The following is a 57,222-nucleotide window of genomic DNA, read 5'->3' as shown; positions in this document are numbered from 1 at the left end:
TTGTGGCCGGTCAGGACGTATTCACCGGGGAAGTACCGGCCGCTGTCGGAGGCGTCGATGTACGCGTTGACGCCGGCGAGGTAGGCGTTCGCGTCGGCGAGGGCCTGCTGGCCGCGGGTGCCGTTGGTGGCGACGGCATTGTCGATCTGGGCCTGGAGGTCTGCCTCGGTGTACGGAGCGTTGCGCCAGAACTGCTGTTCAAGGCCCTGGTTGGAGGGGTCGCCGCCGGCGAAGGTCGTGAGCTGTCCGCGGCCGACGTGGCGGAAGACGTCCATGAGCCACAGCCGGTCCTGGGCGGCGGCATATCCGGCGCCGAACTCCGTGCCGTATCTGGTGGTACCGGTGATGTGCGGAACGCCCGTCTTCTTGTCGCGGACGATCGTCACGTCGGTGCGGCCCGCGGGACTCAAGGTGGAGGCGACTTGATCGGAAGCGACACCGAACGACGCGTCGTTGAAGAAGTTGTTGATCGTGGCGTTGGTGAGGGTGGAGTAGCCCTTGGCCAGGTTGGCGTAGGGCCCGAGCTGGTCCTCGGCGTGGTCGGGCTGGGTGCCGAAGGCCTGGTTGAGCAGGATCTGCGCGAGGGTGGCGTTGCCGTTCTCGCCGGGCGGCAGGATGTCGGAACACTGGCCGCCGCAGTAGTCGTTCGCCGCCGTGACCGTGGCCGCCGAGGCGGTCGTCTGGGCAAGAGGCGACAAAAGACCGGCAATGAGGGCGCATACGGAGGCGGTCTTCAGGAACCCGGGGAATCTGCCGGGAGTTCTCAGTCTGTCGAGAGTGAAGCGGGGGGTTCGCCGTGGCATCGGCTGCTCCTAGCGACGGGGGAGTCGGCGGAAGGTTACCGGCGGTATCCCCGGGATTGAAGATGAACATGCGTCAAGTTTTCGGCAGGTGGAGGACATCGGAAATCGGAGGGAGCCGAATCGCATGTCGATACGTCTATTCGACGACGTCCGTACGACGACGCCGAAGTGACCGAAGTACAGGTGCAGATGTGACGGAGGTGCAAGGCGATGGCGGGTTTCCGGAGTCTGGCGAGACAGGCGCGAGACGCTCGGTGCGATCTGGCACTGCGGCGTTACTCGCTCCGCAAGTGCCTTGAGCGGTTCGCCCCTTACGGGCACAGGGCGACCTGGGACCATCTGTGCTCCCGGGCGGGGTTCGGCCCCGAGGACCGCTCCCCCGACCCAGCGCGGCTCGTGGCCGCGCTGGACGAACTGGAGGAGGCGCGCGCGGTGTGGCTGGCCTACGAGGTCGAGTTCGCCGAGCGCCGCAAGAAGGAGAAGCACGACGGGCTGCGCAGGCCGGGCAGTGTCGACGACTGGCACCGGCTGACCTGGGGCGGCTTCGGCGTGGCGTGGTGCGACGACCCGCGGGTCCACCCCCGTGAACCGCTGGCCGAGGTGCTGCGCCGGCTGATCAGCGCACTGGAGCGCGAACCGGGCTGCTCCTGCCCGGTCTGCGGCGGCGAGCGACTGCAGTGGAAGTACGACCTGGACCACGAGCCGTCGGCGGGTCCCGTCTGCGCGGACTGCGGAATACTCGTGCCGCGGCCCGTGCTCACCCCCGAGGCGCTGGCGTACGCCCGGCGCGGACGGCTGCTGGTGTCGGCCTGATGCCCCTCTGAGGGCACGGCGGGCACGGCCCACGTGTTCGGCGGGGGTGCGCCGGGGATGCCGCACCCCCTGTGTCCGCGGGCTTCGGCCGCGCCGGGGCGATGTCAGTGGTGCCTGGCACCATCGAGGCATGGTGCAGGTCTGTCTCAACGGGCGCCGAGGGGGCGCCGGGGATGCCGCACCCCCTGTGTCCGCGGCTTCGGCCGCGCCGGGGCGATGTCAGTGGTGCCTGGCACCATCGAGGCATGGTGCAGGTCTGTCTCAACGGGCGCCGAGGGGGCGCCGACGGCGCGTGTGTGCCGTTGTCGCCGGAGGCGCTCGCCGAGTCGGCGGCCGAGGCCGTCGCGGCGGGGGCCACGGAGGTCCATGTCCATCCCAGGACGCCGTGCGGGCGGGAGAGTCTGTCCCCGCGCGTCGTCTCGGTGGTCGTCGACGCGATACGGCGGCGGGTGCGGGTACCCGTCGGGGTGACCACGGGCGCCTGGGCCGAGCCGGATCCCGAGACGCGGCTGTCCCGCGTGCGCGGATGGGACGTCCTGCCCGACTTCGCCTCCGTCAACTGGCATGAGCCGGGCGCGGAGGAGGTCGCCGAGCAGTTGATCGGCAGGGGCCTGGGTGTCGAGGCGGGCATCTGGTCCGGGACGGACGGCGCCGCCCGGTTCGCCGCGTCCCCACTCGCTCCGAAGGTGCTGCGGGTCCTCGCGGAGGTGACCGACCAGGACCCGGGGACCGCCGAGGCGTCCGCGCGGGCCCTGCTGGCCGAGATCGGCTCCGCCCCCGGCGCACGGCCCGTGCTGCTGCACGGCGAGGAGGGCGGCACATGGCCGGTGCTGCGGCTGGCCGGGCGGCTGGGGCTCGCGACGCGTACGGGCCTGGAGGACACGCTGTTCCTGCCGGACGGGCGACGCGCCGCGTCCAACGCTCAGTTGGTGGCCGAGGGGCTGTACCAGTACGGGTGCGCCCAGCGTTCGTCGTAGGGCAGGGCGAGGAGCTCGGCGCGGACGGCGAGGTCGGACTCGCCCGCCGCGCGCAGCCGGGCCGGGGCGTGCTCGGCGAGCCAGGCCTGGTGCTCGGCGATGACGGCGGGCTCGTCGTCCGGGTCCCACCAGGAGAACGGCGCGTGGTCGGTGACGAGTTCGTACTGCCAGGAGGCGGCGCAGCTCGCCAGGTGCGCGTCGGCGACGGGGCCGGGCTCCCACCGGTCGAGGAGCGGGGTGAGCGTGCCGAGGATCATGGCGCAGGTCTCAAACACGTCGTCGACGCGGTACGGCGGGTCGGGCGTGGTGAGAACGTCCTGCCACCAGGCGTGCACGAACGCCTCGACGGCCGATGCCTGTGCGGCCGGCCAGCTGCGCCAGCCGACCCGGGACAGACCGTGGATGCCCCAGCCGACACCTCCCAGCGTGCCGTCGGCCATGGCGTGTGCGGTCTGCGGCAGCAGCCGGCGCATCACGGCGGCGTGGTCCTCGAAGTGGCCGGGCACCTTGAAGACGAACCGCTCCACCACGTCGAGCGGCACCCGGGCGTAGGGGGTGCGCAGGTAGGCGGTCTCTTCGGGGCGGAAGCAGCGCTCGCAGCCGGTCTCGTGCGGGCTGGCGAAGCCGTTGAAGACCGTGTCGATGTCGGCGAGGGCGGCGGCGAGGGCCGGGGTGGACATGGGAGTTCGTCCTGTCGGGACTCCGTGCGCGAGGGCGCGTTCGCGACCGCCGGCCGAAGAGCGTGACGTTACCAGCCGCTAATCGGGTCGCTCCATCCCTTTCCCGTGGGGAGAGTTGAGGACGATGAAACCGAGCTGAGGTATCTAAGGAGAGCCCCTCATGTCGACGCTGCGCGTCACCGCCGAAGTGCTGACCGTGCACGAGCACCCCAACGCCGACGCCCTCGAACTGGCCCAGGTCGGCCTGTACCGGGCCGTCGTCGCCAAGGGCGCGTACCGCACCGGTGAGGCCGCCCTCTACATCCCCGAGCAGGCGGTGCTCCCCCTCGAGCTGGTCGAGGAGCTGGGGCTGACCGGGCGGCTGGCGGGCAGCGGGTCGGACCGGGTGAAGGCGGTGCGGCTGCGGGGCGAGCTGTCGCAGGGGATCGTGTGCCGGCCGCAGGCGCTGGCGGGCGTGGACCTGGCGCGGGCGGCGGCGGAGGGCATCGACTTCGCGGAGCGGCTCGGCATCGTGAAGTGGGTGCCGCCGATCCCGCCGACCATGAGCGGGGACGTCGAGTCGGCGCCGGATCTGCTGCCGTGGGTCGACATCGAGAACATCCAGCGCCACCCGGACATCTTCGAGCCCGGTGAGCCGGTGGTCCTGACGGAGAAGCTGCACGGCTCGGCGTGCCTGCTGACGTATGTCGCCGACGAGGGGCGGGTGTACGTGTCCTCGAAGGGCTTCGGCGCGAAGTCGCTGGCGCTGGTGGAGGATCCGCGGAACCTGTACTGGCGGGCGGTGCGCGGGCACGGCGTCGTCGAGGCGGCGGCCCGCCTCGCGGAGCGGCTCGGCGCGCGCCGGGTCGGCGTCTTCGGGGAGGTGTACGGGGCGGGGGTGCAGGACCTGACGTACGGCGCGGACGGGCGGCGCGAGACGCTCGGGTACGCGGTGTTCGACGTGTCCGCGGAGATCGGGGGTGCGGTGCGGTGGCTGGACGCGGCCGAGGTTCTCGGTGGGGAGCTGCCGTTGGTGCCGCGGCTGTACGAGGGGGTGTACGACAGTGAGCGGGTGCTGGAGATCGCGACCGGGCGGGAGACGGTGTCGGGGCGGGAGCTGCATCTGCGGGAGGGCGTGGTGATCCGGCCCGCGGTCGAGCGGTACAGCCCGGTGACGGGGGGACGGGCGATCGCCAAGGCGGTGAGCGGGGCGTATCTGACGCGGAAGGGCGGGACCGAGTACGAGTAGGCGCCCGGGGTGGGGGCGGGCCGGGGGTGGGGCGCGCGGCCCGGCGCTGCCGGGGTGCCGCTGCGCCCGCCCTCCCCCACTCTCGGCTTCGCTCGAGCAGGGGGACCCCCATCGCCCCAGCGGCACGACTGCCCGCAGCTACGTCAGGTTTCAGCCGGGGTGACTGCAACCTCCCAGGGGCGCGGGGAACTGCGCGATCAGCCCCCACGCACCCGCAGCCGCCCGATGCCCCGCACCCCTTCCCCCGGTGGCACCGGGCGGCTAGCCCTTTCTCTTCTCGGCCAGGAGTCGTGATCCCGTCAGGCGTTCGCCGAACACGTCGTCCGGGTTGGAGAGGACGCAGGTGTCGAGTGAGAGGCAGCCGCAGCCGATGCAGTCGGTGAGGTGGTCGCGGAGGCGGTTGAGCTGCTGGATGCGCTGGTCCAGTTCCGCCCGCCAGACCTCGGAGAGCCGCGCCCAGTCCTCTCTGGTGGGCGTGCGTTCCTCGGGGAGTTCGGCCAGGGCCTCGCGGATCGTCGCCAGGGGGATGCCGACCCGCTGGGCGGCGCGGACGAAGGCGACCCTGCGGAGGGCGTCGCGGTGGTAGCGGCGCTGGTTGCCCGTGGTGCGGCGGCTGCTGATCAGCCCCTTGGACTCGTAGAAGTGCAGGGCGGACACGGCGGCGCCACTGCGGGCGGCGAGCTGGCCGACGGTGAGCTCGTGGATCTTCTCGGGGATCTGGGGCACCCCTCGAACCCTACCCATCGTTGACATGCGCCCCCATCCCCACCATGCTAAGCAGTCGCTTAGTAAGACATCGTGCGAGAGGGCCGGAGACACATGGCAGAGCCGAGGATCTTCACGTCCGCCGAGGAACTGAAGTCGGCGGTGGGCGAGCAGCTGGGGTACACCGACTGGCTGGAGGTCGACCAGAAGCGGATCGATCTGTTCGCCGAGGCCACCGGCGATCACCAGTGGATCCACGTCGATCCGGAGAAGGCCGCCGCCGGACCGTTCGGGACCACGATCGCGCACGGCTATCTGACCCTGTCCCTGCTGCCGCTGTTCGGGCCGCAGCTGATCAAGGTCGAGGGCGTGAAGATGGGCGTCAACTACGGGACGAACAAGGTGCGTTTCCCCTCGCCCGTCCCGGTCGGCTCCCGGCTGCGCGCCACCGCGGCGATCACCGGCGTCGAGGACGTGACCGGCGGTGTCCAGGTCACGGTCGCCTTCAGCGTGGAGCGCGAGGGCGGGGACAAGCCCGTGTGCGTCGCGGAGTCCGTCTCCCGGTACTACCTGTAGGAAGAACGCGCGAGCGTCACTTCGCCGCGCCCACCATCCGCAGCACGAGGTCGGCGTAGAGCGCGCCGACCTCTTCGGGTGTGCGCGGGCCGTCGACGTTGAACCAGCGGGCCACGTCGATGCAGAGGGAGAGCACGGCGAGGGTGGTCCCGTGGACGTCCAGGACCTCGAACTCGCCCGCCGTCACACCGTCCTCGATGATCCCGCGCACCTCGGCGTCGACCTGCCGGCGCAGCGCGAGGATCTCGGCGCGGGCGTCGGGGCCGAGGGCGTCCAGTTCGTACTGGACGACCCGCGCGGTGGTGCGCCGCCCCGCGTGCCAGCGGACGAAGGAGCTCACGGCCTCAGCGAGGCGCTGTGTCGCGCTGCCGTCCCCCGCCGCCGCCGTGCGGAGGATGTCCAGCGCGCGGTCGTGACCGATCCGGCTGATCCGGTGGAGCAGCTCTTCCTTGGTCTTGTAGTGGATGTAGAGGGCGGCCGGGCTCATGCCCGCACGGCCCGCGATGTCACGGGTCGTCGTCGCGTGGTAGCCGCGCTCGGCGAAGGCCTCCACGGCGGCGACGAGCAGTCGCCGGGCCGCGTCGGGGGTGACCTCTTCCCACGGCTCGATCTCGCCGCCGGCCATCTCCTGCGCCGTACTCATCCCTCGCTCGCCCCTCTCGATACAGGAGCTCCACCATACCGCCGAAGGTGAGCGGTTGCTTAGAGTGCCCGCTCAGCCGGACAGGCCCTAGGGGAAACCCTTGGTTCCGGACAGCCTCGGACGGCTCCTGACAGCCTCAGATCTTCTCGAAGGGGTCGTGCTCGGCGAGGAGCTTCTCCAGGCGGGCCTGGTCGACGCGGCTCACGATCGATCCCGCCTCCTGGCGGTCGCGGATCACCTTCGCCAGGGTGAAGGCGGAGGTGACGAGGTACAGGACCGCGATCGCCAGGAAGGCGCGCACCCAGGCGTCGGTGTTCAGCTGGTAGATGCCGATGGACGTGGCCGCCATGGCGATGCCGAAGGAGGCGACGGCCTGGCCGTAGAAGGCGGCCGTGTTCTGCTGTTTGACCGGTGTGTCACTCATGGGCGAAAGGATCCCGCCGACGTGGCGCGCGCCACATCCGTACACGTACTCAGACGGATACTCAGAACGCCGAGACCCCCGTCAGCGCCCGCCCGATGACCAGCTTCTGGATCTGGCTGGTGCCCTCGTAGAGGGTCATCACCCGGGCGTCGCGCAACAGTTTGCCCGCCGGGTACTCGTCGATGTAGCCGTAGCCGCCGAAAACCTGCAGGGCGTTGTTCGCTGCGCGGACGGCGGCCTCGGAGGCGAAGAGCTTGGCCTTGGAGGACTCCACCGCGAACGGCAGCCCGCGGTCGATCAGGTCGGCGACCCGCCAGGTCAGCAGCCGGGCCGCGTCGACGTCCACGGCGATGTCGCTGATCAGCTCCTGGATCAGCTGATGGTGGGCGATGGTCTTCCCGAACTGCTCGCGTTCGCCCGCGTACCGCACCGCCGCGTCCAGGGCGGCCTGCGCTATGCCGACGCAGCCCGCCGCGACCGACATCCGGCCCTTGGCGAGCGCCGACATGGCGACCGAGAAGCCCTTGCCCTCCTCGCCCAGCAGGGCGGACGCGGGCACCCGGACGTCCTGGAGGACCAGCTCGGCGGTGGCCTGGCCGCGCAGGCCGAGCTTGCCGTGGACGGTACGGCGGGTGAGGCCGGGGGTGTCGGTGGGGACCAGGAAGGCGGAGACGCCCTTGTGGCCCGGTGCGTCCGTGGAGCGGGCGAAGAGCAGGACGACGTCGGCCCAGGTGCCGTTCGTGATGAACATCTTGCTGCCGTTGATCACGTACATTCCCCCACTCTCGGCTCCGCTCGAGCGGGAGGTGCCCCCATCTTCACGGACCGCGCGGGTGGCGAGGTTGCCGGCGTCGGAGCCGGTGCCGGGCTCGGTGAGGCCGAAGCAGCCGACGTACGCGCCGGAGGTGAGCCCCGGCAGCCAGCGGCGCCTCTGCTCCTCGCTCCCCCAGGACGCGATCGTCTTGGCGACCAGCCCCAGGGACACGGAGACGATCCCGCGCACGGACGAGTCGCCGCGCCCCAGCTCCTCCGTGACCAGACAGTACGCGAGATGGTCGCCGCCGGAGCCGCCGTATTCCTCGTCGATCGTCAGGCCCAGGAAGCCGACCTCGCCGAGCTTCTTCACGATGCCCCGGTCGACTTCCTCGGCACGGTCCCAGGCGACGACGTTCGGGGTGATCTCGCGCTCCACGAAATCCCGGGCGAGCCGCCGGACGGCCTCCTGCTCGTCACTGAGCCCCAGATTCACCACGACCTCACCCCTTGAAAGCCGGACATTTAAATTAGCACTGCTAGTTTCATGTGTCCGCCCTACTATGTGCGCCATGGCCCGACCGCGCAAGCCCCTTCTCAGCACCGACCGGATCGTCGAGACCGCACGGGCGCTGGTGGACGCGGAGGGCCTCGCGGCCGTCTCCACGCGCCGGCTCGCCGCCGAACTCGGGGTCAGCGGGCCCTCGCTGTACAACCACTTCCGCACCAAGGACGAGATCCTGGAGGCGGTCGCCGACTCGGTGAGCTCCCAGGTCGACCTGTCGATGTTCGACGGCGACCGGGACTGGCGGACCGCGCTGCACGACTGGGCAATCTCCTACCGGGCCGCCCTGCGCGACCACCCGAACATCGTCCCGGTCCTCGCCCAGGGCCCCGGCCGCCGCCCGGCCGGCCTCAGGGTCGCCGACGCCGTCTACGGCGCGATGGTCGCGGCGGGCTGGCCGCCCGCCCAGGCCACCTCCATCGGCGCGCTGATGCGGTACTTCATCATGGGCTCGGCACTCGGCTCGTTCGCCGGCGGTTTCGTCGACGATGCGACCGCGTACGACCCCGCCGACTACCCGCATCTCGGCCAGGCTCACCTCCTCGCCGAGCAGCAGGAGAAGATCGACGAACGGGCCTTCGAAACAGGCCTGACGGCACTGCTGGACGGCCTAGCCACACAACACCGCCACCTGTCCTGACCTAAGGGGCGCGGGGCTGTATCGATATGCGGCTCCGCCGCGTGGGCGCGACCAGCCACAACGCACCCGCAGACGAACAACGACATATTTCGGCCCGTACCGAACTGTCCGTCCCCCATGCTGGAACACATGACCACCAGGGACGCGAGGGCACCGGCCTTGGCCGCTCTGGCCGCACTCCTCGCCGACGAGACAAGAGCCACCTGCCTCCTCGCCCTGCTGGACGGCAAGGCATGGACCGCCGGCGAGTTGGCCCGGCACGCAGGCGTGGCCGCGTCCACGCTGAGCGAGCACCTGGGCAAGCTGGTCGCGGGCGGCCTGCTGACCGAGGAACGGCAGGGCCGGCACCGGTACGTACGGCTCGCCGACGCCCGCGTCGCCCAGCTGGTGGAGGACCTCGCCGCCCAGGTCCCCCCGGACCCGGCGGTACGTCCACGCACCCTGCGGGCCGCGAACGCCGGGTCGGCGATGGCCCGCGGCCGCACCTGCTACGACCATCTCGCCGGGCGGCTCGGCATCACGGTCACCGACGCGCTCACCGCGCGCGGGCTGCTGCGTCAGGACACCGGATTCGCGCTCACCGACGCGGGCGTACGGTGGTTCGAGGGCGTCGGCATCCCGCTCGACCGGTCGAGCCGCCGCCCGCTGGCCCGGGCCTGCCTCGACTGGACCGAGCGCCGGCCCCACCTCGCGGGCGTCGCGGGCGCGGCCCTGTGCGGGCACGCCCTCGACACGGGGTGGTGCGAACGGGTCGGCTCCGAGCGGGCGGTCCGGGTGACGGCGGAGGGCGAACGGGCCCTGACCGAACTGCTGGGCATCGAGCAGGGCGCGTTGCGCTGAGCACCGGCACAGGCAGCAGTCCTCGTGACGCAGAAGCACCCGTCCGAAATCCGCCGGTCCCGGCCCCCTTCCCTTCCTACCCTCGGGAGCATGATGAACACCGCTCGTCGTACGGAACTGTCCGCCGCCGGTGCGGCCGGCTTCACCGTCCTGGCCTGGGCCTCCGCCTTCGTCTCGATCCGCAGTGCCGGTGCCGCGTACTCGCCGGGCGCGCTGGCGCTCGGGCGGTTGCTGGCCGGTGCGCTGGTGCTGGGAGTGCTGTGTGCCGTACGGCGTGAGGGGTGGCCGCCGAGGGCGGCCTGGCGCGGGATCGCGATCTCCGGCGTGCTGTGGTTCGGGCTGTACATGGTGGTCCTGAACTGGGGCGAGCAGCAGGTGGACGCCGGGACGGCGGCCCTGGTCGTGAACATCGGGCCGCTGCTCATCGCCCTGCTGGGCGCGCGGTTCCTCGGCGACCGGCTGCCGCCGCGGCTGCTGGCCGGGATGGCGGTGTCCTTCGCCGGAGCGGTGACCGTCGGGCTGTCGATGTCGGGCGGGGGCGGGTCCTCGCTGCTCGGGGTGGTGCTGTGTCTGCTGGCGGCCGTGGCGTACGCGGGCGGGGTGGTGGCGCAGAAGCCGGCGCTCGGGCACGCGAGCGCGCTGCAGGCGACGACGTTCGGGTGTGCGGTGGGGGCGGCGATGTGTCTGCCGTTCGCCGGGCAGCTGGTCCGCGACGCCGCCGACGCCCCGCTGTCCGCCACCCTCAACATGGTCTACCTGGGCGTGGTTCCCACCGCGCTGGCGTTCACCACCTGGGCTTACGCCCTGGCCAGGACGACCGCCGGACGCATGGGCGCCACCACGTACGCCGTGCCCGCGCTGGTGGTGCTGATGTCGTGGCTGGCGCTGGGCGAGGTGCCGGGACCGCTGACCCTGGTGGGCGGTGCGCTGTGTCTGGCGGGGGTGTGGGTGTCGCGGTCGAAGCCCCGCCGGGCCGCGGCGACCGAGCCGCGGCCCGAGGAGGCGGACGTCTCAGCGTGAACGCGCCCGGCCCGCGAGGACCTTGATGGAGATCAGCGCGATCACGGACAGGGCGACGATGTAGGCGGAGACCGCCAGTGAGGTGCCCGTCGCCTCCAGCAGCAGGACCATGACGAAGGGGGCCAGGCCGCCGCCGGCCACGGCGGCGATCTGATAGCCCAGGGACGCCCCCGTGTAGCGCATCTCGGGTGTGAACAGCTCGGCGAACAGGGCGGCCTGGGGGCCGTACATGATGCTGAGGAAGCAGCTCGCGACGAAGGTGGCGACCGCCAGCCACAGCAGCGAGCCGGTGTCGATCAGCAGGAACAGCGGTACGGCCCACACGGCGATGCCCACAGCGCCGAACGCGTAGACGCGGATGCGGCCGAGGCGGTCGGAGAGGGCGGCGGAGACCGGGATCAGGGCGAGCTGGGTGAGGCTGACGCCGAGGGAGACGGCGAGCACGGGCCCGCGTGCCATGCCGAGCTGGCGGGTGGTGTAGTCGAGGACGCCCGTGATGAGGATGTAGAACGCGGCGGTGTTCACGGCGAAGGAGCCGCCGGCCAGCAGGACCGTGCCGAGGTGCTCCCGCAGGATCGTGCGCAGCGGGGAGTTCTGCTCCGCCTTCTCCTTCTCGCTCAACGCCCTTTCGGCGGCCCGGAATTCGGGGGTCTCCTCGACGCGCGTGTGGATGTACCGGGCGAGGACGAGGACCAACAGGCCGACCACGAAGGGGACGCGCCAGCCCCAGGCGGCGAATTCACTGTCGGAGGTGAGGGCGCCGGCCAGGAGGAAGGCGGTGTTCGCGGTCACCACACCGATGGGGACCCCGAGTTGGACGAAGCTGCCGTAGAGGCCCCGCTTGCCCTCGGGGGCGTACTCGGTGGCCAGCAGCATCGCGCCGCCCCACTGGGCGCCCACCGCCATGCCCTGGACCACGCGCAGGAGGACCAGCAGGACCGGTGCGGCCACGCCGATGGTGTCGTAGGTCGGGAGGACGCCGATGCCGGTCGTCGCCACGCCCATGAGGGTCAGGGCGAGCACCAGCATCGGCTTGCGGCCGCGCTTGTCGCCGAGCTGGCCCGCGACGATCCCGCCGAGCGGGCGGGCGAGGAAGCCGACCGCGAAGGTGGCGAAGGCGGCGAGGACTCCGGCGGTGGAGCTGCCGGCCGGGAAGTACAGATCGCCGAGGACGAGGGCGGCTGCGATGCCGAAGACGAAGTAGTCGTACCACTCGACGGCCGAGGCGAGTGCGGCGGCGGTGGCGACGCGGCGGCGATGGGGAGTCGCGGGGGCCGCGGTGGGGGTCGGGTGAGCGGTGGGGAACGTGTCCATGCGTGCACACTCCAGTGGGTGCTATGGGGACGTTCCGGGGAACATACTGACCGGACGGTATGGGGTCAACGGGTGTGCAGGAGACTTCTCTTCGGCCGGGCCGCAACCGGGCCCGGCCAAAGGGAGGGAAAGAGAGGGAAAAGAGAGGGAAAAGGCTAGAAGACCACCAGGGCCCGGCCGCCCTTGCCCGCCAGCATGTTCTCGAAGGCCGCCGGGATGCCTTCCAGCGCGATCCGCTCGGTCACCAGGGCGGAGAGGTCCAGGCGGCCCGCGCGGACGTGTTCGGCGAGGACCGGCAGGTCCCGGGCCGGGTCGGAGTTGCCGTACACGCAGCCGGAGAGGGTCCTGCCCCAGTGGAAGATCTCCAGGGCGTTGAAGGTGACCTGCTGGTCCTTGCCGCCGATGCCGACGACCGTGGTGCGGCCGCCGCGCCGGGTGGACTCCCAGGCCGTGCGGATGGTGACCGCGCGGCCCACGCACTCCACGGCCACGTCGACGCCCTGCTTGCCGGTGAGGGCGCGGATCTCGCGGGCCGTCCGATCGGAGGCGAGCACGTACTCCGTGGCACCCGCCGCTCGCGCCAGTTCCTCCTTCTCCGGGGAGACGTCCACGGCGACGATTCTCGAGGCGCCGGCGATCCGGGCGGCCTGGAGGGTGGCGAGGCCCACCCCGCCCACGCCGAAGACGGCGACGGTCTCGCCGGGGCGGACGCGCGCGGAGTGGTGGACGGCGCCGTATCCGGTGAGGACCGCGCAGCCCAGGAGGGCCGCGTCGGTGAGCGGGATCCCGTCGGGCAGCGGCAGGACACAGGAGGCCTTGACGACGGTTTCCTCGGCGAACGCGGCGACGTTCAGGCCGGGGTGGAGGTCGGTGCCGTCGGCGGTGCGGGCGTAGACGTCGGCCGAGCCGGTCAGCGCGTTGGCGCACAGCCAGACCTCGCCCAGTCCACAGGCGTGGCAACTGCCACAGGACGGAGCCCAGTTGAGGACGACGGCGTCACCGGGTGCCACCTCGGTGACGCCCTCTCCCACGGCCACGACCGTGCCCGCGCCCTCATGGCCGAGGACCGCCGGGACCGGCACCCGCATGGTGCCGTCGGACAGGGACAGGTCGGAGTGGCAGACCCCGGCGGCGGCGAGGCGGACGCGGACCTGGCCGGGGCCGGGGTCCGGGAGGTCGATGTCGGTGATCTCCAGGGGAGCACCGACGGCGGGGAGTACGGCGGCACGGACCATGGCGGCAACCTCCTCAGAACTGAAGGGACTTGGTCTGGAGGTACTCGGCGAGACCGTGCGCGCCGAGTTCGCGGCCGACGCCCGACTGCTTGTAACCGCCGAACGGGGCGAGGGGATTGAAGCGGCCGCCGTTGATGTCGACCTGGCCGGTGTCCATACGGCGGGCGAAGGCCACCGCCTCTGCCTCGTCGCCCGCCCAGACCGCGCCGGCCAGGCCGTAGACCGTGCCGTTGGCGATCCGCAGGGCGTCCTCCTCGTCCTCGTAGCGCAGGACGGCGAGGACCGGGCCGAAGATCTCCTCCTGGGCGACGGTCATCTCCGGTGTGACGTCGGCGAGGACCGTGGGGCTCACGAAGTAGCCCTGCTCGCACGGGGATTCCGGGCCGCCGGCCACCAGCCGCGCGCCCTCGGCGACGCCCTTCTCGATGTAACTCCGCACCCGTGCCTGCTGTTTGGCGTTCACGAGCGGGCCGATGCGGTCTCCGTACTTCGCGGCGGCGGTCGCCGCCAGTTCGACGGCCTCGTCGTACTGGTCGCGGTGGACCAGCATGCGGGTCCAGGCACTGCACGTCTGGCCGGAGTTGGACATCACGTTGGCGACGCCGACGTTGACCGCCCTGGCGAGGTCGGCGCTCGCCAGGATGACGTTGGCGGACTTGCCGCCGAGTTCGAGGGCCACCTTCTTGATCGCGGCACCGGCCGTGGCGGCGATCCGCCGGCCGACGGCGGTGGAGCCGGTGAACGAGACCAGGTCCACGCCGGGGTGTTCGGCGAGGGCCTGGCCGGCGACCGGGCCGAGGCCGGTGACCAGGTTGAAGACACCGGCGGGGACACGCGCCTCGTGGACGGCCTCGGCGAAGAGCTGGGCGGTGAGCGGCGTGTCCTCGGCGGGCTTGAGGACCACCGTGCAGCCGGCGGCCAGGGCCGGGGCGACCTTGGCGACGATCTGGTGCAGGGGGTAGTTCCAGGGCGTGATGGCGGCGACCACGCCGACCGGCTCCTGGTACACGGTCGAGTTGCCGACCTTCTCCTCGAAGGAGTGGGTGGCGGCGAGTTCGGCGTAGGAGCCCGCGACCGCGATCGGTACGGCCGCGTGGACCGCCTGGGAGAAGGGCAGCGGGGCGCCGAGCTCGGCGGTGACGGTCGCGGCGATCTCGTCCTTGCGGGCGGCCAGGACGTCCCGGAGGGCGCCGAGTCGGGCGGCGCGCTCGGCGGGCGGGGTGGCCGCCCAGGCGGGGAGCGCGGCGCGGGCGGCCCGTACGGCGGCGTCGACGTCCTCGGCGCCGGCCGCCGGGACACGGGCGATGACCTGCTCGTCGGCCGGGTCGACGACGTCGATCACGTCCTGGCTCGCGGCGGGGCGCCAGGCGCCGTCGAGATAGATGCCGTCGTGTGCCTTCATCGCGTTCCTTCCGGCGGGGCTGGTCGTCCGCGGCCCAAACTAGCGTCGTTAGTTTTCTGGCACCAGGGGACTCCTCACGCGACGGGAGTGCGGCGGCTCACTCGTCCAGGTCCGGCAGCCGTGCCGGGGCCGGGCAGATGCGTTCGCCGTGCTGGTCGAAGACGAAGAGGTGAGCCGTGTCGACGAGGAGGGGGACCTGCATGCCGTACCGGAGATCGAAGTCGGGGGTGGTGCGGACCACGAGGTCGCCGGGGATGCGGGCCTCGGGGGAACCGGACGGCCGGTCCTGTTCCGCCGGCTCGTCCAGGACGACGACCGGTCCGGCCCGCAGGCTTCCCGCGCGTTCCCGCAGCCGGTCCAGGACCCGGCCCTCGCGACGGCGGCGCCGGGGCGGGCGCGGGACGGGCCGCGGCGCCTCCAGCTCCGGTACGACGGCGGGGCCGGAGCCGGTGTTGAAGTGCACGAGGACCTCGTGGCCCTGGAACTCCACGTGCTCCACGAGTCCGGTGATGTGCGTCTCCTCGGGGCGGGCCTCGGCGGGCGTGGCGACGCGCACGGCCTCCGAGCGCAGACCGACGATCACCTCGCGGCCCTGCTGCACCCGCAGCAGCCGGTGGTCCAGGGAGAGGGGCTCGGGCAGGCGCAGGGCCTGCTTGCCGAGGCTGATCGTCATCGCGCCGTCGAGCGGGGCGCGGACCAGACCGCGCAGGAGGTTGATGCGCGGGGTGCCGATGAAGGCGGCGACGAAGACGTTGCGGGGCAGGGCGTAGACCGCGCGGGGGGTGTCGAGCTGCTGGAGGAGGCCGCCGCGCAGGACGGCGACGCGGTCGCCGAGCGACATGGCCTCGGCCTGGTCGTGGGTGACGTAGACGGTGGTGACGCCCAGCTCCCGGGTCAGTTTGGAGATCTCGGCGCGCAGATGGTTGCGGAGCTTGGCGTCCAGGTTGGACAGCGGTTCGTCCATCAGGAAGGCGGAGGGGTGGCGGGCGATGGCCCGGCCCATGGCGACGCGCTGGCGTTCGCCGCCGGAGAGCTGGGCGGGGAAGCGGTCGAGGAGGTCCTCGATGCCGAGCATCCGGGCGGTGGCGTCGATGCGCGGGCCCGGGTCGGCGCCGGGTGTCTCGATGCGCAGCGGGAAGCCGATGTTGTCGCGGCCGGTCATGTTCGGGTAGAGGGCGAAGTTCTGGAAGACCATCGCGATGTCCCGCTCGGACGGCCGCAGATCGTTGGCGTACGCGCCGTCGAGGAGTAACTCCCCCTCCGTGATGTGCTCCAGGCCGGCGATCATTCTGAGCACGGTGGACTTGCCGCAGCCGGAGGGCCCGAGGAGGACCAGGAACTCGCCGGGTCCGATGTCCATCGACAGCCGGTCCACGACCCGGACTCCTTTGGCGTGGACCTTGCTGACGTCGTGCAGGGAGATGGCGCGTGTCATGGAAGTGTCCCCGGGGGCTCACTGGTGTGGTGAGTCACGGAAGTTAACGGACTGTGCACGCTTGGGGGAAGAGACTCGCCCGGATCGGACGTCGTGGTCCGACAGGTGAGAAACCGGACGGTCTGGTTCAGGCCTTCGGCTCGACGAGGCGGGTGAGGTGGGCGAAGACGACGAGGTTGCCGTTGTAGCCGGTCCTGCGGTTGAAGGTGCCGCCGCAGGTGATCAGCCGTAGCTCGGGGCGGCCTCGGTCGCCGTAGACCTCGCTGTTGGGGAAGTGCGACTTCTCGTACTTGCGGAGGGCGTCGATGGCGTAGACGGCGGTCCGGCCGTCGGCGCGGCGGACCTGGATCAGCTTGCCCCGCTTGAGTTCGGAGAGGCCCGCGAAGACGGCCGGGCCGCTGTCGGTGTCGAGGTGCCCGACGGCGACGGCGGTCCCCCGCTCGCCGGGGGTCGGGCCGTCCGCGTACCAGCCCACGCGGTGCGGGTCGTCCTCCGGGGGCGCGGGCAGACGGCGTTCGCCGTCGAGACGGAGGTCCATCACGGGCGCGTCCACGCCGATGTAGGGGATCGCGAGCCGGGTGGCGCGGGAGCGCGGGAGGGAGGGGGGAGCGGGGGTGGAACGGGGGCGGGCGGTGGAGGGGGAGCGGGCGGTGGAGGGGGTACCCGAAGGGCGGGTGGGGGCCGGCCGGGCGGCTTGGCCGGGCCCCGCGGGCCGGCCGGCTTGACCCGGCCCCGCGGATTGGCCCGCCCGACCAGCCCCGGCGGGCCGGCTGGCCTGACCCCGCCCGGCGGGTCGACCGGCCTGCCCCTGCCCGGCGGGTCCACCGGCCTGGCCCGGCCGGCCCGGCCGGCCGGCCTGGGCCGCGGAGTTCCGTGGGGCGCCGTTCGGGGCCGCCCCGTCGGGCGTCGTCCCCTGGGGCCGGGAGTCCCCGTGCTGCGGGCGGGGCGCCCCGGCGCCCCCGGGGGCCTGGGCCGCCGAGGTCCCCGATGCCTGGGCGGCCGCCCCCGAACCGGACACCCCCGCGGCCTCGCCCCGCGGGGCCAGGCCCGGGCCCCGGCCGTCGGCCGGGCTGCCGGAATCGGCTCCGGCCACCTGGGCGGAGCCCCCCGGGGCGGCCGAGGCCGCTCCCGGGGGCTCCTCGCCCTGGGTCCAGTGGACGCACCCCGTGACCAGCGCGGCGATCAGTGCGACCGTGCGGGTCAGGCGGTAGGCGCGCGTCTGGTACCAGGGCCTACGCCTGCGCCTGCGTCTACGCGGCGCCATGCGTACGGCGACGGAGCCGGAACCAGAGCACCCCGCCGACCGCGGCCACACCCACGGCGGCGGCGCCGGCCACCGGGCCGAACGCGGCGTCACGGGCAAGCCCGCCACCACCGGCCGGCGGACCACCGTGCGGGCCGCCCGGGTAGCCGTGGTGCGGCGGCTTGCTGGTGGGCGGCTGCGTGGTGGGCGGCTCCGTGGTCGGAGGCTGCGTGGTGGGCGGCTCCGTCGTCGGAGGCTGCGTGGTCGGAGGCGGTGTGGTGGGGGGCTCCGTGGTGGGGGTGCCGGTGGGGCTCGGCGAACCGGACGGGCAGTCGACCCAGAACGTCTTCTGCTTGCCCGGGCCGCCGTCGCCGTCGTCCGTCACGAACGAGAGCTTGTAATGCCCGTTGGGGAGCTCGATGTTCTCGCTCTGCCCTTCGCCGTCCGAGTCGAGGGTGATCTCGCCACTGGCCCCGTCGGGTCCGCTGGACGGCGGCTGGGTCTCGATAGTCCAGGAGGCGTGCTCGTTCGGGTCGAAGTTGAAGGCGGCCAGGTAGAACACGCAGACGTGGGGGTCGTTCTCCGGCTGCTCGGCGCCGGTCTCGGCGTCGTGGATCTTGATGTCCCCGTTGGTGGCGGCGACGGCGTGCACCCCGGTCAGGGCGCTCCCCGCGACGGTGAGGGCCGCGAGGGCGGCGATACGGGCGCCGGCGCGACGGGGGCGGGGCGTGACGTGCATGCAGGCTCCTCCGAGTCAGATGATTTTCATACAAATCACTGTTCATCTGACTCTTTGTCACATATGCCCGCCGAACGGTGGGAGCCTCGCCCCGCGACCCGTCAGCTGTCCCTCGTCCGGCCCACCGCCGAGCCCGGCCGACGCGGCTCGGCAACTCCCTCCCCCGGCTCGGGCCGCTTCGCCGGGGACCGCGACGCCACCCCCGACGACAGCAGCAACAGCACCCCCAGCATCACGAAGGGCGCGGCCACCCCCGCCACCCCGGCGACCAGACCCGCCGCGGCAGGTGCCGCGACCTGGCCGAGGCGGTTGCCGGTCAGCCGCAGCGCGAGGGCCGTGGAGCGGGCGCCGTCGGGCGCGGCCTGGACGACCGTCGTCATGGACAGCGGCTGCCCCACCCCGAGGCAGAACCCCAGGACGGCGAGCATCACACCCAGCACCCAGACCGGCACCGGCAGCGCGATCCCCGCGCAGAGCAGCGCGGCCAGGACACAGGTCACGGCGAGCAGCAGCGTCCGGCCGAGCAGCCGCAGCAGCGGGGTGAGGACGAGCCGGCAGGCGATGGTGGCCGCCGCACGGACGCTGAGCAGGACGCCGATCACCGAGGGCGCGATGCCCCGGTGCTCGCCCACCACCGGGAGGTAGGCGGTGAGGATGTCGGTCGCGGACAGCACGGCGAGGCTGACGAAGATGCCGGCGGGGACGCCCCGGGTACGCAGGATGCGGCCGACGGCGACGCGGTCGCCGTCGGCCGTACGGGACTTGGGCGCCGTATCGCGGTCTTCTATGCGCCAGAGGGAGGTGAACGCGACCGCGCAGCCGGCGCCCGCGACCAGCAGGGCGAGCGCGCTGCTGTCGGCCATGTCCTCGCGGCCGATCAGGGCGCCCGCCGCGACCGGGCCGACCAGTTGGCCGAGGGAGGCGCCGATCGTGAAGTGGCCGAAGTTGCGGTCCTGTTCGTGCGGGGCGGACTGGCGGGCGACGAGCGACTGGGAGCCGATGACGAAGCAGAGGTGGCCGAGGCCCATCACCCCGCTCCACAGGGCCATCGCCCAGAGGGAGCCGGCGAGGCCGCTGAGCGCGCAGCCGCCGGATATGAGCACGACGCCCACCGGCAGCAGCGGGGCGCAGCGGCCGTGGTCCGTGCGGCGGCCCAGCGGTACGGCGGCGAAGAGCGGGAGCAGCGCGTACACGCCCGCGATGACACCGACGGCCCGCTCGTCGGCGCCCAGCGCGAGGGCCCGGTAGGAGACGGCGGGCCGGGCCATCGACACCGCCCCCTGCGCGAAGGAGAAGGCGATGACGAGACGGAGCAGCCAGCCGCGGTTCCTGCCGGGCCTCACGGATACCTCCTGGACGTGGGTCAGATGATGCCGAACAGCATGCCCGCCCCGAGGATCACCAGGCAGGTGAGGGCGGCCCACTTGACCACGAAGCGGGTGTGGTCGCCGAACTCGACCTTGGCCATGCCGACCAGGACGTAGACGGCCGGGACCAGCGGGCTCGACATGTGCAGCGGCTGGCCGACGAGCGAGGCGCGGGCCATCTCCAGCGGCGTGACGCCGTGTGCCGCGCCGGCCTCGGCGAGGACCGGGAGGACACCGAAGTAGAAGCCGTCGTTGGACATGAAGTAGGTGAGCGGGAGGCTCAGGAGGCCGGTGACGAAGGCCATGTGCGGGCCCATGCCCTCGGGGATGACGTCCACCATCCACTTGGCCATGTGGTCGACCATGCCGGTGCCCTGGAGGACGCCGGTGAAGACGGCGGCGGCGAAGACCATGCCGGAGACGTTGAGGACGTTGTCGGCGTGGGCGGCGAGGCGGGCCTTCTGGTCCGGGATGTGCGGGAAGTTCACGGTGAGCGCGAGTGCGGCGCCGAGCAGGAACAGCACCGGGATCGGCAGCCACTCCATGATCATGGCGGTGAGCAGGGAGACCGTGAGCAGCGCGTTGAACCAATACAGCTTGGGGCGCAGGGTGGCCCGGTTCGGGTCGAGGCCCTGGAAGCCGTCCTCGGGCTCGTCGTCGCCGAGGGCGGCGGCGGAGCCGGAACCCGTCGGCCGGGAGGCGGACTTGCCGGTGTTGGAACCGCCGGCGCCCACGAGGACCGTCTCGGTCTCCTTCTCCTCGACGAGGACCTTCTCCTCCACCAGCGCCTCGTCCAGCGTCAGCACGCCGAGCCGCTTGCGCTCGCGGCGGCCGAGGACGTAGGAGAGCACGAAGACGAAGAGGAGGCCCACGGCCAGGGCCGGGATCATCGGCACGAAGATATCGCTCGCGTCGAGCTTCAGCGCGGTGGCGGCGCGGGCGGTCGGGCCGCCCCAGGGCAGCGTGTTCATCACGCCGTTGGCCATGGCGGCGACACCGGTCATCACGACCAGGCTCATCTTCAGGCGCTTGTACAGCGGGTACATCGCCGAGACGGTGATCATGAAGGTGGTGGAGCCGTCGCCGTCGAGCGAGACGATCGCGGCGAGCAGCGCCGTGCCGACGACGATGCGCAGCGGGTCGGCCTTGCAGAACTTCAGGGTGCCCCGGACGATCGGGTCGAAGAGGCCGACGTCGATCATCACACCGAAGTAGACGATCGCGAACATGAGCATCGCCGCGGTGGGGGCGAGGCTGGTGACGCCGTCGATGACGTAGTCACCGAGCTTGGCGCCCTTCCCGACGAAGACGCAGAACAGGGCCGGGATCAAGACGAGCGCCGCGATCGGCGACATCTTCTTCAGCATGATCAGGACCAGGAAGGTCGCGATCATGGCGAAGCCGAGGAGGGTCAGCATGAGTGGATACCTAACGTTCGCCCTTGAACATCCCACCGGGCAGGCGGTGCGATGACGTTAGGTCGCGTCAAACGGCGTTAACAAGACGTTGACGTGCGAGCAATAAGCGCAATATTCCAGGTCACAGGCCTGCCATGATCTCGACGGGTACGCCGTTGAGGACGGCGTTGCCCGACAGCGGGTCGAGCAGGCTGCCGTCGAGGAGCTGGTTGACGTTGACGCCGGGGTCCGTCGCGGCGTGGCTGAGGCGGGTGCCGGGCCGGTCGTGGCCCCAGCCGTGCGGCAGGCTCACCACGCCCCTGCGCACGCCGTCGGTGACCTCCGCCGGGGCGGTCACCTCTCCCCCGGCGCCCTTCACCCGCACCGGCGCCCCGTCCCGTACGCCCAGCCGCTCGGCGTCCTCGGGGTGGATGTGCAGGGTGCAGCGGTTGGTGCCGCCGGTGAGGGCCGGGACGTTGTGCATCCAGCTGTTGTTGGAGCGCAGATGGCGCCGCCCGACGAGGACGAGTCCGGCGGGCCGCTCCCGCAGGGACTTGGTCAGCCGGGGCAGATCGTCGGCGATCGGCCCCGGCAGCAGTTCGATCCGCCCGCTCCGGGTCTTCAGCGGCTGCGGCAGCCGCGGGCCGAGCGGCCCGAGGTCGATGCCGTGCGGGTGGGCGAGCAGTTTCTCCAGGCTCAGCCCGTCCGCCCGTACGCCGAAGCCGTCGCCGTAGGGGCCGAGGCGCAGCATCATGTCGAGCCGGCGTTCGGGGCCGTTCTCGCCGGTGAGGAGGGCGGTCAGGTCCTGCGGGTCGCGGCCGTGCACCGGCGAGTGCGGCTCCTTGACCGCCTTGCCGAGGGTCTGGCCGATGACCAGGTCGTCGACGGCGGAGGGGTCGGCGCCGTGCATGCCGGTCGCGGCCAGGATCAGCCGGGCGAGGATCTCCGTCTCGGCCATCCTGCCGGGCTCCAGCGGGACGGCGGGACGGGAGTAGCGGGCCTGGTTGCGCACGGCGAGGGTGTTGAAGGCGAAGTCGTGGTGGGCGCTCTGGGAGGGCGGGGGCGGCGGCAGGACGACGTGGGCGTGGCGCGAGGTCTCGTTCAGGTACGGGTCGACGCTGACCATGAAGTCGAGCGAGCCGAGCGCCTTGTCGAGCCGGTCGCCGTCCGGCGCGGAGAGCACGGGGTTGGCGGCCACGGCGATGAGCGCGCGGATCGGCTCGCCCTCCTCGCCGGCGGTGTCGATCTCCTCGGCGAGCGCGGAGAGCGGCAACTCGCCCTTCGCCTCGGGGTGCCGGCTGACCCGGGAGTGCCAGCGGGCGAGCTGGAAGCCGTGGCCGGGCCCGGCCGGGCGGGGGGTCCGGTCGGTCGCGGCCTGCGGGAAGAGGGCGCCGCCGGGCCGGTCCAGGTTGCCGGTGAGGATGTTGAGGACGTCGACGAGCCAGGAGCCGAGCGTGCCGAAGGGGACCGTGCAGCTGCCGATGCGGCCGTAGACGGCGGCGGTGGGGGCGGCGGCGAGTTCACGGGCGAGGGCGCGGATGGTGCCGGCGTCGACGTCACAGGCGGGGGACACGGCTTCGGGAGTGAACTCCCGTACGGCCTCCCGGAGTTCCTCGACCCCCTCGACGTGCGGGGTCAGCTCCCGCAGTTCCACCAGGTCTTCCTCGAACAGCACGTACGTCATCGCCGCGAGGAGCAGCGCGTCGGTGCCGGGCCGGATCTCGATGTGCCGGTCGGCGAGCTTGGCCGTGCGGGTGCGGCGCGGGTCGATGACGGTGAGGGTGCCGCCGCGGGCCTTGAGGGCCTTGAGCTTGCCGGGGAAGTCGGGGGCGGTGCACAGACTCCCGTTGGATTCCAGGGGGTTGGCCCCGAGCAGCAGGAGGTGGTCGGTGTGGTCCAGGTCCGGCACGGGGATCGCGTTGGCGTCGCCGAACAGCAGTCCGCTGGAGACGTGCTTGGGCATCTGGTCGACCGTGGACGCGGTGAACAGGCTGCGGGTGCCGAGCCCGGCGAGCAGCACGGGCGGGTAGAGGGCGCCCGCCATGGTGTGCACGTTGGGGTTGCCGAGGACGACCCCGACGGCGTGCGGACCGTACCGCTCCACGACCGGCCGGATCCCGGCGGCCACGGCGTCGAAGGCCTCCGCCCAGGTCGCCTCGCGCAGCTCCCCGTCCCGGCGCACCAGGGGGGTGCGCAGCCGGTCGGGGTCCCCGTCGACCGCCCCGAACGAGGCGCCCTTGGGGCAGATGAACCCCTTGCTGAACACGTCCTCCCGGTCGCCCCGGGCGCCGGTGACCCTGGTCCCTTCGACGGTGAGCGTCAGCCCGCAGGTGGCCTCGCACAGGGGGCAGATTCGCAGGGCGGTGCGGGACACGGGTCCTCCTGGGGGGCGACGGCGCCTTCTTCCGGCCCGAGCATACCGACCGGTATGCCTCATCGGGAGGGGTCATTGGCATCAGTCTCGGCCGGATGCCGGTCACGGCGTCCGTGGCTCAGTCGAAGAGGATCAGGCCCTTGTCGGTGCCGACGACGAGCTCGCCACGGGGGCCGGTGGTGAGCGCGGTGCAGGGTGAGGGGAGGACGAGGTCGCGGAGAACCTCGCCGGTACGGGTGCGGACGACGGCGAGACGGGGGCCGTCCGTGAGGGCGTAGCTCTCGGAGCCGGGCAGAAGGGCGCAGAAGTCGGGGAGCGACAGCGGTGTCCGGTGTTCGTGGACGACGGGGAGCCCGGGGGCCGCCCGCCCGTAGCGACGGCCACGGAATCTGAGCTGCCGGTACGTCCGGGGCCACTCGTCGTGCCCCTTGAACCGGGTGCGAAGGGCCTCCCAGGAGACGATCCTGGTCCGGTCGCCGGCGATCAGCAGCAGTGTGTCACCGTCCGGCCCGGGCAGGGTGAACACGTCGAGCAGCCAGGGGTCCGGCATCCGCACGGTCGCCCATCGGCGACTGCTCGTGTCGAGCACGGCCAGCACCTCGGAGTCGACCGGCGTGAACACGAGCACCCTGCCCGCACAGCGGACGGCTCGCAGCCAGGCGGGACTGGGGGCGTCGTCCACCTCCACGGCGCACCTCTGGTGGGCCAGCCGTCCCCGGAAGACATCATGGACGTCCAGGTCTCCGAGGGCCTCGTCGATCGTGAGCGACAGCAGTGTCTGGCCGTCGTCCTCGGGCAGCACCGCCAACCGCGCCCCGGAGCGATCATGGGGCACGGTGAGCAGGAGTGGTGTGCCCGCCGAGGAGAGCGGGCCACCCATGCCGAAGTCCCAGTACTGCAGCACCCTTTGCCCGCCGCGTGCGAACAGCCGGGCCACGGGCGGCCGCCCCGGCGAGCGCCGGGAGACGGTGGCCAGCTGCTCCACCTCCGTCTCGTCGACCGGCCGCAGGTTGCGGACCGGCGTGCCGTGCTCCGCCTCGCGGACCTGGAGCGAACCGTCGCCGCCGCCGGAGACCACGACCAGTTCTCCGTCGACGGGTACGGCGGCGACGGCGGTCACGGGGCGTACGGCGTCCAGCGCCTCGACCACCCGGCGGCCCTCCGGCCCGTCCCGCAGCGACCAGATGTGGCCGCGGTCGTCGCCGCAGAGCAGTCCGTCGTCCGTCCGGTGCAGCGAGGCGACGGGCACGGGCATCCGGCGTTCCCAGCCGTCGTCGTACACGGCCAGACGGTTGTCGAGACCGCAGCCGACCAGCCCGGTCGCGGTGTACTCCAGTGCGCGCACGGCGCCGCGGTGGGCCGCGCGGGCCGGGCCGAGGGGACGGCAGGTGGGCAGGGACCACTCGCGGACCGATCCGTCGAGTCCGCCCACGGCCAGCCTCCCGGAGCCGTCCGGGGCGAGGGCGAGGGCCGTGGTCCACACCTCCGTGTCGGGGGACGGGCCGTACGCGTACATACGGCCGGCCCCCACGTCCCAGCAGACGATCCGGCCGGTGCCGGTACCGGCGACCAGGACGTCCCGGCCCCGCACCCGGCCGGTGGTCAGCGTGAGGACGGTGTCCGGGACGGTGAAACCCTGTTCGGCGACCGGCATTCCGGCCCGCAGGACGAGGATCTCGACACGTCCCCTGTACTCACCGGTGGCGAGGAACGCGCGCCCGTCGGATGTCTCTCCGACGACGGCACAGCTGATCAGCGGGTCTTCCCAGACCCCTGGGTCCACCGCCAGGCGCCGCCGCCACAGCTCGTGCCGTCGGGCCAGGTCCCAGCAGCGGATCTCGCGGTCCTGGCCGACGGTGACCAGGGCCGGCGTGCCGGACGGGCCGCGGATCTCACCGACGGCGAGGACCTGGCTGTCGTGGGCGATCAGATGCGTGGAGTCCGCCGCGTGCGGGGTGGGCCACAGCCGCACGATCCCGTCGGTGCCTCCCGCGCAGACCGTGCCACCCGCCCGGCACAGGGTCGTCACCCCGTGGTTCAGGACCTGGCCACCCAAGCGGTCGCCGGTCACGAGGTCGTACAGCTGGACGCCCCGGGTGCCGCCCTGGACGGACACACAGGCCGTCAGTCCCAGATCGAAGGTCGTCGCTCTGACGGACAGGCCCCGGTCCACGCGGAGCGGCAGGCCGATCGGGCGCCCGCTGTCGAGGTCGACGCGGTGGAGCTGCCCGTCGGAGGTCACGACAGCGACGATCCACTGCCGGGCGACGCGGTGCACGGCCAGGGAGGCGATGACGGAACCGGTCTTCAGCAGGGTCCGGACGGGAGCCCCGGTGGTGAGCGAGGACAACCGCACGGTGCGGTCCAGGCCCGCGGTCACGACGAGCCGGCCGAGGGGATGGCCATCCACCGTGACCACCTCCGTGATCGGGTCCTCGTGCCCGGTCACCGCCTCGGCCTCGGTCATCTGCGTCGGAATCGAGAACTGGACGACCCGGCCGTCCTCGTGGGCGAGCAGGAGTGATCCCGTGGGCAGCCCGAGAGGCGCGGCGCAGGCGCTGACGCGGTGCCCCGTCTCCTCCGGCGACAGCACCAGTTCGCAGTCGGCGGTGAGCTGGTCCGCCCGCTTCTGCCAGTCCTCCCGCTCCCAGTTCCACAGGTCCCGCCGCTGGCGGCGGCCCAGAGGCGGATAGGCGAAGGCGGAGTTGAGCCGGTAGACGATCACATGGCCCGTGAGGCGGCCGGCGAGGAAGAGGAGGGCCACCGTCCGCGGGGCACCGTTCGCCCCGGCGAGCACCACCGTCCGATGCGGTACGTCGAGAACCTCCCGCTCGGCATCGGTGTCGACCGGGCTGGGCGGCAGCAGCCACGTCCGGAGTCCGGTGGCCTGCCACACATGCAGCAGGCGCGCCCAGGGCCTGTGTTCCACACGGCCCTTCTCCAGCGAGAGCCGCGGGTCCGAGTACATCGCGGCCGCACCGTCCCGCAACTGGGGTACGGAGTCCAGGGTCCGCAGGTACCAAGTGACCTCCGACGGTCTGGCCCTCGTCACCCCTCCCCCGTCCAGATCGACCCACACCGCCCCGTTGCGCCGCGTCAGGTCCAGGAACCGTGCCCCGTCCGCACGCGGCACGACCACCCCGCGCCCCACCCCGATGCTCATCCCGTCGTACTGCCGCTCCCCCTCGTGCGGGTTCCAGGCGGCCCACCGGGCCCGCCACGGCAGCTCCTCCCCCGCGTCGCACGAGTCGGCCAGCGTCTGCGCCTTGTGGCACACCGCGGCCAGCCGCAGCCGGGCCCGGGCCTGCGGATCGGGTCCCCTGCCCTCGCGGTCCCGCAGCTCCCCCTCCAGGTCCCGTACGGCCTGCCCGGCCCGCCGCCCCTCCCGGGTGCGCAGTCCGGGGAGCGCCGCCAGCAGCCGTCCCGGTTCGGCCCGCAGCACGAAGGCCGCGTCCTGGACCAGTGGATCGAGGACCCCGCCCTCGGCGGCGTGCAGTGCCAGATAGCGGCGGACATAGGGGTGTTCGACCTCGCGCAGCACCTCGGTGACCGTCCGCTGCACCGCCTCCGCGTCACGCCCCTCCCTCAGGTACTCGATGAGCGCCCGGTGGTACACCCGGTACACCGAGCCGCCCGCCTCCACGCTCTCCACGACGTACGACCCGGCCGCCTGCCGCAGCCATACGACGTCCTCGTCGCCGTAGTCCCGGCCGGTGAGCGCGCACGCCAGCCGGGGCCAGATGCCCGCCCAGGGCAGTCCCGCGCCCTGGGCGTAGGCGAGCGGCAGGAGCAGTTCGCGTGCCCGGACGGCGCGGGGGCCGAGGCGCTGGACGAGGTCGCGTTCCATGGCCTGGCCGGGCAGGCGCGGGAGTGCGTCGCGCCACCCCTGGTCGTAGGGGTCGGGCGGGTGGGGTTCCCGGGCCAGGGTGCGGGCGGTGATGCGGGCGACCAGGAAGGAGCGGCCGGCGGCTTCGGCGACGGCCTCGGCGATCGTGTCGACGAGACGGGGCTGGGCGGTGCGCAGGGGTGAGCCGGGGGCGCACAGCAGCTTGCGGGTGTAGGCGCGGACGGCACCGGGGTCGCCGTGGCGTTCGGAGTCCAGGTCGATGCGCGGGGCGTCGGCGGGCAGCCGGGCGGCGATGTGCGGGCGGGCGCCGACCAGCAGGCGCAGCGGGAGCCGGCGTTCGGGGTCGGTGAGCGGGGCGACGAGTTCGTCCACGGTCTCGTGCGGTACGAGGGCCTCGTCCAGGGAGTCGACGAGGACGACGAGCGGGGTGCTTCTGGTCTGGAGGTGGGCGGTGAGGGCGCCCAGGGATTCGGCGGCGCAGCCGGCCGCCGCGGAGAGGGCGTCGAGCAGTTGCCGGGTGGAGAGGTGGCTGGCGTTGACCCGGACGTCGACGTCACCGGGGCGCGGCAGCAGGGGCGGCAGTTCCTCACGCGGTACGGCGGCGCTGCGCTCGGGGTCGGTGAGCACGGCGACCATGCCGAGCACCGAGGACTTGCCCGACCCCGGGTCGCCGGTGACCACGCACAGCCGCTCGTCGGCGCGGCGCGGGTCGAGCCAGGTGGTGACGTCGCCGAGGGCCATGTGCCGGCCGGTGAAGTCCCAGACCTCCTCGGTGGGCAGATCGGTGCCGCGGGCCCGGGGCAGGAAGAAGTCGCGCATGTCCTGCTCACGGGCGTCGCGTTCACGGGCGCGGACGGCGACGATCCGGTCGATCTCGTCGAGCTTGAGCCCGGCGGAGCCGGGGATGTACCGCGGGTTCGGCAGGAACGCCGGGATGTCGCCGGTGGCGTGGGTGAGGGACCAGACGGGGCGCTGGGCGAGCGGTACCTCGGGGTCGGCGCTGATGGCCGCCATGACCTGTTCGAGGCTGATGTGGGCGGGCGCGTGCCCGGCGGTCGCCTGGCGGCGCACGGCCCGGTCGAAGGCGGCCGACAGCGCGCCGGTGAAGGCCTCCTCCTTGCGGCGGGAGGCGGAGACGAGCACCAGGCCGCTGTTGCCGTGTTCGGTGACGGGTGCCCGGAAGCGGCGCGCGTCCAGCGCTCCGCGCAGGGCCCGGTCCGTGCCCTCCTCCGCGTAACAGGCGTCGATCAGTACGAGCAGACGCTCGACCGCGGTGCCCTCCCAGAGCTGGCCGACCAGGTCCTCCGTGGGCAGGGCCGTGCCGTACAGGTCGCGTGCCCGGCTGTCGTGGAGCAGCAGATAGTGGCGCCCGCTGTCCGGGTCGGTGGCGCCGTGGGCGGCCAGGTAGAGCACCACGTGGTCGTCGGCGCGGCGGTCGGCGGCGGTGGCGAACTCCCGCAGGGCCGACAGCAGTTGGGGACGGGTCGGGTTGAGGCCGAGCCGCGCGCCCCGGTGGTAGCCGAGTTCACCGAGGAACAGGTCCTCCATCCGCCGTACGTCCTCGGCGAGTTCGGCGCGTTCGGCCTCGGGGTGGTCGAGCACGTCGGTGACGGCGGCGGCGATCAGGTAGCGGCGCGCGGTGCCGGCGTGCGGCTCGGCGGCCGGCGCCTCAGCCGGGAACGGGGCCGCATCCATCGGTCACCGCGCGGCCCGCCTCGGCCGTGTTGAGGTAGCGCGTCGCGTCGTGGGCGCGTGCCCCGTTGTGGACGAGATGGCAGCGGACGCGCTCGCCGAACAGCGGCCGCAGGTCCTTCACGAGGGCGACCACGTCCCCCTCGTCGGCGAGGTTCGTCCACCGGTCGACGCTGCCCGGCCAGTCGCCCGGCCTGCCGCCCTCGCCGGTGCGCAGGCGGTCGAACACGAGGTTGCGGATGCCCAGCGGCGAGCCGGCCGTCAGCAGGGCACGCACCGGCCACTCGGGGTGCCCGCACAGGGCCTCGTAGGCCACGACGCTGCCGAGGGAGTGCCCGACGAAGACGCGGGTCCGCTCGTCCACGGCGTCCGCGACCCGCTGCTGGACGGCGTCGCGCACGGCGGTGTCGCACAGGTAGGCGCGGACCTGTTTGAGGTCGAGGACGAGTCCGCGCAGGGCGACGCCGGCGAAGAACCGGGAGCGGCTGAGGGCGTTGAGGGCACGCTGGACCGTGGCCGGGGTGCGGGCCAGTGTGCGCGCGTCCGGTGGCAGTACGCCGGGGTCCGTGCGGGCGGCCTCCTGCCACAGGGCGAGCAGCAGCTCGGTCTCGAAGCCCGCCTCGACGTCCGAGGCGTCGAGGGGCGGGTCGGTGACGGCGAGGGTGCGGCCGGGCGGGCGGAACAGATCGCCGTAGAAGACGCAGCGCACGTCGTCGGGGGTGAGGGTGAGCGGGGAGGCGGCCCGGAGCAGGCCGTCGGCCAGCGCGGTGTGCCAGGAGCCGGTCAGCTCCCGCTCCCCCCTGTACTGCTGCCCGACCCCATGGATGCAGACCACCCGAGCCATCGCGTCCCCCCATGCCCGACCCCAGGGTGCGATCACCTTAGCAACGGGTGGGCCCGGGAGGGCGGTTGTGGCGTCGGGCGGTTCAGTCGAGGACGCGCGCCAGATAGGCCCGCAGCAGCTCCCGCATCTCGCCGATGACCTTCTCGTCCCCCTGCGGATCCACCCGGAAGGCCAGCTGGACGAGGGTGTCGGCGGTTTCGACGGCGATCAGGAAGGTGCGGCGCAGGTCCTCGTCGGGGGTGCGGTCGAGGTAGTCGGAGAGGAGGTCGGTGAGGCGGTCGGCGACGCGGTGGTTGGGTTCGGCCTGGCGGGCGCCGACCGGGATCTGGTTGCCGAAGTCGACGAGGGAGAAGCCGGGCGCGGTGCGCTTCATGGCCAGGTACTCGTCGAGCACGGCGTCCATGGCGGCCCGCCAGTCCCCCGCGCCCTCGGCGTCGCCCGAGCGGGCGGTGCGCCCGCGCCGGGCACCCTTCAGCCGTTCGGTGACGCGTTCGGAGAAACGCTCCAGGTTGCGCTGGGCGAGCGCGTCGGCCATCTGCCGTTTGTTGCCGAAGAAGCGGTAGACGGAGCCGATCGGGACGCCGGCGCGCTGGGCGACGGCCCGGGTGCTGAGGGCGTCGTAGCCGACCTCGTCCAGCAGGTCGGCGCAGGCGTCCAGGATCCTGGTCAGCCGTTCGGCACTGCGCCGCTGGACGGGCGCACGACGGAGCGATGTCGCTTGGGGCACGGACCTCATGATGCCTTTCCGTCGCGGCCTGGTGAACCTCGCCCCTGAGTACGGGGAAAGATGCCCGCTGCACTCAACGGGGGCCTCGGGGCGGTCACGGAGGGCGGGACGGTCACGGGGAGGGGGACGGCTCCGAGGCCGTGATGTCCGCCGTGCTCTGCACCGGCTTGCCGTCGACCGCCCAGACCGTGCCGTCGTCCGCGTACAGCCGCGCGGTGACCTGGTGGGTGCCGTGCGGGAGGTAACCGGCCGGGATGCGGTAGGTGGGGGTGCGCAGATCGGCGACGGGCTGGTCGTCGACGTAGAGCCGGGCGGTGCCGCGGCCGGTGACCGCCTTGGCCGCCGCCCCGGACGGCGAGAAGCGGAAGTTGGCCAGCTTCAGCCGGACGTCCCAGCTGCCGTCGGCGTCGGGCTGGACCTCGACGCCCACCTCGGGCGCCCCTTTCTTGTCCACCTCGCGGTAGTGGCGCCCGTCGTCGTCGGTGTCGTCCAGGACCTTGCCCACGGGCGAGGGCGAGACGACGGTCCCCTGTTCCCCGGCATCGCCGGAGTCGCAGCCCGCGGATCCGGCCAGCGACAGGACACAGACCGCGAGCACGGAGACGGCTGTGCGCTTCCACGACATGCCCGGGAGATTAGAGCACCTGTCCGACACGCGGATCCCCCTGGGGTCTGGTTCCGGCCGGGTGTGATCGTCCTCCGTGAGGAGGAGCGGCGGACCTCTTGCGCCCGCGAAAACGCAATCCTACGGTGGTGCATAGGAATCGGCAGGGCGAGGATCCGACAGGGCCGAGGAACCGCCCCGCGGGGAACCGCACGCGAGGGAGCGACGATGAGCAGCGGGGACGCACGCAAGACCGCCGAGGGGCTGTCCTATCTCTCGGGGTTCGGCAACGAGCACGCCTCCGAGGCCGTGCCGGGCGCCCTCCCCGAGGGCCGCAACTCACCGCAGCGCGCCCCCCTCGGTCTGTACGCCGAACAGCTGAGCGGTACGGCCTTCACCGAACCGCGCGCCCACAACCGCCGCTCCTGGCTGTACCGGATCCGCCCGTCGGCCGCGCACCCGGCGTTCACCCGCGCCGGCAACGGCGCGCTGCGCACCGGTCCCTTCACCGAGACGGTCCCCGACCCCAACCGGCTGCGCTGGGACCCCCTGCCCGAGCCCGGGGAGGGGACGGACTTCCTGGCCGGTCTGTGGACCCTCGGCGGCAACGGCGACGCCACCCGGCGCACCGGCATGGCCGTGCACCTCTACCACGCCGACGCCTCCATGGACCGCGTCTTCAGCGACGCAGACGGCGAGCTGCTGATCGTCCCCGAGCGGGGCGGGCTGTTGCTGCGCACCGAGTTCGGCCTGCTGCACGCCGAGCCGGGTGACGTGGCACTGATCCCCCGCGGGGTGCGCTTCCGGGTGGAGCTGCTGGACGCCTCCGCCCGGGGATACGTCTGCGAGAACTACGGCGCCCCCTTCCGCCTCCCCGACCTCGGCCCCATCGGCGCCAACGGCCTCGCCAACCCCCGCGACTTCCGCGCGCCCGTCGCCGCGTACGAGGACGTGGACGGGCCGGTGGAGGTGGTCAACAAGTTCTGCGGCAACCTCTGGAGCACGACGTACGGCCACTCGCCCCTCGACGTGGTCGCCTGGCACGGCAACCTCGTCCCGTACGTCTACGACCTGCGCCGTTTCAATGTCATCGGGACGATCTCGTACGACCATCCCGACCCGTCGATCTTCACGGTGCTGACGTCCCCGTCGGACACCCCGGGCCTGGCCGGTGTCGACTTCGTGGTGTTCGCGCCGCGCTGGCTGGTGGGCGAGGACACCTTCCGGCCGCCGTACTTCCACCGGAACGTGATGAGCGAGTACATGGGCCTGATCGAGGGCGCCTACGACGCGAAGACGGCCGGAAAGGGCGGCTTCGTACCGGGTGGCGGCTCGCTGCACAACATGATGTCGGCGCACGGTCCGGACCGGGAGACCTTCGACCGGGCGAGCGCCGCCGAGCTGCGACCGCAGAGGATCGACGACGGACTGGCCTTCATGTTCGAGACGCGGTGGCCGCTCACCCTCACCCCGCACGCGGCCGGCGCGGAGCAGTTGCAGGAACGCTACGACGACGTGTGGAACGGCCTCGAGCGGCACTTCCGCCCGTTGCCCTGATCGCCGACGACCGGTACGGATAGTCCCCGTGACCTCCTTCGCCCCGGACTCGATCGTCCTCAACCGCAAGCTGCCGCTGTGGTACCAGGTGTCGCAGTCGCTGCGCGCCTCGATACTCGGCCGCTCGCCCCGGGACTCGCTGCGGCTGCCCACCGAGGAGCAGCTGGCGGGGCACTACGGCGTGAGCGTGCTGACCATGCGGCAGGCGCTGAAGGAACTGGAGGACGAGGGGCTGATCACCCGGCACCGGCGGCGCGGCACGTTCATCGAGCCGGGCGTCCGACGGGGTGCTCCCGTACGGCTGCTCGGCTCGGTCGACGCGATCGTGGCCCAGCAGTCCGGCATGGTGACGGAGCTGCTGGGGCACGGCACGGCGGCCGTTCCCGCCGAACTCGCCGAGTTCTTCCCGGACCTGGCCGAGGTGGCCACGTACCACCGGCTGCGCGGCGACGAGAAGACGGGCGAACCGACCAACCACGCCCGCAACTGGGTCCGTCCGGAGATCGCCGCCAGGATCGACCCGGACGACCTGGTGCGCTGGCCGATGACCAAGGTGCTGCGGGACGTGGTGGGCGCGGACATCGGCCGGATCACGGACACGGTCGAGGCCCGGCTCGCGGACCCGGAGACCGCCCGGCTGCTCCAAGTGCCGCTGCTGAGCCCGATCCTGCACTACACGGGCGTGACCTACGACGGGGACGGGCGGGTGCTCGACGCCGCGGTCATCCACTACCGGGGCGACCGTTTCTCCTTCACGGTCACCCTCGACGCCACGTGACATGCCGCGGCCAGTCCCACGTACCATGCCCAGCGTGACGCACGACGACGCTCCGCCGCTGGCGGACCTCATGCCGTGGTCCGTCGCACCGCCGCGGCTCGGCCGGGGGTGGCCGACGGCCCCCGACCCGGCGTCCCTGAAGGCCCGCTGGGACGCCCTGGTGAAGGCCGAGGGCCCGGACCGCGAGGCCCTGTTCGAGCCGACGCGCTCGCGCACCCTGCACACGGCGGTCGGCCAGCTGCCGGGCCGCTCGGGCGGCACGGAACGCCTGGTCCGCGCCGCCGGGCCCTGCCCGGAGCCCGTGCGGGTGCTGGCCGCCCCCTTCGACGAGCAGTGGCTCATCCCCGACCACCGGCTGATCGACGCGGCCCGCCCGGAGTTGTGGCGCGTGGCCGACGACCGGCAGGTGTTCGTGGTGGAGTCACCGGAGGTTCCCGGGTCGCCGCTCCTCGCGACCTCCCTGCTCCCGCTCCTGCGCCCCGGCCGGATCCGTCCGCTGTACCGGCGGCCGGGCGGCGCGGAGCCGAATCTGGCGCCGGGCCTGCCGGCGCACCTGGAGCGGCTGGGCCTCTCCCCCGATCCGGTGGACTTCCTGGCCTGGACCCTGACCGCCGTCCGCCCCGATCTGACCGTCCCTCTCACCCGGGACCCCGGACTGTGGGCGCGGGGTGTCGAGTCGGGGCGCCGTGCGCTGTGGCTGCTGCGCCGTGCCGGCGAGCGCCCCAAGCTCCCCGGCGGCCGCCGCCCCTACGTCCGCGCCCCGCTCCCGGCGCACCCGCTGACCCTGCACTACGACCGCGAGGAGGAGACCCTCCGCCTCGACGAGGGCCGGGTCTCCCCCGTCCCGCCCGAGGCCTGGGACTTCGAGGCGGGCGCGGGAGTACGGGTCCTGGAGCGGTGGTTCGCGGCGCGGACGGCGGAGGGCGCCGAGCCGGGCACCCTGGCGGCGATCCGCCCGGCCGCCTGGCAGCAGACCTGGACCTCCGAACTCCTCGAGCTGATCACGGTGTTGGCACTGCTGGCCGAGGTGCGCGGGCAGCGGGCGGAGTGGGAGGTGACCGACCCGGTCAGCGCGGCGGAGCTGCGGGCGGCGGGGGTGCTGCCGGTCCCGGACTCCGCCCGTCGGCCGGCCTCCGTCCTGGACCATCACGAGGAGGGCCCGGAGGGCCAGTTCGCGCTGCTGTGAGTCACAGCCGCCGACGGGGCTGTGCCTCGGGCGACCAGGGTGTGCGGTGGCGCGGCGCGGCCACTCCCGCCGCGAAGGCGCGGACGCTCGCGGCGGAGGTGGTGACCCGCCAGTCGATCACTCGCACCGCCTCGTACCAGATCACGCCGATGATGCGCGGGTGGCGGGGCAGCGAGCGGAACATCCCGGCGATCCACTCCGCCTTCCGGCCCGCCGCGTCCGTGGCCCCCACCTCGGTGATCACCAGGGGCTTGGCGGTGAGCCGGGCCAGCCGCTTCTCCGAGGCGGTGAAGATCCGGTCGAAGGACTGGTAGTTCTCCTTGCCGACGGTGCCGTAGTAGCCGGAGAGGCCCACCCAGTCCACGTAGGCGTCGCCGGGGTAGAGCTTCTCGAACGGCGTGGCGTTCGTGTAGTGGACGTTGGGGCTCCACACCCAGACCGCGTTGTCGGCCCCCGCCCGCTCGAAGAGACGGTGGACGTGCCGCCAGGCGCGTGCGTACTCGCCCGGCCGGTTGCCGTTGGACTCCTCGCACCACGGGTACCAGTAGCCGTTCATCTCGTGCGCGAAGCGGATCCCCACCGGGTAGCCGAGGGAGGCGATGCCCTCGGCCCAGCTGCGGATGTACGGGTCGAAGGCGCCGTCGATGATCCGGGAGAGCCGGTAGCGGGGCTGCTCGCCGCGCAGTTCCTCGGTGTCGGGTTCGGCGCGGTGGTCCCAGGGTTCCCAGGCGAGCAGGGGCATCATGCCGCGCCGCGCGATGTCGTCGACGGGGCCGGCGTCGAAGGTGTCGTTCGCCCAGTCCAGGGAGAACTCGTAGACCTGGGGGCGGTGTCCGGTGCGGCGGGTGAAGCGGGCCGCCTCGGTGAGGTCGTGGACGCCCTCGTCGGTCATGATGCCGACGAAGACGTCACCGGGGGCGGGGAACGTCCCTCGCCCGCTCCGGTGGGGGGCCGGGTGGGTCGGCGGCAGCGCCGCGTCGATCGCGGCCGTACGGCGCCGCTCCCGCTCGCCCGCGAGATGCGGTCCCACGACGAAGACATAGCCGCCGAGCACAGTGGCGAGGACGACGGCGAGCACGCGGGTGACGGAGAGCCTCACCGGGCCTCCCGCGCCGCGAGCAGGGGTGGCAGCAGTCCTGTGAGCAGCGCCAGTACCGCCCACAGCCGGGGTGCCGGATTGGTGTGGTCCAGAACGTAGCTGGCCGCCAGCGGGGCCGCCATGAGCGCCGCCCAGAGCAGATGGAGCCGGAAGGTGCGCGGCGAGTCGGGGCTGCGCAGCTCGCCCTTGGCGGTGACCGCGTAGCCGAGGGGGCGGCGCAGCAGCGCGCCGAGCGCGGCCGAGACGTAGACCGGGCCGGCGAACAGGGCCAGCACGAAGCCCTGGGCGCCGAGTTCGCGCCGCTCGTGCTCGGCGAGGTTGAAGCGGCGCAGCCACCACCACAGCCACAGCCAGCTCCCCATCCCGGCGGACCACAGGCCCAGCCAGGTCGGCCCTTCGAGACCGGCGGTCATGACGCCGAGCAGCAGGGCGAGGGCGGTCGCGAGGGTGCCGAGGAGCAGGGTCGCGGCGACGCTCGGATAGTAGAACTGCACCAGGGTGTAGAGCAGGCGCTGGCGGCGGTGCAGTCGGATGCCCTCGGTGAGGCGGCGGTTGAGCTTGATCTCCCAGACGCCGTAGGCCCAGCGCTTCTGCTGGTTGAAGTAGTCGGTCCAGCTGGTGGGGCCCTCGCCGACGGCGATCACGTCCGGGGTGTAGACGCCCTTCCAGCGGTTGCCGGTGCCGGGGTTGACCGTCCCCTGGACGCGCATGCTGGTCAGATGGTCCTCGATGATCGAGTCCTGGTAGCCGCCGATGCTCCGCCAGGCCGTGGCCCGGTACAGGTGGTTGGTGCCGATGAGCAGGGGCGCGTCGAGTCCGTTCCCGCCGCGCTCGACGATCCCGCTGAACAGGTACTGCTGGACGGAGGCGCCGTGCGCGATCCAGTTGTCGTGCATGTTCCCGTAGACCTGGGGCGCGACGACGAACGCGACGTCGGGGTCGTGGAAGTAGCCGAGGGCGCGCTCCAGGAAGCAGGGCAGCGGGACGTGGTCGGGGTCCATCTGGGCGATCACGTCGTAGCCGCGCTCGTGTTCCGCGCGCCACGCGTTGTGGTTGCCGGACTTGGTGCGGGTCCGGAAGATGCCCCAGGGCCGGTTGTACTCGGGGCGCCCCTTGCGGGTGAAGTGCCGTACGCCCAGCCGGGCGGCGAGGGCGCGTACGGCGGGGTCGTCGCCCTCGTCCAGGATCCACACGTCGACGCTGCCGCCGTAGTAGGTGACCCGCCGCATGGCCCGCAGGGTGCGCTCCACGACGTCGAGGGGTTCCTTGGCGGGCACGATGGTGGTGAGCATCGCCACCCGCAGTCCGACGGGCGGGGTGAGCGGGACCGGGTCGCGGGCGTGCCAGGCGAACGTCCAGACGGCGAAGACCTGCACCACCTTGACGAGTTCGATGGCGACGACCACGCAGAAGGCGAGCCGGGCGAGGATCAGCCGCCAGTCCCCGGCGGCGGAGGCGGCGCCGCCGGGCACGTGCCGGGGCAGCAGCAGCCAGCCGGCGAGGGCGATCCCGCTGAGCGCGGTGAGCAGCGCCAGGCAGGTGAGGACCAGCCGCTGCGAGGTGCTCAGGACGGCCCGGTACCGCACCTGGACCGGACCGCCGCCCGCCGGAGCCGACAGGGGCCCGGTGATCCAGGCACAGCGCCGGTACGACTCCCGCGCCTCTGCCTCCGGAAACTCGGACACCGGCATCGAACCTCCCCCTGGGAGCACCGCACCCACCCGTGCGAAGAACTCCGGCCGTACGCCACGCACCGCTTCAGACATGCGCCGCCGACGGCCGGTTCCGGCCATCGGGGGCGCGAAGGCGCGTGCGGCGGAGCGCGCGGAACGTCACGTACGCACGGCGTAGAGCCGGCTGTCCGCGCCCCCGAAGTACACGGCGTCGGCGGTGGCGGTCGGCGGGTTGACCTCCGCTCCGGCGGTGAAGGTCCAGCGCGGCTCGCCGCTGGCGGCGTCGACGGCGTACAGCCGCTGGTCGCTGCTGCCGGCGTAGACGACCCCGTCCGCGACGGCGGGCGCGCACACGTCCCCGTCCGTCGCCAGTGACCAGCGTTTCTTCCCCGTGCGGGCGTCCCAGGCGCGCAGTTCCCGTCCGCTGCCGCAGTAGACCGTGCCCCGGGCCACCAGGGGACCGGCCTTGGCGGAGACCCCCTTCGCCCGCCACACCTCCCGGCCGCCCGCGGCACGGACGGCGTAGAGGTTCTGGTCCGTGCTGCCGAAGTACACGAGGCCGCCCGTCACCACCGGGAACCAGGAGACGGCGCCGGCCGTGGTGAACCGCCAGCGCTCCTTGCCGGTGGCCGCGTCGACGGCGTACAGGCGGGTGTCGCTGCAGCCCACGTAGACGGTCTCGCCGGCGATCGTCGGGGAGTGGGTGTCGTGGCCCGTCCTGAACCGCCACAGCCGGCTCCCGTCGGACACGTCGACGGCGTACAGGTGGCCGTCCGCGCTGCCGATGTACGCCACCCCGCCGGTGACCACGGGCGAGTGCACGATCCCACCCGTCCGGAACGCCCAGCGCTCCTCGCCCGACCGCGCGTCGAGCGCGTACAGCCTGCCGTCGTCGCTGCCCAGATAGGCGACCCCGCCGAGGACGCAGGGGGCGGAGCCCAGCGCCGCGCCGGTCGTGTAGGACCAGCGCTGCCGGCCCGAGGCCACGTCGACGGCGTACAGGGTCCCGTCGTTGCTCGCCGCGTACACCAGGTCCCCGGCGACCCGGGGGTGGTTGACGAGCACGCCGGTGACCGGGAAGCGCCACAGCCGGGTGCCCGCCTCGGACGGCGGGTCCTCGTCCAGCAGCCGCCAGCCGGTGAAGCCGAGCCCCGCCCCGGCCGTGAGCCCCGCGGCGGCCAGCAGGAGCCGGCGGCGGGTGGGGGCGGGGGGCGTCGGCCGGGGGGCCGAGGGCGGGCCGAATCCGGGGGTGAGCCCAGGTGGGGAGTGCACGGCGGGGGCGTCGGGGACCTGGTGGTGGGCCGATGCCGTGGCGGCGTCCACGTCCCCTTCGCCCGTCGCCCTGACGAGGATGTGCCGTGGATCCCCGGCGCGGACGGCGGTCGTACCGGCCTGCCAGCCGGGTCCGAAGAGCGCGGAGTCGGACCGCCCGGCGCCCAGGGCGGCGGCGACCTCGCGCAGTCCGGGCCGCCGGGTCGCGTCCTTGTCCAGGCAGGAGGCCACGATGCCGAGCAGCCGGTCCGGGACCGCCCCGAGATACGGCGGCTCGTGCATGATGCGGTACAGCAGCAGGTCGGGGGTGCCCTCGCCGAACGGCCCGGCGCCGGTGGACGCGAAGACCAGGACGGCGCCGAGCGCGAAGACGTCGGTGGCGGTTCCGGTGCCCTCCCCGCGGATCTGCTCCGGCGCCATGTACCCCGGGGAGCCCATCGTGGTCCCGGTGTGGGTCAGCGCGCTGGCCTCGGCCACCTTGGAGATGCCGAAGTCGATGACACGCGGCCCGTCGGACGCCAGCAGCACGTTGCCCGGCTTGAGGTCCCGGTGCACCACGCCGGCCGCGTGGACGGCGGCGAGCGCGTGCACCAGCCCGAGCCCCAGCTCGCGCACCGAGCCCTCGGTCAGCGCGCCCCCGCCCCGCACGGCTTCCTGCAGTGAGGGCCCGGGAATGTAGGCGGTGGCCAGCCAGGGCGGCGTCCCGTCGGGGTCCGCGTCGACGACTCCGGCGGTGAAGGGCCCGGAGACGGACCGGGACGCCTCGACCTCCCGGGCGAACCGTCTGCGGAAGGTGGGGTCCTTGGCCAGCTCGGGCTGAATGACCTTCAGGGCGACCTGCTCGTTCGTCTCCGACCTGGCCAGATAGACCCGCCCCATGCCCCCGCTGCCGAGCCGCGCGAGGAGCTGGTACCGCCCGATCTGCCCGGGATCCTCCGCCGCCAGAGCCTCCAAGCGCCCACCCCCTCAAGTTCCGTGCGGGGTGGAGCCTTCCCTACGGAACCACTCAGCACACGGCGGGGCCAACCCCCCAAGGGGCGCGGGGCTGGATCGATATGCGGCTCCGCCGCGTGGGCGCGAGCAACCACAACGGACCCGCACCCGCGAAGCGCCCCCTCACCCCCGCGGAGCAAACGCGTCCAACACCCTCTCCACAGCCGTCTCGAACACGGCCTCGAGATCAATGGGCCCCGGATCCTCCAGAAAGGCCGCCGCCATCCGCGGATACTCCCCGCTCGCCACCTGACTGCCCAGATAGGCGATCCGCACCGCGTTCTCCTGCTCCTCCGACCACGGCAACGACCGCACCCGCTCAGCGGTGTCCAGCTCGTTGGCGACGTACATCGTCACCACGGCGTTGAGCATCGCCACCAGCTGGATCTTCATGCCGTATTTCATGTCCAGCGGATCCAGACAGGCCAGACAGTGCTCCAGGTACCGCAGCGCGTTGGGACTGAACCCGTACACCGGCGACATCAGCTTCGGCAGCCAGGGATGCCGGTGCATGAGGGTCCGCGTGTCCCGCCCGACCCTGCGCAGGTCGACCCGCCAGTCCCCGCTCGGCTCCCACTCCTCGTGCTCACCGCCGACCGCGTCCACCATCAGCTCGTACAGGTCCTCCTTGCGGGGGACGTAGTTGTACAGCGACATGGTCCCGCAGCCCAGCGCGGCGGCGACCTGCCGCATGGACACGGCGTCCAGCCCGCCCTCGTCGGCGATGCGCACCGCCGCCGCGGCGATGTCGGCGCGGGTGTACGCGGGCTTCGGCCCCCGGCCCGTCCGCTCGGGACGGGCCCAGATCACTTCGGGTACGGCCGCTCGGCCCGCCATCGATCATCACCTCGCCCACCATCGTAGTTACGTACACCGTACGTAGTGCGCTATGGTCGCCGCATGACTACTACGTACGCTGTACTTAGTGAAGGCCTGGAGAAGCGCTTCGGCGCGGTGCGTGCCCTGCGGGGCCTGGACCTGGCCGTGCCGCAGGGCACGGTCTGCGGGATCCTCGGGCCGAACGGGGCGGGCAAGACGACGGCGGTACGGCTGCTGACGACGCTGCTGCGCCCGGACGCGGGGTCCGCCAGGGTCGCGGGCCACGACCTGGTCCGGGAGGCGGCGGCCGTACGGCGGGCGATCGGCGTCACCGGGCAGTACGCGTCGGTCGACGGGGACCTCACCGGCCGCCAGAACCTGCGCCTCTTCGCCCGGCTGCACCGGGTGCGGGGCCCGGCCGGGCGCGCCGACGACCTCCTCGCCCGTTTCGGCCTCACCGAGGCCGCCGACCGCCCCGCCTCGACCTGGTCGGGCGGTATGCGCCGCCGGCTCGACCTCGCCGCGAGCCTGATCCGCCGCCCCGCGGTCCTCTTCCTCGACGAACCGACCACGGGCCTCGACCCTGCCTCCCGCAACGGCATCTGGGCGGCCGTCCGCGAGCTGAAGGAGGACGGCACGACGGTCCTGCTGACCACCCAGTACCTGGAGGAGGCGGACCAGCTCGCCGACGACATCGCCCTGGTGGACCGGGGCCGGGTCGCCCACACCGGTTCCCCGGCCCACCTCAAGACGCTCATCGGCTCCTACGCCGAAGTGGTCGTCGCGGACCGGGAGGAACTGACGAAGGCCGCCGCGGTCCTCGACCGGCTCACCGGCGCCGAACCGTCGTTCGACCCCGGCCGCAACGCGGTCGGCGCGGTCACCCGTGACACCACACTCACCCTGCCCCGCCTGGTCCGCGAACTCGACGCGGCGGGCGTGCCGTTGCTCGACGCGAGCCTGAGGCCACCCACCCTCGACGACGTGTTCCTCCGGCTGACCGGGGACCAGGAGATGGCGGCATGAGCACGCTGACGTACGACGGCACGGCCATGCTGGGCCGGCAGCTCCTGCGCGTCCGCAACAACCCGGCGCTCGCGATCCTGACCCAGACCATGCCGATCACGATGCTGCTGTTCTTCGGCTACGTCTTCGGCAGCGCGCTGGCGATGCCCGGCGCCGAGTACCGCTCCTTCCTGGTGCCGGGTCTGCTGGTGGCGACCGCCGCCAACGGGATCATGACCGGGATGTTCCAGGCGGCGCAGGACGTCCACCGGGGTGTGACGGACCGGCTGCGCACCCTGCCGATCAGCCGGGCGGCGGTGCCGCTGGGGCAGGCGCTCGCCGACCTCGTGGTCACGGCGGCCGGCACCGTCCCGTTCCTGCTGGTGGGCCTCGCGGTCGGCTGGCGCGTGGAGGGGTCCTGGCCGGCGGCGCTCGGCGCGGTGGGCCTGTTGCTGCTGTTCCGGTTCGCCTGCACCTGGGCCGGCATCCTCCTCGGGCTGCTCTCCCGCAGCGAGGAGGCGGCCGGCCAGCTGGGCAGCGCGACCTTCATGCTGCCGCTGCTGTCCAACGCCTACATCCCGACGGACAACCTGCCGGGCTGGCTGCGCACGCTCGCCGAGTGGAACCCGATCAGCGCGGTGACGACGGCCCTGCGGGACCTGTTCGGCGACGCGCCCGTCCCCGAGGGGGCCGCCTGGCCGGTGGCACATCCGGTCGCGGGGTCGCTGCTCTGGTGTGCGGTCCTGATCGCGGTGTTCGCGCCGCTCGCCGTGCGGCACCACGCACACCCCCGTGCATGACAAACCCATCGGGCGGGAGCCATGATCCACCCCATGGACCAGCTCCCGCCGCCCCTGGAGGGCATCACCGTCGTCGCCGTCGAACAGGCCGTCGCGGCCCCCTTCGCCACCCGTCAGCTCGCCGATCTCGGCGCCCGGGTCATCAAGGTGGAGCGGATCGACGGCGGCGACTTCGCGCGCGGCTACGACACCGCCGCCCGCGGTCTCGCCTCGCACTTCGTGTGGTGCAACCGGGGCAAGGAGTCCATCGCGCTCGATCTGAAGGACCCGCGCGGACTGGACGTCGTACGGCGGCTGGTCGCGGACGCGGACGTGTTCGTGCAGAACCTCGCGCAGGGGGCGGCGGCCCGGCTGGGCCTGGACGCGGCCACGCTGTGCGCGGCGCATCCCCGGCTGGTCGCCGTGGACATCTCCGGGTACGGCGCCGAGGGCCCGTACGCGGACAAACGGGCGTACGACATGCTCGTGCAGTGCGAGGCGGGGCTGGTGTCGGTGACCGGCACGCCGGAGCAGCCGGTGAAGGCGGGGATCCCGGCGGCGGACATCGCGGCGGCCATGTACGCCTTCTCGGGGGTGCTGGCGGCGCTGGTGCGGCGGGGCACGACCGGGCGGGGCGGGCCGGTGGAGGTGTCGATGCTGGAGGCCCTGGCCGAGTGGATGGGGCATCCGCTGCACCACACGATCCACGGGGGCACTCCCCCGGAGCGCACCGGTCTCGCGCACGCCGTGATCGCGCCCTACGACGCCTATGCCACGGCCGACGGCGGGCGGGTGCTGCTGTCGGTGCAGAACGACCGGGAGTGGCGGCGGCTGGCCGAACAGGTGGTCGGACGGCCGGAGTTGGGGACCGATCCGGCGTACGCCACGAACGCGGCACGGGTGACGAACCGGGAGCGCACGGACGCGCTGGTGGCGAAGGCGCTCGGCGTGCTGGACACCGAGGAGGCGCTGGCGCGTCTCGAAGGCGCGGGCATCGCGTGCGCACGCCTGAGGGATCTGCGGGAACTGGCGGAGCATCCACAGCTGACGGCCCGGGAGCGGTGGCGGGAAGTGGGGTCGCCGGCCGGGCCGTTGCGGGCGCTGCTGCCTCCGATCACACTGCCGGGCGGGCCGGAGGCGAGCATGGGGGACGTGCCCGCGCTCGGGGAGCACACCGAAGCGCTGCTGCGTGCCGCGGGGATGACGGACGACGAGATCGCAGCGCTGCGCCGGGACGGTGTGGCCCTCTAGGACCTGTCCGGCCGATCAGGTCGCAGGAGAGCGGCGGTGGCTGGGTGGTGCCGGTGAGCGGGGTGTGGTGCGTGCAGGTGCAAGGCGGAGGAGGGAGTCGACGCGATGGGGGTCCCCCCGCTCGAGCGAGGTCGAGAGTGGGGGAGTCGGGGACCGACGACAACGCGGCTGGGGGTCCCCCCTCTGGGGGAGCGCGTGCCACACCCCGCGCCTGCGACATGATCGGCCGGACAGGTCCTCGGCGCGGGGCTCAGTGCTTGTGTCCGCCGAACAGCGAGCGGCGCAGTCGGCGCAGCGGCGCGAACAGCGAGACGCGGGCCGTCCGCCTGGAGTCGCGCTCGTGGGCGGGCTCACGCGCGGTCAGTTCCAGCATGAGCGAGGTCGCCTCGACCGTCTCCCGTTGCGGTATGGCGGGGCCCGCCAGCACCGAGAGATGGCGGTCGAGCCGCGAACTGGTCGCCGTGCTCCCGCAGGTGATCGCAGGGACCCTCGCCCTGCTGCGCATCGTTATCTGTTCCATGTCACTCCCCACCCGTACGAGTCCACCCGGCCCGGGCAGGGTAACCCTATCGCCCCAACCGGGCACGCGTGTATCGAGCTCACAGGAATCACCTTCCCCGTAAGGAGGTTGACGTACCCTCTTCGATCACTCTCCGAATCCGACCGATTTCAGGGTGAGTTGGACAACCGGCTGGCTGGTGGGCTGAGCTGATCCACCGTCGGGCTCGACGGTCACAGCGAGTGATGTCGACGTCTTGTCGAGACCGGTCGCGACCAAGGGCGTGTCGCCGTCGAAGAGCCCGAGGGAGCGTGGTTGCACGTCGGGGCGCATGAGCCAGAGCTGGTGCACCTGTCCGCCGGGCAGATCTCCGTATCCGCTCAAGGTGACGATCGCCTCCCCCTCGGATGCGGAAGCGATTACTCCGATACTTCGGCCCTCCGCGTCGGTGCCGGTGTTCGCACGCGCGTCCGGAGCTGCGAGAACGTGGGCGATCTCACGTGCCTGGGCGCGCTCCGCGTTCAGCTGGTCCTGGGTGCGGTTGGCCTGGACGGCGAAGAGCGAGGCGACGACGAGGGCCGCGGCGGCGGTGACCGTGGCGAACGGCACGAACAGGGGGCGGCGCGCGCGGGGCGCACGGGAGCGTCCCGGCGCCGGCGGCGTGCCCCAGACGTGTGGGGGCAGTCGGGGCTCGTACTCCCGTACCGGCGCACGCTCCGGCTCCTGCGGGGTGGCGCGTACGGCGGCCAGCACCCGGTCGCGCATCGCGGCCGGCGGCGGGGCGGCCTGGGACCAGGCGAGCCGGACGGCGTCCTCCGCCAGCTCGCGCACCTCGGCGGCACAGCGGTCGCAGCCCTTGAGGTGCTTCTCGAAGCGGCGGCGCTCGTCGGGCTCGAGGGCGTCGAGGGCGTAGGGGGCGGCCAGCGAGTGCAGGTCCTCCCGGCGGAACAGTGAACCGAGGACGCTCACGCGACACCTCCCAAGCAGTCGCGCAGCCGCGTGAGTCCGTCGCGCATCCGGGTCTTCACGGTGCCCAGCGGCAGCTTCAGCCGCTCGGCAACCTCACGGTACGTGTAGCCGTCGTAGTAGGCGAGGGTGACGGACTGCCGCTGAAGGGCCGTCAGCCGGTCGAGACACCGGCGGACCAGCTGGCGTTCCAGGCCCGCCTCGACCTCCTCCGCCACCTGGTCGAAGGCGGGGTCGTGGTAGCGCCGGGCCTCGCGCTGCTCGCGGTCGCTGGCCGCGCGGGCGCTGCGCACCCGGTCGACGGCGCGGCGGTGGGCGAGGGTGAGGATCCAGGACAGGGCGCTGCCCCGGCCGGGGTCGTAGCGGCCGGCGGAGCGCCAGGCCTCCAGGAGCACCTCCTGGGCGACCTCCTCCGACTGGGCGGGGTCGCGCACGACCCGGCGTACGAGTCCGAACACCGGTCCGGCCACCAGTCCGTACAACTGCTCGAATGCCCTCTGGTCGCCCCCCGCGACGAGCACCAGCAGCTCGTCCGCCTCCATCCGGTCCCCCTCTCCGCGGCCACACCCGGGCCGCCCCGTCACACCAGGCATTCGCAACGGACACACCTCCGGATGGGGTACGGATCAACTGGCCCGAAACGCGGGTCGAGCAGCGAAAAAAAGTTTTTTGTTTTCGACCAATCCGATCGGCCGTCTGCTCCGTATCACTGTCCGTCAGGCAAGTTGGCACAGAGGACGGACGGCAGGACGGCATGACTGCAGCTATCTCCAACAGCGGCTCGGGGCGCAAGGGCGTCGCGACTCTCATTTGTGGGGCGCTCGCCGCCGGGGGGCTCACCGCCGCCGGCGTCGCTGTTCTGGCGCCCGGGACGGCGAACGCCTCCAGCCACCGCGAGGCGCCCCTGATCTCGGGGACCCCGCAGTACGACAACACCGACTTCTACGCGTTCGTCAGCCCGGACCACCCGGACACGACGACGATCATCGCGAACGTGATCCCGTTCGAGGAGCCCGGTGGCGGTCCGAACTTCTACCAGTTCGCCGAGGACGCGCAGTACGACATCCGCATCGACAACAACGGCGACGCCAAGGAGGAGCTGGTCTTCCGCTACACGTTCAAGACGAACGTGAAGAACCGGAAGTCCTTCCTCTACAACACCGGTGTGGTCGAGAGCCTGGACGACCCCGACCTGAACGTCACCCAGACCTACGACCTGACCCTGATCAAGGAGAAGGACGGCAAGGTCGAGCACGAGACCAAGCTCGCGGACGATGTGCCGGTGGCGCCGTCCAACGTGGGCAAGGCCTCGATGCCGAAGTACTCCAAGCTGCGCGACCAGGCGATCTACAAGCTGTCCAACGGCGCCAAGACGTTCGCCGGCCAGGCCGACGACCCGTTCTTCGCCGACCTGCGCGTCTTCGACCTGCTGTACGGCGGTGACTTCTCCGAGACCGGCCGGGACACCCTCAAGGGCTACAACGTCAACACCATCGCCCTGCAGGTGCCGAACGACCTGATCACCGAGTCGGAGAAGCAGCCGATCGTCGGTATGTGGTCGACCATCCAGCGCGAGAACTCGCAGGGCTACTACGAGCAGGTCTCCCGCCTCGGCAACCCGCTGGTCAACGAGGTCGTCAACCCGATCAAGGACAAGGACAAGTTCAACGCGTCCAAGCCGAAGGACGACGCCCAGTTCCTGAAGAACGTCACCAACCCCGAGCTGCCCAAGCTCATCGAGGCTATCTTCAAGGTCAAGGCGCCGGCCGAGCCGCGCAACGACCTGGTCGACGTGTTCCTCAAGGGCGTCAAGGACCTCAACCAGCCGCCGTACGTGACGCCGTCCGAGGAACTGCGCCTCAACACCTCCATCAAGCCGGCGAAGAGCCCCAAGCGGCTCGGCGTGCTCGACGGCGACACCGCGGGCTTCCCGAACGGACGCCGCCTCACCGACGACGTGATCGACGCCTCGCTGCAGGTCGTCGAGGGTGAGCTGCTCGGTGCCAAGAACGACCTCGGTGACGCGGTCGACAAGAACGACAAGAAGTTCGAGAACTACTTCCCGTACGTCGCCCTGCCGACCGCCGGTTCGCGTGGCAAGACCGTCAAGACCGGCGCCGACACCAAGAGCGCCCTCGGCGACGGCCTGACCGCCACCTCCGAGAACACCCCGCTGATCGCCGCGTCCGCGGGCGCCGGCGCCGCGGGCATCCTCCTCATCGGCGGTGCCCTGATGTGGTGGCGCCGGATGCAGCGTCCGTCGTACCGCCGCCACTGAGGCACCGGCCGGACCCATCGCCCGGTGGGCTGGGGAGAATCCTGCGCTCCCCGGCCCGCCTCCTCTCCCCCCACGAACTGGCGCGGCCCGCGTACTCATCCCCCACGGCGCGGGCCGCGCCACCCCACATCCCCCCACCCCCGCAGGCCGATCCACCCCAGGCGACCTAGGAGAGGGCATGTCCCCGCGTACGAACGACGGCGAACCGGAGCACGAGCGGCCGGATTCCGGACCGGCGTCCGAGGGCGCCACCGTGGCGGACCTGGACCTGCGGAAGAGCGGGGCGGACCGGGACGAGGCCGACCTCGCCCCGGCCACCGACTCCGGCTCGCACACCTGCTCCGGTGCCGACACCGCCGCCCACTCCGGCGCTGACGCCGACACCGGCGCACACTCCGACATCGACACCGACCCCGGTTTCGTGGGCGCCTCCGGCTCCGACGCCGACTCCGAGGACGCCTTCGCCGAGGAGCACACCGAGGCCACCGAGGCCCTGGAGGCGGCCGGCCTCAGCACCGACGAGGCCGACGCCCGGGTGGCCGCCGTACGCCGGGTCGCCGCCGCCGGCCGTCGCTGGCGGCGCGTCCAACTGGGCGCCTGCGCCGCCATGCTGGCGTTGGGACTCACCGCCGGGGCGATCGCGATCGGCGCCCTGCGGGACGGACCGGTCCCCCACGTGGCGACCGCCGCCGCCGTGTCCCCCGGACTCCTCGCGAGCGGCGACCTCGACACGAGCATCGCCGCGCTCCAGACCCATCTCCGCGCCCAGCCGAAGGACTTCGGCAGCTGGGCCACCCTGGGACTCGCCTACGTCGAGCAGGCCCGCACCAAGGGCGACCCCTCCCGCTACCCCCAGGCCGAGCAGGCCCTGAAGCGCTCCCTCTCGCTGCGCGCGGACAACGACCAGGCGCTGGCCGGCCGGGCCGCGCTCGCCGCCGCCCGCCACGACTTCGCGGGCGCGCTGAAGTACGCCGACGGCGCCCTGACGCAGAACCCCTACAACGAACGCGCCCTGTGCTCCCGCGTCGACGCCCTGGTCGAACTCGGCCGCTACGACGACGCCGAGAAGGCCGTGAACCTCGCGGACGAACGACGCCCGGGCGTCCCGGTGTTCACCCGCTACGCGTACGTCCACGAACTGCGCGGCGACGTCACCACCGCCCGCCGCGTCCTCGACCGGGCGCTCTCCGCGTCCACGTCCCCCGGCGACATCGCCTACGTGGCCACCCAGCTCGGCCAGCTCGCCTGGAACCAGGGCGAGTACGACGAGGCCCTCACCCACTACGCCCGCGCCCTCGCCGCCGACGACACCTACCTCCCGGCGCTGGAGGGAAGGGCCCGCGCCCAGGCCGCGAGCGGGCAGCAGGCCGAGGCGATCAAGGGCCTGGAGGCCGTCGTCGCCCGCTATCCGCTCCCCGGCCCGCTCGTCGCCCTCGGCGAGCTGTACGAGGCCCGGGGCGCGCGGGGCGACGCGGAGAAGGCCGAGGACCAGTACACCCTCGTCGACGCCTGGACCGCGATCGCCCGCGCCAACGGCGTCAACGCCGACCTCGACACCGCGCTCGCCGCCGCCGACCACGGGGACAGGGCGACGGCCCTGCGCGCGGCCCGCGCCGACTGGGCCCGCCGGCACACCGTGCACACGGCGGACGCCCTCGCCTGGGCCCTGCACGTCAACGGCAAGGACGCCGAGGCCCTCACCTACGCCCGGCAGGCCACGGCCACCGGCTACCGCAACGCGAGCTTCCTCTACCACCGCGGTGTGATCGAGAACGCCACCGGTCACCCGGACGACGCCCGTACCCACCTCTCGGCCGCGTTGAAGCTGAACCCCGGCTTCTCCCCGCTGGGCGCCCGCGAGGCCCGTACGGCACTCAAGACGCTGGAGGCGGACAAGTGAAAACCCGTCGTCTGTTCGCCTCCTGCGCGGCCGTGTTCACGGCCGGCGTCGCGCTCGCGCTGGCTCCTTCCACCAGCGCGAGCGCGCACCCCCTCGGCAACTTCACCGTCAACCGCTACGACGGTCTCGTCACCGCCCCCGGACAACTGCGCGTCGACCACGTCGAGGACCTCGCCGAGATCCCCGCGACCCAGGCCAAGCCGGACATCGAGCGGCTCGGCATGACCGAGTGGGCCCGGCAGCGCTGCGCCACGGCCGCGAGCGGCAGCGAACTCACGGTGGACGGCCGTGCCGTCTCCCTCACGGCGGGCAGCAGCAAGGCGGTGCTGCGGCCCGGTCAGGCCGGTCTCGACACCCTCCGGGTGGAGTGCCGGCTGACGGCGGACCTGCCCGAGAAGGACACGCTCTCCCTCTCCTTCCACAGCGCGGGCGCGTCCACCGGCCCCGGCTGGCGGGAGATCACCGCGCGCGGCGACCGGACGACGCTCACGACGTCCGACGTACCGGAGAAGTCGATCTCGGACGAGCTGACCACGTACCCCAAGGAGCTGCTCTCCTCGCCGGCCGACACCGCGACCGCCGCGCTGAAGGTGCGCCCCGGCGGCGCGGCGCTCGTCGAGGAGGACCGGGACGCGCCCGCCGCGTCGGTGCTGCCCCGCGGCGCCGACCGCTGGACACGGGCCCTGGACAGCCTCGTCGCCCGGCAGGACCTCACGATCGGCTTCGCCGCGCTGGCCCTGGTGGTCGCCGTCTTCCTCGGCGCGATGCACGCGGTCGCGCCGGGCCACGGCAAGACCATCATGGCCGCGACGGCGGCCGCCCGCGGCGGCAGGGCACGGATGAAGGACGTCCTGCCGCTGGCCGCGTCGGTCACCATCACCCACACCCTTGGTGTGGTCGCGCTCGGCCTGCTCGTCACCGCCGGTTCGGCCGCGGCACCCTCGGTGATCGCCTGGCTGGGCCTGGCCAGCGGCGCGCTGGTCCTCTTCGCGGGCCTGACCCTCGTACGCCGGGCCTGGCACAACCGGGGACACGGGCACGGACACAGCCACGGTGGGCACGGCCACACCCACAGCCACGGCGGCCACAGCCACACCCACGGCCCCGACGACGACCACGGTCACTCCCACGGCCCCGACGACGACCACGGTCACTCCCACGGCCCCGACGACGACCACGGTCACTCCCACGACCAAGCGCACTCCCACCCCCACGATCACGACCACTCCCCCACCGCCGACCGCCGGCTGGTCCTCACCGGCGCCCCCGCCGGCCACCCGCACGGCCTCACGAAGGCCCCGGCGCACACCCACACCCCGCACGGTCACGAGCACGACCACCACCCCGAACACACTCACGACCACGACCACGAGCACGCCCACTCCCACTCCCACTCCCACTCCCACGGTGGACACACCCACACCCACGGCGGGCACACCCACACCCATGCCGTCGCCCCCACCCTCCGCGGCACGATCCTGCTCGGCTTCGCCGGCGGCATGGTCCCCAGCCCCTCCGCCGTGGTGGTGCTCGTCGGCGCGGCGGCGCTGGGCCACGCCTGGTTCGGGCTGCTGCTCGTCGTCGCGTACGGCGTCGGACTCGCGCTGACGCTCACGGCGGCCGGGTTCGCCGTGGTCAGGCTGGGGGCCGGGGCGACTCGTCTCCTGGACCGGCGCCCGCGCTGGACGAGCAGGCCCGTGGTGGCGCTCGTCCAGCGGAGTCTGCCCCTGTGGTCGGCGCTGGTGGTCGTGGCTCTCGGAGCCGGACTGGTGCTCAAGGGGGCCGCATCCGTACTCGCCTGAGCTACGTTTGTGGAGTTGCGGAGGTTTTCGCCCGGATGCGATGTGCGAATGGGGGACGCGGTGTCCGAAGAACCGGGCCGTGAACGTCTGATCGCGGGCCGCTACCGTCTGCTGTCCCCGCTAGGCGAGGGCGGTATGGGGACGGTGTGGCGGGCCCTTGACGAGGTGCTGGGCCGCGAGGTCGCCGTCAAGGAGGTGCGCGCCCCGCACGGGCTGGCCGCCTCGGACGTCGAACGGATGTACGCCCGACTGGAGCGGGAGGCCTGGGCCGCGGCCCGGGTCGCGAACCGGAACGTCGTCACGGTGTATGACGTGGCCATGCAGGACGGGCGGCCGTGGATCGTCATGGAGATCGTGCGCGGGATCTCCCTCGCCGAGCTGCTGGACGCCGAGGGTCCGCTGGAGCCGGCGCGGGCCGCCTACATCGGCGCCGAGGTGCTGTCCGCCCTGCGGGCCGCGCACGAGGCGGGGGTGCTGCACCGGGACGTGAAGCCGGCCAACGTGCTGATGTCGAACGACGGCCGGGTGGTGCTCACCGACTTCGGCATCGCGACGGTCGAGGGCACCTCCGCGCTGACCATGACCGGCGAGGTCATCGGCTCCCCCGAGTTCCTCGCGCCGGAGCGCGCCCTGGGGCGTACGCCGGGGCCCGAGTCGGACCTGTGGTCACTGGGCGTGCTGCTGTACGCCGCGGTCGAGGGGAACTCCCCCTTCCGTCACGACACCCCGCTGAGCACCCTGCGCGCGATCGTCGACGAGGAGCTGCCGCCGCCGCAGCGGGCCGGTGCGCTGGCGCCCGTGATCGAGGGGCTGTTGCGCAAGGACCCGGCCGATCGGCTTCCGGCGGAGCAGGCCGAGCAGGATCTGCGGCTCGTCGCTACCGGGGGTACCCCCTCCGGGGGAGGGAGCTCGCGGTCGGGCACGGTCCGTTCGGTGCCGTACGCGCCCTACGCGCCGACCGTCTCGACGCCGCCGACCCCCGTCGAGCCCTTCCGCCAGGAGGCGCCGCCGCCCTCCCCGCCGTGGACGACGACCGGCCCCACCCGGGAGGAGCCGGAACGCAACCGGCGCAGCGGCGCGGTGTTCGTGACCGGGGTCGTCGTCCTCGCGCTGGCGGTCGCCGGGCTGACGTACGGGCTGCTGAACCGGGGCGACGACGACAAGGGCGGCACCGGCGGGGTCACCAGCAGCCAGACGCAGGGCCTGAGTCCGGCGCCGACGCAGCAGGAGTCCAGCGAGCCGTCGACTCCCTCCGCGAGCCCCGACAAGAGCTCGCCGTCCGCCGCTCCGGCGCAGACCGTCGCCGTGACCGTCACCGGCGCCCGGACGGAGTACAGCGGCTCGTGTCCGCCGCCGAACGCCTCGGCGCCGGCCTTCACGGCCACGATCACGGTGGGGCGGCTGCCCGCGACGGTGTCCTATCGCTGGGTGTCGAAGGACGACGATCTGTCCGGCCAGACCTGGAAGACGCTGGAGTTCCCCTCGGGCGGCGGGAAGTCGAAGCAGGACAGGGTGGTCGTGTCGACGTACGCGGGGAGCGGGACGTACCAGAACTCGATCGGTGTCGAGGTACGCGATCCGGTGAGCACGACGTCCAACTACGTGCCGTTCTCGGTGACCTGTGAGTCGGAGGCCCCGTCGACCGGGACCTCCTCCTCGCCCTCGGCCTCGGCCTCCGGGAACTACGAATAGGTCAGGCCGCGCTGTTCAGAACCGGCAGATAGCCACCCGACTGGCCGGACGCGGTCGGGTGGTAGGACTCGCCGATGTTGAGCAGGTTGAGGCTGTGCAGCCAGGAGCCGCCGGAGCAGATCTCGTGGCCGCTGAACGTCGTACGGACGTCGCCGAAGACGAAGCCGTGGGCGGCGGCGCGCCGGGCGACGGCGGCGTCGAGGTAGTCGGCCGCGTTGTTGATGGCGGAGCGCTTGGTCTCGGACAGGCCTAGGCAGACGGTGCCCAGCTTGTAGAAGCGGGGGTAGCCGAGGACGACGACCCTGGCGTTCGGGGCCTTGGAGCGGATCGTCGAGTAGACGGTGTCGAGCTTGGCGGGGAGGGTCGAGTCGACGTACGCCCTGGCGGTGTTGATGCGGTTGACGCACGTGCTGTCGGAGCTGGTGACGCAGGTCGTCATGACGTCGGCGAAGCCGGCGTCGTTGCCGCCGACGCTGATCGAGACGAGGCCGGTGGCGGAGTTGAGGCCGCCGAGCTGACCCGCCAGAACATCATCCGTTCGGGCGCCCGAGCAGGCCGCGAAGGTGAACGAGGCGGGTGCGTGGACGGCGTTCCAGAGGTACGGGTACGCCTTGGTGCTGCGCTTGCAGCTGCCGCTGGAGCTGATGTAGCCGCCGGCGCCGACGCCGGAGGAGTAGGAGTCGCCGAGCGCCACATAGCCGCCGGTCGCGGCGAGTTGGGACGCGTGCGCGGCGGTCGCCCCGGTGAGGGCGGCGCCTGCGGCGAGGAGGAGTGAGCTGACGAATACGACAAGTCGGGAACGTCTCATGGAACCTCCCTTTAGCAGGATCTCTGCCACAACCGTCGTAGCAACTACGCGTGTTGACGGGAAGTGTCCATGCCAAGACTTTTCGACTCCTACCGGGATCGTTCAGAGATCGTTCCCGCCCTTCTTGTTACGTGCCCATGTCAAGCTTGTTGACAGCTCCTCAACTCCCTTGTTCTACGCACGTAGATGACGGAGGCTTTACCTCGGCCGAGAGCGGAACGCGACGTTCGAGGCTGTGCGCGCCCCGTCGCGCGCACCCCCCACAGCCGTGCGCCCCACCCAGGCGCACGCTGCCTAGAGGAGGACTCCCTCGTAATGGCACAACTGCGTAGCACCAAGGTCCGGACAGCCGCCGCCACCGTGGCGGCCGCCGCCGCCCTCGTCGGCGGACTCACCGCCCTCCCCGCCCAGGCCGCCCCGGCCGAGGGCAAGGTCCTCGCGGCGAACTCCCCCACCGCCGTCAAGGACAGCTACATCGTCACCCTGAAGTCGCAGGCCGGCTTCAAGGCGTCCTCGACGACCGGCAAGGACCTCATCAAGGAGTACGGCGGGTCGGTGAAGAAGACCTTCACCTCCGCGCTGAACGGCTACTCCGCCACCCTCTCCGCCGCCGAGGCCCGGAGACTGGCCGCCGACCCGGCGGTGGCCGGCGTGGAGCAGGACCAGACCGTGCAGCTGGCCGACACCACGCAGTCGAGCGCCCCCTGGGGCCTGGACCGCATCGACCAGGCCGCGCTTCCCCTGTCCGGCACGTACACCTACCCGGACACCGCCGGCAGCGGCGTCACGGCGTACGTCATCGACACCGGCGTCCGCATCACCCACTCACAGATCAGCGGTCGCGCCTCCTACGGCTACGACGCCGTCGACGGCGACACCACCGCCTCCGACGGCAACGGCCACGGCACCCATGTGGCCACCACCATCGCGGGCTCCACCTACGGCGTCGCCAAGAAGGCCAACATCGTGGCGGTGCGGGTGCTCAACAACAGCGGCTCCGGCACCACGGCGGGCGTGATCGCGGGCATCGACTGGGTGACCGCGAACCACTCCGGCCCCTCGGTCGCCAACATGTCCCTCGGCGGCTCCGCCTCCACCTCGCTCGACACCGCGGTCGCCAACTCCATCGCCAGCGGAGTGACCTACGCGGTCGCGGCGGGCAACAGCAGCGCCAACGCCTCCTCGTACTCCCCGGCCCGCGTCTCCGCCGCGATCACCGTCGGCGCCACCACCAGCACCGACGCCAAGGCCAGCTACTCCAACTACGGCTCGGTCCTGGACACCTTCGCCCCCGGCTCCTCCATCACGGCGGGCTGGTACACCAGCGACACCGCGACCAACACCATCTCCGGTACGTCGATGGCGACCCCGCACGTCGCGGGCGCGGCCGCGGTCTACCTGGCGGGCCACACCTCGGCCACCCCGGCCCAGGTCGCCTCGGCCCTGACGGCCGGCGCGACCACCGGTGTGGTCACCAGCGCGGGCACCGGCTCCCCGAACCGGCTGCTGAAGCTGGTTCCGTGACACCCGTGTCGCTGACGCGGCACTGAACGACCCGTTCCCCGGAGGCGCCCGCTGCCTCCGGGGATCACTTTTTTCCCTTCCTGCCAACGGGACGCATCATTCTGTAACGGTCAAACGAACAAAAAGGTGAGAGGGGCGTCAAGGGCTTGCCATCCGGGCGTAATCATCAATACCGTCATACATCTCACTCGCAGCGGACCGTCGGCAACGGCTCCAGGGGAGGGCTCAGGGACCGCGACGGCATCCGGGGCGAGAGCGCGGTAGGGGGGTGCCGTGCTCGGTGACCACATGGGTGACCGGGCCGTGCCGCGCGGTCGGCTGCCGTCTTTCGCCGGTGGCCGGCTCAGTTTTGCCAGCTCACCCGTCATGCGCGGAGGCCACTCCGGCATGCGGCGGAGACCAGTCCGCCATGGGTGAGGAACCCCCCTTTCGAACCGGACGTGGATCCGGGCCGCCCAGGGGCGGGCGGCCCACCGGACGAGAGGGACCAGACTCATGAGTTCCGTTCTGCAGCCGGCGACATCGGGCCAGGATCACGAGGCTCCGTCGACCTCCGGCAAGTACCGGCCGATCTCATCCCACCTGGCCATCGCGCCACCGGTGAGCGTGGTCATCCCCGCGATGAACGAGGCCGAGAACCTTCCGTACGTCTTCAAGACCCTGCCGGACTGGATCCACGAAGTGGTGCTGGTCGACGGCAACTCCACCGACGACACCGTCGAGGTCGCCCGTGAACTGTGGCCCGGCGTCAAGGTCGTCGGACAGCAGGGCCGCGGCAAGGGCGACGCCCTGATCACCGGATTCGAGGCGTGCAGCGGCGACATCATCGTGATGGTCGACGCCGACGGCTCGGCAGACGGCAACGAGATCGTGTCGTACGTCTCCGCGCTGGTCTCCGGCGCGGACTTCGCCAAGGGCTCCCGCTTCGCCAACGGCGGCGGCACCGACGACATGACCTTCATCCGGTGGCTGGGCAACCGGGTGCTGTGCGCGGTCGTCAACCGCAAGTTCGGCGCCCGGTACACCGACCTGTGCTACGGCTACAACGCGTTCTGGCGGCACTGCCTGGACAAGATCGAGCTGGACTGCACGGGCTTCGAGGTGGAGACCCTGATGAACATCCGGGTCGTCAAGGCCGGGCTGAAGGTGCAGGAGATCCCCAGCCACGAGTACCTGCGCATCCACGGCGTGAGCAACCTGCGCGCCGTGCGCGACGGGCTGCGCGTCCTGCGGGTGATCCTCAAGGAGCGCTCCAACCGGCGCGCCCTGCGCCGCGCCGGCCGGCGCTCTCCCCTGCTCGACTCGGTCCGGGGAGAGGTGTCTTGAGCGAGCTCGGCATTTCCGTCGTCATCTGCGTCTACACCGAGGACCGCTGGGCGGACATCCTCGCGGCGGTCGCCTCGGTGCGCGCCCAGACCCACCCGGCCCTGGAGACCCTGGTCGTCGTCGACCACAACCCGGCTCTCCTGGACCGGCTGGACCGGGAGTACAAGGAGGACGACGAGGTACGGGTGCTGCCCAACGCGGGCCCGCGCGGGCTGTCGGCGGGCCGCAACACCGGCATCGCCGCCTCGTGCGGCGAGGTCATCGCGTTCCTCGACGACGACGCCGTCGCGGAACGGGACTGGCTGCGCCGCTTCGCCGACCCGTACTCCGACCCCCGGGTGATGGCCGTGGGCGGCCGGTGCGAGCCCGTCTGGTCCTCGGGCCGGCGGCCCGACTGGTTCCCCGAGGAGTTCGACTGGGTGGTGGGCTGCTCCTACCGGGGCCTGCCGCCCGGCCGGGTCCGGGTGCGCAACATCCTCGGCGGGAACGCCTCCTTCCGGCGTACCGCCTTCGACATCGCGGGCGGCTTCGCCAGCGGCATCGGGCGCGACGGCAGCAAACGGCCGATGGGCGGCGAGGAGACGGAGCTGTGCATCCGGCTCAGCCATGCGAGACCCGACGCGATCCTGCTGGTCGACGACCGCGCGGTGATCCACCACAAGGTGCCCGAGGCGCGCGAGCACTTCGGCTACTTCCGCACCCGCACCTACGCCGAGGGCCTGTCCAAGGCACTCGTCGCGCGCAGCGTGGGCATCGACAAGGGCCTGGAGGCCGAACGCCGGTACACCACCCGGGTGCTGCCCGCCGGTGTGCTGCGCGGTCTGCGCGACCTGGTGCTGGCCCGGCCCGGCGGGGCCGGACGGGCGGGCGCGATCGTCGCGGGGGTGCTGACGGCGGCCGGGGGGTACGTCGTCGGGAGCGTGCGGGCGCGCAGGAACGGCACCACGTTCGAGGTCGTACGGCTCGGGGACGTACCGGGTACGGCACCGGGTTCGGCGCCGCCCGCGCCGGGGTCCGCACCGGGCGAGGAGGTCGCTGCCTAATGCTGAAGTCAAGCCACGAGGCGAAGAGTTGGCCGGGCCTCGTAGGGGTGTCGGTCACGCAGGATGGCGTAGAGGACGTTGACCT

The 57,222-nt window shown here is 72.5% G+C and carries 47 protein-coding genes (1 of these 47 only partly in view); 20 read left to right on the top strand and 27 right to left on the bottom strand.

What is annotated here, in order from left to right; translation table 11 throughout:
- On the bottom strand, nt 1–803 hold the 5' portion of the coding sequence (locus tag ACIRF9_RS45735) for a penicillin acylase family protein (protein ID WP_403835531.1). The gene continues 1,987 nt to the left of window position 1, outside the view; only the first 803 of its 2,790 coding nucleotides appear in the window; it begins with the start codon at nt 801–803; the stop codon falls past the left edge of the window.
- A gap of 210 nt (nt 804–1,013) precedes the next feature.
- Here ACIRF9_RS45735 and ACIRF9_RS45730 point away from each other — a divergent pair, with 210 nt between their 5' ends.
- Both ACIRF9_RS45730 and ACIRF9_RS45725 read left to right on the top strand, forming a co-directional pair.
- Complete coding sequence (locus ACIRF9_RS45730; RefSeq protein ID WP_403835529.1) at nt 1,014–1,616, top strand: hypothetical protein; 603 nt, start codon at nt 1,014–1,016, stop codon at nt 1,614–1,616.
- Between the two features lie 245 nt (nt 1,617–1,861).
- Nucleotides 1,862–2,593, top strand: a complete 732-nt coding sequence (locus ACIRF9_RS45725) for a 3-keto-5-aminohexanoate cleavage protein (protein WP_403835527.1) — start codon at nt 1,862–1,864, stop codon at nt 2,591–2,593.
- Here ACIRF9_RS45725 and ACIRF9_RS45720 read toward each other — a convergent pair.
- Complete coding sequence (locus ACIRF9_RS45720; RefSeq protein WP_403835525.1) at nt 2,539–3,273, bottom strand: hypothetical protein; 735 nt, start codon at nt 3,271–3,273, stop codon at nt 2,539–2,541. The genes ACIRF9_RS45725 and ACIRF9_RS45720 overlap by 55 nt on opposite strands.
- Nucleotides 3,274–3,433: 160 nt before the next feature.
- Between ACIRF9_RS45720 and ACIRF9_RS45715 the strand changes: the two genes are divergently transcribed.
- A complete protein-coding gene (locus ACIRF9_RS45715; RefSeq protein ID WP_403835523.1) occupies nt 3,434–4,501 on the top strand; it encodes an RNA ligase (ATP) in 1,068 nt (355 codons plus the stop codon).
- A 261-nt stretch (nt 4,502–4,762) separates the two neighbouring features.
- Here the strand turns inward: ACIRF9_RS45715 and soxR are convergent, their stop codons facing one another.
- Entirely contained in the window at nt 4,763–5,227 is a 465-nt protein-coding gene (soxR, locus tag ACIRF9_RS45710) for a redox-sensitive transcriptional activator SoxR (RefSeq protein WP_403835521.1), read from the bottom strand.
- A 93-nt stretch (nt 5,228–5,320) separates the two neighbouring features.
- On the opposite strand from soxR, the gene ACIRF9_RS45705 reads away from it, so the two are divergent.
- Nucleotides 5,321–5,782, top strand: coding sequence for a MaoC family dehydratase (locus ACIRF9_RS45705; protein ID WP_403835518.1), 462 nt, complete (start codon nt 5,321–5,323; stop codon nt 5,780–5,782).
- 16 nt (nt 5,783–5,798) lie between these two features.
- Here the strand turns inward: ACIRF9_RS45705 and ACIRF9_RS45700 are convergent, their stop codons facing one another.
- The 3 genes from ACIRF9_RS45700 to ACIRF9_RS45690 form a co-directional block, all read right to left on the bottom strand.
- Nucleotides 5,799–6,425 carry a TetR/AcrR family transcriptional regulator gene (locus tag ACIRF9_RS45700; RefSeq protein ID WP_403835515.1) on the bottom strand — a complete coding sequence of 209 codons (627 nt, stop codon included), beginning with the start codon at nt 6,423–6,425 and terminating at the stop codon, nt 5,799–5,801.
- 136 nt (nt 6,426–6,561) lie between these two features.
- Nucleotides 6,562–6,849 carry a YiaA/YiaB family inner membrane protein gene (locus ACIRF9_RS45695; protein WP_403835512.1) on the bottom strand — a complete coding sequence of 96 codons (288 nt, stop codon included), beginning with the start codon at nt 6,847–6,849 and terminating at the stop codon, nt 6,562–6,564.
- Between the two features lie 61 nt (nt 6,850–6,910).
- Complete coding sequence (locus tag ACIRF9_RS45690) at nt 6,911–8,098, bottom strand: acyl-CoA dehydrogenase family protein (protein ID WP_403835591.1); 1,188 nt, start codon at nt 8,096–8,098, stop codon at nt 6,911–6,913.
- Nucleotides 8,099–8,174: 76 nt separating this feature from the next.
- Between ACIRF9_RS45690 and ACIRF9_RS45685 the strand changes: the two genes are divergently transcribed.
- From ACIRF9_RS45685 to ACIRF9_RS45675, 3 genes are all read left to right on the top strand, one after another.
- Nucleotides 8,175–8,807 (top strand): TetR/AcrR family transcriptional regulator, encoded by a 633-nt coding sequence (locus tag ACIRF9_RS45685; protein ID WP_403835509.1) that lies wholly within the window; start codon nt 8,175–8,177, stop codon nt 8,805–8,807.
- A 129-nt stretch (nt 8,808–8,936) separates the two neighbouring features.
- On the top strand, nt 8,937–9,647 hold the full coding sequence (locus ACIRF9_RS45680) for an ArsR/SmtB family transcription factor (protein WP_403835506.1): 711 nt from the start codon (nt 8,937–8,939) through the stop codon (nt 9,645–9,647).
- Nucleotides 9,648–9,737: 90 nt separating this feature from the next.
- Complete coding sequence (locus ACIRF9_RS45675) at nt 9,738–10,667, top strand: DMT family transporter (protein WP_403835505.1); 930 nt, start codon at nt 9,738–9,740, stop codon at nt 10,665–10,667.
- On the opposite strand, the gene ACIRF9_RS45670 is transcribed toward ACIRF9_RS45675, so the two are convergent.
- From ACIRF9_RS45670 to ACIRF9_RS45610, 13 genes are all read right to left on the bottom strand, one after another.
- Entirely contained in the window at nt 10,659–11,981 is a 1,323-nt protein-coding gene (locus ACIRF9_RS45670) for an MFS transporter (RefSeq protein ID WP_403835502.1), read from the bottom strand. The genes ACIRF9_RS45675 and ACIRF9_RS45670 overlap by 9 nt on opposite strands.
- Nucleotides 11,982–12,136: 155 nt before the next feature.
- Nucleotides 12,137–13,216 (bottom strand): Zn-dependent alcohol dehydrogenase, encoded by a 1,080-nt coding sequence (locus ACIRF9_RS45665; RefSeq protein ID WP_403835499.1) that lies wholly within the window; start codon nt 13,214–13,216, stop codon nt 12,137–12,139.
- Nucleotides 13,217–13,229: 13 nt separating this feature from the next.
- A complete protein-coding gene (locus ACIRF9_RS45660) occupies nt 13,230–14,618 on the bottom strand; it encodes an aldehyde dehydrogenase family protein (protein ID WP_403835498.1) in 1,389 nt (462 codons plus the stop codon).
- Nucleotides 14,619–14,715: 97 nt separating this feature from the next.
- Complete coding sequence (locus tag ACIRF9_RS45655; protein ID WP_403835495.1) at nt 14,716–16,053, bottom strand: ABC transporter ATP-binding protein; 1,338 nt, start codon at nt 16,051–16,053, stop codon at nt 14,716–14,718.
- A 127-nt stretch (nt 16,054–16,180) separates the two neighbouring features.
- Nucleotides 16,181–16,606, bottom strand: a complete 426-nt coding sequence (locus ACIRF9_RS45650; protein WP_403835492.1) for a class F sortase — start codon at nt 16,604–16,606, stop codon at nt 16,181–16,183.
- A gap of 697 nt (nt 16,607–17,303) precedes the next feature.
- Nucleotides 17,304–18,035, bottom strand: coding sequence for a hypothetical protein (locus ACIRF9_RS45645; RefSeq protein ID WP_403835490.1), 732 nt, complete (start codon nt 18,033–18,035; stop codon nt 17,304–17,306).
- A gap of 101 nt (nt 18,036–18,136) precedes the next feature.
- Nucleotides 18,137–19,378, bottom strand: a complete 1,242-nt coding sequence (locus tag ACIRF9_RS45640; protein WP_403835488.1) for an MFS transporter — start codon at nt 19,376–19,378, stop codon at nt 18,137–18,139.
- Between the two features lie 20 nt (nt 19,379–19,398).
- The gene (locus ACIRF9_RS45635) at nt 19,399–20,820 is read right to left on the bottom strand and encodes a CitMHS family transporter (protein ID WP_403835486.1); all 1,422 of its coding nucleotides are present in this window, start codon (nt 20,818–20,820) and stop codon (nt 19,399–19,401) included.
- Between the two features lie 121 nt (nt 20,821–20,941).
- Nucleotides 20,942–23,173 (bottom strand): molybdopterin oxidoreductase family protein, encoded by a 2,232-nt coding sequence (locus ACIRF9_RS45630; protein ID WP_403835483.1) that lies wholly within the window; start codon nt 23,171–23,173, stop codon nt 20,942–20,944.
- 118 nt (nt 23,174–23,291) lie between these two features.
- Nucleotides 23,292–28,715 (bottom strand): caspase family protein, encoded by a 5,424-nt coding sequence (locus ACIRF9_RS45625; protein ID WP_403835481.1) that lies wholly within the window; start codon nt 28,713–28,715, stop codon nt 23,292–23,294.
- Complete coding sequence (locus ACIRF9_RS45620) at nt 28,690–29,556, bottom strand: hypothetical protein (RefSeq protein ID WP_403835478.1); 867 nt, start codon at nt 29,554–29,556, stop codon at nt 28,690–28,692. Before ACIRF9_RS45620 ends, ACIRF9_RS45625 begins: the two co-directional genes overlap by 26 nt.
- Before the next feature lie 82 nt (nt 29,557–29,638).
- On the bottom strand, nt 29,639–30,292 hold the full coding sequence (locus tag ACIRF9_RS45615; protein ID WP_403835475.1) for a TetR family transcriptional regulator: 654 nt from the start codon (nt 30,290–30,292) through the stop codon (nt 29,639–29,641).
- 103 nt (nt 30,293–30,395) lie between these two features.
- Nucleotides 30,396–30,908, bottom strand: coding sequence for a hypothetical protein (locus ACIRF9_RS45610; protein ID WP_403835472.1), 513 nt, complete (start codon nt 30,906–30,908; stop codon nt 30,396–30,398).
- A 207-nt stretch (nt 30,909–31,115) separates the two neighbouring features.
- Between ACIRF9_RS45610 and hmgA the strand changes: the two genes are divergently transcribed.
- From hmgA to ACIRF9_RS45595, 3 genes are read left to right on the top strand one after another with little or no spacing between them, the layout of a single operon-like run.
- Nucleotides 31,116–32,444: a homogentisate 1,2-dioxygenase gene (gene hmgA, locus ACIRF9_RS45605; RefSeq protein ID WP_403835469.1), complete on the top strand. Its 1,329-nt coding sequence runs from the start codon at nt 31,116–31,118 to the stop codon at nt 32,442–32,444.
- 28 nt (nt 32,445–32,472) lie between these two features.
- A complete protein-coding gene (locus ACIRF9_RS45600; protein ID WP_403835466.1) occupies nt 32,473–33,222 on the top strand; it encodes a GntR family transcriptional regulator in 750 nt (249 codons plus the stop codon).
- Between the two features lie 25 nt (nt 33,223–33,247).
- Nucleotides 33,248–34,408: a type ISP restriction/modification enzyme gene (locus ACIRF9_RS45595; RefSeq protein WP_403835465.1), complete on the top strand. Its 1,161-nt coding sequence runs from the start codon at nt 33,248–33,250 to the stop codon at nt 34,406–34,408.
- Nucleotide 34,409: 1 nt separating this feature from the next.
- Here ACIRF9_RS45595 and ACIRF9_RS45590 read toward each other — a convergent pair whose 3' ends face one another.
- From ACIRF9_RS45590 to ACIRF9_RS45575, 4 genes are all read right to left on the bottom strand, one after another.
- Nucleotides 34,410–35,507: a glycoside hydrolase family 26 protein gene (locus ACIRF9_RS45590; protein WP_403835462.1), complete on the bottom strand. Its 1,098-nt coding sequence runs from the start codon at nt 35,505–35,507 to the stop codon at nt 34,410–34,412.
- Nucleotides 35,504–37,192, bottom strand: a complete 1,689-nt coding sequence (locus ACIRF9_RS45585) for a glycosyltransferase family 2 protein (protein WP_403835459.1) — start codon at nt 37,190–37,192, stop codon at nt 35,504–35,506. The genes ACIRF9_RS45590 and ACIRF9_RS45585 overlap by 4 nt, the downstream gene beginning before the upstream one ends.
- Nucleotides 37,193–37,339: 147 nt before the next feature.
- Nucleotides 37,340–39,406: a PQQ-binding-like beta-propeller repeat protein gene (locus tag ACIRF9_RS45580; RefSeq protein ID WP_403835456.1), complete on the bottom strand. Its 2,067-nt coding sequence runs from the start codon at nt 39,404–39,406 to the stop codon at nt 37,340–37,342.
- Nucleotides 39,407–39,568: 162 nt separating this feature from the next.
- The gene (locus tag ACIRF9_RS45575) at nt 39,569–40,282 is read right to left on the bottom strand and encodes a TetR/AcrR family transcriptional regulator (RefSeq protein WP_403835453.1); all 714 of its coding nucleotides are present in this window, start codon (nt 40,280–40,282) and stop codon (nt 39,569–39,571) included.
- 63 nt (nt 40,283–40,345) lie between these two features.
- Between ACIRF9_RS45575 and ACIRF9_RS45570 the strand changes: the two genes are divergently transcribed.
- The 3 genes from ACIRF9_RS45570 to ACIRF9_RS45560 are packed head-to-tail and all read left to right on the top strand — an operon-like array spanning nt 40,346 to nt 43,299.
- A complete protein-coding gene (locus ACIRF9_RS45570; RefSeq protein WP_403835450.1) occupies nt 40,346–41,290 on the top strand; it encodes an ATP-binding cassette domain-containing protein in 945 nt (314 codons plus the stop codon).
- On the top strand, nt 41,287–42,069 hold the full coding sequence (locus tag ACIRF9_RS45565; protein ID WP_403835447.1) for an ABC transporter permease: 783 nt from the start codon (nt 41,287–41,289) through the stop codon (nt 42,067–42,069). The genes ACIRF9_RS45570 and ACIRF9_RS45565 overlap by 4 nt, the downstream gene beginning before the upstream one ends.
- A 33-nt stretch (nt 42,070–42,102) precedes the next feature.
- Complete coding sequence (locus ACIRF9_RS45560; RefSeq protein WP_403835444.1) at nt 42,103–43,299, top strand: CaiB/BaiF CoA transferase family protein; 1,197 nt, start codon at nt 42,103–42,105, stop codon at nt 43,297–43,299.
- A gap of 250 nt (nt 43,300–43,549) precedes the next feature.
- On the opposite strand, the gene ACIRF9_RS45555 is transcribed toward ACIRF9_RS45560, so the two are convergent.
- From ACIRF9_RS45555 to ACIRF9_RS45545, 3 genes are all read right to left on the bottom strand, one after another.
- Nucleotides 43,550–43,819, bottom strand: a complete 270-nt coding sequence (locus ACIRF9_RS45555) for a hypothetical protein (RefSeq protein ID WP_403835442.1) — start codon at nt 43,817–43,819, stop codon at nt 43,550–43,552.
- A 126-nt stretch (nt 43,820–43,945) separates the two neighbouring features.
- Nucleotides 43,946–44,767 carry an anti-sigma factor domain-containing protein gene (locus ACIRF9_RS45550; RefSeq protein ID WP_403835439.1) on the bottom strand — a complete coding sequence of 274 codons (822 nt, stop codon included), beginning with the start codon at nt 44,765–44,767 and terminating at the stop codon, nt 43,946–43,948.
- Nucleotides 44,764–45,306, bottom strand: a complete 543-nt coding sequence (locus ACIRF9_RS45545) for a sigma-70 family RNA polymerase sigma factor (RefSeq protein ID WP_403835437.1) — start codon at nt 45,304–45,306, stop codon at nt 44,764–44,766. Before ACIRF9_RS45545 ends, ACIRF9_RS45550 begins: the two co-directional genes overlap by 4 nt.
- 212 nt (nt 45,307–45,518) lie before the next feature.
- On the opposite strand from ACIRF9_RS45545, the gene ACIRF9_RS45540 reads away from it, so the two are divergent.
- The 4 genes from ACIRF9_RS45540 (at nt 45,519) to ACIRF9_RS45525 (ending at nt 52,436) form a co-directional block, all read left to right on the top strand.
- Complete coding sequence (locus ACIRF9_RS45540; protein ID WP_403835434.1) at nt 45,519–47,042, top strand: DUF4331 domain-containing protein; 1,524 nt, start codon at nt 45,519–45,521, stop codon at nt 47,040–47,042.
- Nucleotides 47,043–47,220: 178 nt separating this feature from the next.
- A complete protein-coding gene (locus ACIRF9_RS45535) occupies nt 47,221–48,942 on the top strand; it encodes a tetratricopeptide repeat protein (RefSeq protein ID WP_403835431.1) in 1,722 nt (573 codons plus the stop codon).
- Nucleotides 48,939–50,744, top strand: coding sequence for a nickel transporter (locus tag ACIRF9_RS45530; protein ID WP_403835428.1), 1,806 nt, complete (start codon nt 48,939–48,941; stop codon nt 50,742–50,744). The genes ACIRF9_RS45535 and ACIRF9_RS45530 overlap by 4 nt, the downstream gene beginning before the upstream one ends.
- A 60-nt stretch (nt 50,745–50,804) precedes the next feature.
- Complete coding sequence (locus tag ACIRF9_RS45525; RefSeq protein WP_403835426.1) at nt 50,805–52,436, top strand: serine/threonine-protein kinase; 1,632 nt, start codon at nt 50,805–50,807, stop codon at nt 52,434–52,436.
- Between the two features lies 1 nt (nt 52,437).
- Here the strand turns inward: ACIRF9_RS45525 and ACIRF9_RS45520 are convergent, their stop codons facing one another.
- Nucleotides 52,438–53,244 (bottom strand): SGNH/GDSL hydrolase family protein, encoded by an 807-nt coding sequence (locus ACIRF9_RS45520; protein WP_403835423.1) that lies wholly within the window; start codon nt 53,242–53,244, stop codon nt 52,438–52,440.
- Between the two features lie 315 nt (nt 53,245–53,559).
- Here ACIRF9_RS45520 and ACIRF9_RS45515 point away from each other — a divergent pair, with 315 nt between their 5' ends.
- The 3 genes from ACIRF9_RS45515 (at nt 53,560) to ACIRF9_RS45505 (ending at nt 57,137) form a co-directional block, all read left to right on the top strand.
- Nucleotides 53,560–54,768: a S8 family peptidase gene (locus tag ACIRF9_RS45515; protein WP_403835421.1), complete on the top strand. Its 1,209-nt coding sequence runs from the start codon at nt 53,560–53,562 to the stop codon at nt 54,766–54,768.
- A 495-nt stretch (nt 54,769–55,263) separates the two neighbouring features.
- On the top strand, nt 55,264–56,094 hold the full coding sequence (locus ACIRF9_RS45510) for a glycosyltransferase family 2 protein (RefSeq protein ID WP_403835419.1): 831 nt from the start codon (nt 55,264–55,266) through the stop codon (nt 56,092–56,094).
- On the top strand, nt 56,091–57,137 hold the full coding sequence (locus ACIRF9_RS45505) for a glycosyltransferase family 2 protein (protein ID WP_403835416.1): 1,047 nt from the start codon (nt 56,091–56,093) through the stop codon (nt 57,135–57,137). Before ACIRF9_RS45510 ends, ACIRF9_RS45505 begins: the two co-directional genes overlap by 4 nt.
- Nucleotides 57,138–57,222 lie beyond the last annotated feature (85 nt).

The sequence above is a fragment of the Streptomyces sp. NPDC096132 genome (genome assembly GCF_044763345.1).
GTDB lineage: Bacteria > Actinomycetota > Actinomycetes > Streptomycetales > Streptomycetaceae > Streptomyces.
Note: the sequence above shows the minus strand (reverse complement) of the source record. Positions and strands in the feature narration are given on the sequence as shown.

Excerpts from the sequence above, each read along its gene's own strand:
- ACIRF9_RS45570 (WP_403835450.1), top strand. The coding sequence starts at position 40,346 with ATGACTACTACGTACGCTGTACTTAGTGAAGGCCTGGAGAAGCGCTTC.
- ACIRF9_RS45660 (WP_403835498.1), bottom strand. The coding sequence starts at position 14,618 with ATGAAGGCACACGACGGCATCTATCTCGACGGCGCCTGGCGCCCCGCC.
- ACIRF9_RS45720 (WP_403835525.1), bottom strand. The coding sequence starts at position 3,273 with ATGTCCACCCCGGCCCTCGCCGCCGCCCTCGCCGACATCGACACGGTC.
- ACIRF9_RS45515 (WP_403835421.1), top strand. The coding sequence starts at position 53,560 with ATGGCACAACTGCGTAGCACCAAGGTCCGGACAGCCGCCGCCACCGTG.
- ACIRF9_RS45535 (WP_403835431.1), top strand. The coding sequence starts at position 47,221 with ATGTCCCCGCGTACGAACGACGGCGAACCGGAGCACGAGCGGCCGGAT.
- ACIRF9_RS45675 (WP_403835505.1), top strand. The coding sequence starts at position 9,738 with ATGATGAACACCGCTCGTCGTACGGAACTGTCCGCCGCCGGTGCGGCC.
- ACIRF9_RS45615 (WP_403835475.1), bottom strand. The coding sequence starts at position 30,292 with ATGAGGTCCGTGCCCCAAGCGACATCGCTCCGTCGTGCGCCCGTCCAG.
- ACIRF9_RS45575 (WP_403835453.1), bottom strand. The coding sequence starts at position 40,282 with ATGGCGGGCCGAGCGGCCGTACCCGAAGTGATCTGGGCCCGTCCCGAG.
- ACIRF9_RS45665 (WP_403835499.1), bottom strand. The coding sequence starts at position 13,216 with ATGGTCCGTGCCGCCGTACTCCCCGCCGTCGGTGCTCCCCTGGAGATC.
- ACIRF9_RS45680 (WP_403835506.1), top strand. The coding sequence starts at position 8,937 with ATGACCACCAGGGACGCGAGGGCACCGGCCTTGGCCGCTCTGGCCGCA.
- ACIRF9_RS45700 (WP_403835515.1), bottom strand. The coding sequence starts at position 6,425 with ATGAGTACGGCGCAGGAGATGGCCGGCGGCGAGATCGAGCCGTGGGAA.
- ACIRF9_RS45595 (WP_403835465.1), top strand. The coding sequence starts at position 33,248 with ATGCCCAGCGTGACGCACGACGACGCTCCGCCGCTGGCGGACCTCATG.
- ACIRF9_RS45510 (WP_403835419.1), top strand. The coding sequence starts at position 55,264 with ATGAGTTCCGTTCTGCAGCCGGCGACATCGGGCCAGGATCACGAGGCT.
- ACIRF9_RS45695 (WP_403835512.1), bottom strand. The coding sequence starts at position 6,849 with ATGAGTGACACACCGGTCAAACAGCAGAACACGGCCGCCTTCTACGGC.
- ACIRF9_RS45655 (WP_403835495.1), bottom strand. The coding sequence starts at position 16,053 with ATGACACGCGCCATCTCCCTGCACGACGTCAGCAAGGTCCACGCCAAA.
- ACIRF9_RS45520 (WP_403835423.1), bottom strand. The coding sequence starts at position 53,244 with ATGAGACGTTCCCGACTTGTCGTATTCGTCAGCTCACTCCTCCTCGCC.
- ACIRF9_RS45540 (WP_403835434.1), top strand. The coding sequence starts at position 45,519 with ATGACTGCAGCTATCTCCAACAGCGGCTCGGGGCGCAAGGGCGTCGCG.
- ACIRF9_RS45565 (WP_403835447.1), top strand. The coding sequence starts at position 41,287 with ATGAGCACGCTGACGTACGACGGCACGGCCATGCTGGGCCGGCAGCTC.
- ACIRF9_RS45555 (WP_403835442.1), bottom strand. The coding sequence starts at position 43,819 with ATGGAACAGATAACGATGCGCAGCAGGGCGAGGGTCCCTGCGATCACC.
- ACIRF9_RS45635 (WP_403835486.1), bottom strand. The coding sequence starts at position 20,820 with ATGCTGACCCTCCTCGGCTTCGCCATGATCGCGACCTTCCTGGTCCTG.
- ACIRF9_RS45610 (WP_403835472.1), bottom strand. The coding sequence starts at position 30,908 with ATGTCGTGGAAGCGCACAGCCGTCTCCGTGCTCGCGGTCTGTGTCCTG.
- ACIRF9_RS45670 (WP_403835502.1), bottom strand. The coding sequence starts at position 11,981 with ATGGACACGTTCCCCACCGCTCACCCGACCCCCACCGCGGCCCCCGCG.
- ACIRF9_RS45545 (WP_403835437.1), bottom strand. The coding sequence starts at position 45,306 with ATGGAGGCGGACGAGCTGCTGGTGCTCGTCGCGGGGGGCGACCAGAGG.
- ACIRF9_RS45715 (WP_403835523.1), top strand. The coding sequence starts at position 3,434 with ATGTCGACGCTGCGCGTCACCGCCGAAGTGCTGACCGTGCACGAGCAC.
- ACIRF9_RS45705 (WP_403835518.1), top strand. The coding sequence starts at position 5,321 with ATGGCAGAGCCGAGGATCTTCACGTCCGCCGAGGAACTGAAGTCGGCG.
- ACIRF9_RS45620 (WP_403835478.1), bottom strand. The coding sequence starts at position 29,556 with ATGGCTCGGGTGGTCTGCATCCATGGGGTCGGGCAGCAGTACAGGGGG.
- hmgA (WP_403835469.1), top strand. The coding sequence starts at position 31,116 with ATGAGCAGCGGGGACGCACGCAAGACCGCCGAGGGGCTGTCCTATCTC.
- ACIRF9_RS45625 (WP_403835481.1), bottom strand. The coding sequence starts at position 28,715 with ATGGATGCGGCCCCGTTCCCGGCTGAGGCGCCGGCCGCCGAGCCGCAC.
- ACIRF9_RS45645 (WP_403835490.1), bottom strand. The coding sequence starts at position 18,035 with ATGCACGTCACGCCCCGCCCCCGTCGCGCCGGCGCCCGTATCGCCGCC.
- ACIRF9_RS45685 (WP_403835509.1), top strand. The coding sequence starts at position 8,175 with ATGGCCCGACCGCGCAAGCCCCTTCTCAGCACCGACCGGATCGTCGAG.
- ACIRF9_RS45725 (WP_403835527.1), top strand. The coding sequence starts at position 1,862 with ATGGTGCAGGTCTGTCTCAACGGGCGCCGAGGGGGCGCCGACGGCGCG.
- ACIRF9_RS45730 (WP_403835529.1), top strand. The coding sequence starts at position 1,014 with ATGGCGGGTTTCCGGAGTCTGGCGAGACAGGCGCGAGACGCTCGGTGC.
- ACIRF9_RS45560 (WP_403835444.1), top strand. The coding sequence starts at position 42,103 with ATGGACCAGCTCCCGCCGCCCCTGGAGGGCATCACCGTCGTCGCCGTC.